Below are 57671 nucleotides of genomic sequence, written 5' to 3'. Positions count from 1 at the left end.
CCGTCGTCCCCGGTGCCGGGGCGCGACGCCGCGCGTGGACCGGTCTCGCCGCCGGGGGAAGGCTCGCGGGAGCCGGCCGGGTCGGCGGTGGGGCGCAGCGGGTCGGGGGTGGCGTCGCCGCCGGGGTTGCCGTGCGGCTGCTCGGCGCTCACCGGCGCCGTCCGCTCGGATACCGCGGTTGCGATCGCACGGGCACGTCCTGAAGGTCGGTGGGTACGGGTTGTCGTGGACCAGCATTCGGCTCCCGGGCTCGCGCGGGCGCGGGTCGTGGACTTCCCACACCTTGCTTCCACCCCGTGGTGCCCCTTACCACCCGCACGCGATTCTTCAGATTGCGGAACAGATCCCGGTGTCCGGCAACCATCACGGGCGGTAACCGTGGCCGTGCGGTGTGGGCAGCGTGAATCCCGGGCATCGGGGGCGCTACCTCGATTGTTGGGGATCGATGGCGTACGGGTACCCTCGCTCGACGATGACCACCCGTCACGTATGGTGTCGGCTTCGTTGCGTTGGGGTAGGGGCGGGGCGTTCGAGCGCGGGCGCCCGGTGGCACCGGAGGAGGAGTAAGGAGCGCCTGGCCGTTAGGCTTGGGCGCGATGCCGTACCTCGACCACGCCGCTACCACGCCGATGATCCCGGAGGCGCTCGACGCCTACGTCGCTACCGCGCGGGATGTCGGCAACGCCTCGTCGCTACACGCCCCCGGCCGCCAGGCGCGCCGGCGGGTGGAGGAGTCGAGGGAACGGATCGCCGCCGCGCTGGTGGCCCGGCCGTCGGAGGTGATCTTCACCGCGGGCGGCACCGAGAGCGACAACCTCGCCGTCAAGGGCATCTTCTGGGCCCGTAGGGCGGCCGATCCGCGCCGCAACCGGGTCGTGGCGAGCTCGGTGGAGCATCACGCCGTCCTGGACTCCGTGGCCTGGCTGGAGCGGCACGAGGGCGCCGAGGTCACCTGGCTGCCCGTCGACGCCTTCGGGCGGGCCCACCCGGAGGCCCTCGGCGAGGCCCTGGCCGGCGACGACGTCGCGGTGACCACGATCATGTGGGCCAACAACGAGGTCGGCACCGTGCAGCCGGTCACCGAGCTGGCCGCGCTCGCCGCGCGCGGGGGCGTGCCGTTCCACACCGACGCGGTGCAGGCCGTCGGCCAGGTGCCGGTCGACTTCGCGGCGAGCGGCGCGGCCGCCCTGACCGTGAGCGGCCACAAGCTCGGCGGCCCGATCGGCGCGGGCGCGCTGCTGCTCGGCCGCGAGGTCGACTGCACGCCGCTGGCCCACGGCGGCGGCCAGGAGCGCGACGTGCGCTCCGGCACCCTCGACGTGCCCGCCATCGTGGCCTTCGCCGTGGCCCTGGAGCTGTCGGTGAAGACCCAGCGCGAGTCCGCCGAGCGCATCAGCCGCCTGCGCGACGCCCTGGTCGAGCGTGTCTGTGCGGCGGTACCGGATGCCATCCTCAACGGCGACCCCGACGACCGCCTGCCTGGCAACGCCCACTTCTCGTTCCCCGGCTGCGAGGGCGACGCCCTGCTGCTGCTCCTGGACGCCCAGGACATCGCGTGCTCCACGGGTTCGGCGTGCTCGGCCGGCGTGGCCCAGCCCTCACACGTGCTGCTCGCCATGGGTGCCGACGACGCGCGGGCGCGCTCCTCGCTGCGCTTCACCCTCGGCCACACCTCGACCATGGCCGACGTGGACGCGCTTGTAGCGGCGCTCCCGGGCGCAGTGGATCGGGCGCACCGAGCCGCCACCAAGAGCCGCTGACCCGCGCCGGCGCCGCCCGCGCGTCCGTGCTCGCGCCCGGCCGGGGTCCGTGCTCGCGCCTGGCCGGGGTCCGTGCTCGCGCCTGGCCGGGGTCCGTGCCTGCGTCCGCGCCCGGGCTCGTGCCCGGCTGCGTCCGTGCCCGCGTCCGCGCCCGGGCTCGTCCCCGCGCCCGGCTGCGTCCGTCCGCGCCCGTGCCCGTGCCCTGCAAGCCCGGCTGCCTGCGCTTTCGGTGCTCGAATCGTCGGAGCGCCACGGCTTGAACTCTCGGCAGCTCCGGCGACGCGGCTACAACGGGCGGCCATCAGCTTTGTCCGGGCGCGGCACCCACCCGCCCGCTGCATGGTTCGACTCGCGTCTCTCGAGTACCGCCCAGACGCGGCAGGCGGCAGGTCTCGGGCTTCCGGGAGTGCCGGAATTGGCCGCTCGGGTGAGGGCGAGGAGCAGGTGAGGTGCGGATGAGGACCGCCGGAAGCGGTCGGTCATCGGGGTGAAGCCGTATGGGTGAATTCTCGGGTGTCATCTTCAATATTGCCTGCTAGACGGGTCGGCAATTTGGTTACGGGTTTTCTTTGACGGCTTTCCTGCCGCTTAAGTCAGCAGCTCACCCTATGTTTCAGCCGTGTCTGTCGAAACCCCTTCCGCCGAGGATTCCACCGAAGTCATCGAGATGGGTGACATTTCTTCACCAGTTTTCGTCGATGCGACCGGTCGTCGGGGAAAGCGAATGCGCGTCATATTCGGTGTGCTCGGGGCGGCCACGCTCGTCTACGGGGCGCTGGTTGCCACCAGCCTTGCCGGTGGGCCTTTGGAACCGCAGCAGCTGCTGCCCTTCCCTGACCTCGTGAACAACCTTCCCGTGCTCGATCCGCAGCAGCCGGTGACGCAGCCGGGCGCGAAGGGCACTCCGGCGGCGAAGTCGCCGGTCACCCAGGCGAAGAAGATCACCGATAACAAGCCCAGTCAGATCGAGGCCGTGCCCTTGCCGTCGGGGGCGCCCGTCACCACGACCGCGCCCGCCGGCGACGCGACGACCACGCCGGCCGCCGAGGGCACCGACGCCCCGCCCTCGGCGCAGCCGTCGAAGTCCCCGGCGCCGAGCACCAAGCCGAGCGGGAGGCCGTCGTCGCCCCCGCCGTCGGCCGGGCCGACCGAGGGCACGACATCCTCCGGCGCCGTCACGCCCCCTCTCGGCACCGATCAGGTCGGTGAGACCACCACGGGGCAGCCGGGCGTGTCGCCGAGGGTGAGCTCCGGCAGTACCACTTCGGGAACCGGCGGAACTGTCGCGAGCCCTAGCGCCAGCGCGAGCCTGGGAGCGGCGTGACCCATCGGAAGAAGGACGCCAAGAAACGCTTCTCGTTCACCCGCCTCGTCTTCGGCACGGTCCTGCTGAGCATGCTCGCGGGCGTGTTGTTCGTCGAGGCGTACGTGAACGCCGAGTTCCACCCCGACCACAGCGAGGGCGCCGGTCGTCAGACCCGCGTGCCCCAGTCGGTCATCGACGGCGGGCCGATCATCGACACGCGCAACGGTGCGGTGCACTCGTACACGCTGCCGGCCAAGACCATCGCGCTCACGTTCGACGACGGGCCCGACCCGCAATGGACGCCGCGCATCATCGAGGTGCTGCGCCGGCACAACGTCAACGCGACGTTCTTCGTGGTGGGCACGCAGGTGACCCGGCACGCGGACATCGTCGCCGAACTCGCGCGCGGGGGCGACGAGATCGGCATCCACAGCTTCACGCATCCGCGCCTGGACAACCTGTCGCAGTGGCAGCGCGAGCTGGAGTACTCGCAGACCCAGCTCGCCGTCATCCGCGCGACCGGGCGCAAGTCGGCACTGCTGCGCCTGCCGTACTCGTCCAGCGCCAACGCCATCGACGACGCCAACTGGCCGCTGGTCCAGGAGGCGGGGCAGCTCGGCTACCTCTCGGTGATGACCGACACGGACAGCCGTGACTGGAGCCGCCCGGGCGTGGACGCGATCGTGCGCGGCGCGACGCCCGAGGGCGACAAGGGCTCGATCGTGCTCATGCACGACGCGGGCGGCGACCGCGCGCAGACGGTCGAGGCCCTCGACCGGTTCATCCCGATGATGCAGCAGCGTGGGTACACCTTCACGACAGTCTCCGGCGGCCTGGCCAAGGCCCTCGCCGGCAGCGACATCGCCGTGGACGCGCCGGCCACCTCGGCCGACAAGCGCCGCGCCCTCGCGCTCGTGACGGCGGTGTCCGTGGCCGACTGGATCATGGAGCTGCTGCGGGTGCTCTTCCTGATCGTTGGGGTCCTGACGATCGGGCGCACGCTCGCGCTGTTCCTCCTCGCCGGCCGGCACGCGCGGAAGCGGCGGTCGAAGACGTGGCGGTGGGGGCCGCCGGTGGTGGAGCCGGTGTCGGTCATCGTGCCCGCCTACAACGAGAAGGAGGGCATCGAGGCCGCGGTGCGCTCCCTCGCGGGCGGTGACCACCCCGGCGGCATCGAGGTGGTGGTCGTCGACGACGGCTCCACGGACGGCACGGCCGAGCTCGTGGAGGCCATGGGGCTGCCCAACGTGCGCGTCGTGCGCATCCCCAACGGCGGCAAGCCCAACGCGCTCAACGTCGGGGTCGCCCTGGCCAAGCACGACCTGATCGTCATGGTCGACGGCGACACCGTGTTCGAGCCGGATTCGGTACGCCACCTGGTCCAGCCGTTCGCCGACCCGACCGTCGGCGCCGTGGCGGGCAACGTGAAGGTCGGCAACCGGGGCTCCATCGTCGCGCGGTGGCAGCACATCGAGTACGTCATCGGCTTCAACCTGGACCGCCGCCTCTACGACCTGCTGCAGGTCATGCCGACGATCCCGGGCGCGATCGGGGCGTTTCGCCGCCAGGCGTTGCGCGACATCGGCGGCATCAGCCACGACACGCTGGCCGAGGACACCGACGCGACGATGGCGCTGTGCCGGACCGGCTGGCGGGTGGTGTACGAGGAGCGCGCCCGCGCGTGGACGGAGGCGCCGAGCACCCTGCGGCAGTTGTGGCTGCAGCGGTACCGCTGGAGCTACGGGACCATGCAGGCGATGTGGAAGCACCGGCGCTCCCTCGTCGACCGGGGTCCGTCGGGCCGTTTCGGGCGCGTGGGGCTGCCCTTCATCGCCTTCTTCGGCATCGCGCTGCCGCTGCTGGCCCCGCTCATCGACATCCTGCTCGTGTACGGCCTGTTCTTCTCCAGCTGGAAGATCACCACCTTCGCGTGGCTGGCGATGTTCGGCATGCAGGTGCTGACCGCGGTGGTGGCGTTCCGCCTGGACAAGGAGAAGCTGCGGCCGCTGTGGGTGCTGCCGTTGCAGCAGTTCGTGTACCGGCAGCTGATGTACATCGTGCTGATCCAGTCGATGGGCACTGCGCTGACCGGGGCGCGGTTGCGCTGGCACAAGCTGCACCGGGCCGGCTCGGCCGGGTCGAGTGCGCCGGTCGCGACCATGCTGTCGGCCGGCTCCCCGCCTGCGTCCGCGCCGAGTGGCGTCTCCGTATCCGAGCCGGTCGCCGCGCAGGGTGGCGCGTCCGAGCTCGGGCGCGACGACGCGGGCGCGCCCGTGGGCGGCGGCAGGTTCGGCGCCGATGAGCCGGTGGACGGTTGGACATCCGTGGGCGCGGGCGCGCCGGCGGACGGCTGGCCGCGCACCCGCGCGGGCACGGCCAGGCTGGGCAGCCGGCCGCCTGCGGGCACGGATGCGTTCGGGGCGGCCGGTGCCTGGCCACCCGCGGACGCGCTGCGATCGGCCGGTGCTTGGCCTCCCGCGGACGTGCGTGCGGCCGGCCCGGGTGAGGGTGCGGGCGGCACGGCGCCGGCCGACCCGCCACGACGCGGGGTGGCGCAGGTACCGCACGCCTCCGCGCCCGAGCATCGGGTGTCGGAGCACACCGCGGTGCTGTACGCCGTGTCGCGCACGAGGCTGCTGCGCTCGTCCAGCGCCGCCGAGTCCGAGGGCGAGGGGTCCTGAGTGGGACACAGATCGTTGCGCCGCCCCCTGGCGGTGGCGGTGTTCATCGTGGCGTCACTGGCGCTGGCCTCGCTGACCGTGCGCGGGGGCAGGGACGGCGCGGGTGCGGATGCGGATGCGGCCGAGCAGACGGCGGTGCACGCCTCGCCGGCGCCGAGCGAGCCCGGGAGCGCCGGGGCCGGCGCGGGCGTGTCGGTCGCGCCGAGCCCGGACGGCAGGCGATCCGTGCGGGTGGGGCCGAACCGGCAGGTCGCCGGCGACCTCTCCGACCCGCAGAAGAAGGACATCGCGATGCGGCTGGTGTCCAGCGCGGAGAACTCGACGCTGGACTGGACCGCGCAGTACGCCTATATCGAGGACATCCACGACGGCCGCGGGTACACGGGCGGCGTCGTGGGGTTCTGCAGCGGTACCGGTGACATGCGGGCCGTCGTCGAGCGGTACACGAGGGCGGTGCCCGGCAACCGGCTGGCGGCCTACCTGCCGGCGCTCAAGCGGGTCAACGGCAGTGCCTCGCACGCCGGCCTCGACCCGAACTTCACCAGCGACTGGCGCGCGGCCGCGGCCGATCCGGCCTTCCGGGCGGCGCAGGACGCCGAGCGCGATCGGATGTACTTCAACCCGGCGCTCAGCCAGGCCAAGCAGGACGGCCTGCGGGTGCTGGGGCAGTTCGCGTACTACGACGCGATCGTCATGCACGGCGCCAACGGGCTGGCCAAGCTGCGCCGCGCGGCCGCCGCCAAGGCCCCGCCGCCCGCGCGCGGGGGCGACGAGGCCGCGTACCTGGAGGCGTTCCTGGACGCTCGGGTGGACCTGATGGAGAGCGAGCGCGGGCACGACGACGACAGCCGCGTCAACGACGCCCAGCGGGTGTTCCTGGCGGCGCGCAACTTCGACCTGGACCCGCCGCTGCACTGGCGGGTGTACGGCGACACGTACGACATCGCGGCCTGACGCGAGGGCGCGCCGGCACGTCAGGCACGCGCCGGACCGCTTGCATCGGCCGCCCGGATCGGGAAACCGCGTCCGGGCAGCCTCACCGTGTGGACGCGAGACCGCGTCCGGGCGGTGTGGATGCGAGACCGCGTCCGGGTGGCCTCGCGTCCACACGTCCGTCCCGGCGCCCGGCCGACCGCAGGCGGCAGTGCGTGCGGGTACCGCCGCGCGTCCGTGCTCGGCGGGCCCGGCACCGGGGAGCGACGCTGCGGCGGGCACGGCGGGCAAAAGGCGGGCACGGCGGACGATAGGCGGGCGCGGCGACAGCCCGCCGGAAGAAGCACCGGCCCAGACCAGCCCGCACGTGACCGCGCGCGGGAGCGCCGCCCCGGCTCGCCGGTAGGCTTGTGGGCGTGAGAGTGCTGGCGGCGATGTCCGGTGGGGTCGACTCGGCGGTGGCGGCCGCGCGTGCGGTGGCGGCCGGCCACGACGTGACCGGCGTACACCTCGCGCTGGCGCGCAACCCGCAGACCTACCGCACGGGCGCGCGCGGCTGCTGCACGCTCGAGGACGCCCGCGACGCGCGCCGGGCCGCGGACGTCATCGGGATCCCGTTCTACGTCTGGGACATGGCCGAGCAGTTCCACGAGGACGTGGTGGACGACTTCGTGGCGGAGTACGCGGCGGGGCGGACGCCGAACCCGTGCCTGCGGTGCAACGAGAAGATCAAGTTCGCGGCGGTGCTGGACCGCGCGGTCGCGCTCGGGTTCGACGCGGTGGTCACCGGCCACCACGCGCGGCTGGGCTCCGACGGGCTGCTGCGGCGCAGCGTGGACCTGGGCAAGGACCAGTCGTACGTGCTGGCCGTGCTGACGCGGGCGCAGCTGGACCGGGCGATGTTCCCGCTCGGTGACTCGACCAAGGCGCAGGTGCGCGCGGAGGCGGCCGAGCGCGGGCTGGCCGTGGCGGACAAGCCCGACAGCCACGACATCTGCTTCATCGCCGACGGCGACACCAAGCGCTTCCTCGCGGAGCGGCTCGGCCGCGCGCCCGGCGACATCGTCGACGCCACCACCGGGACGGTCATCGGGCAGCACGAGGGGGCGTACGCGTACACGGTGGGCCAGCGCCGCGGGCTCGACCTGCGGGTGTCCGCGCCGGACCGCACCCCCCGCTACGTCCTGTCGATCACGCCGGTGACCAACACGGTGACGGTCGGGCCGGCGGCGGCGCTGGACGTGGCGGCCGTGGTGGGGGAGCGGACCGTGTGGCACGGGCCCGGGGGCGGCGACATCGCGTGCGAGGTGCAGATGCGCGCGCACGGCGAGACGGTGCCCGCGTCCGTGCGGCTCGCGGACGGGCGGCTGGTCGCCACGCTCGGGCGCCCGGCGCGCGGGATCGCGACCGGGCAGGCGATCGTGTGCTACGAGCCGTCGCCGGACGGCGACATCGTGCTGGGCTCGGCGACGATCGCCGAGACCTCCTGACTACGGAGCGGTTGTGACCTCGTTTCCCTGGCCGGTCGGATCGGCGACCGGCATCGGCTCCATGCCCGGCACCGACATCGCCGAGGCGCAGCGCATCGTGCTGGGCGAGCTGCCCGACCTGCCGCACCTGCCCGAACTGCCCGCGCGGGGGCCCGGCGCGGACATGATCGGGCGCGGGGGCACGTTCCTCGTGGAGCTGCCGATCGAGCTGTACGCCGCGCGGTGGCGCATGGCCGCCCGGCCCGGCCACGACCTGCGCGTCGCGCTCGACCTGCTGGAACGCGACCTGGACACGATGACGGAGCAGGCGGGCGAGTACGCCGGCGTGTTCAAGGTGCAGGTGCCCGGGCCGTGGACGCTGGCCGCCTCGCTCGGGCTGCCGATCGGCGGGCAGGTGCTGCGCGACCCGGGCGCCTGCCGCGACCTGGCGGCGTCGCTGGCCGACGGGGTACGGGCCCACGTCGCCGACGTGCGGGCGCGGCTGCCGCACGCGACGGTGCTGCTGCAGCTGGACGAGCCGTCGCTGCCGGCGGTGCTGGCCGGTCGGGTGCCGACCGAGAGCGGGTTCGGGACGCTGCGGTCGGTTGACCCCGCGGTCGCGCGGGCGGCGCTGTCGGGGGTCGTGGCCGCGGCCGGGGTGGACGTCGTCGTGCACTGCTGCGCGCCGTCGGTGCCGCTGGAGCTGCTGCGCGAGGCGGGCGCCCGCGCGGTGGCGCTCGACCTGTCGCTGGTACGCGACCTGGACACTCTCGGCGAGCAGCTGGACGCCGGGCTGGGGCTCTTCGCGGGCGTGTCCGGGCGGGACTCGAAGGACCTGGCCGGGCAGGTGCGGGACCTGTGGCGCAAGCTGGGCTTCCCGCTGAAGTCGATGGCGGAGCAGGTGGTCGTGACCCCGCCGTGCGGCCTGCCGTCGACGGCCAAGGCGAAGGCGGCGCTGACCGCCGTCCGAGAGGCCGGCCGCCGGCTGACCGACGAGGCCGAGTAGCGCCAGCCGACGAGGTCGGGTAGCGGCCGGTCGGCGAGGTCGGCGAGGTCGGGCAGTGGCCGGCTGACAAGGCCGCCGAGGCCGAGTAGCGGCAGGCCGCCGAGGCCGAGTAGCGGCAGGCCGACGAGGTCGAGTAGCGGATTTTTTGTCATACCCTCGCGGTAAGTTCACCCCATGACCGAAGCAGTAGCCGAACCGACGATCGAGGCGCGTGAGCGGCACGCCGAGCTGGCCCGCGAGCTCGAGGAGCACCAGTACCGCTACTACGTGCTCCAGTCGCCCTCGGTCGACGACTCGGTCTACGACCGGCAGATGCGGGAGCTCGAGGCGCTGGAGGAGCAGTTCCCGGCGCTGGTCACGCCGGACTCGCCGAGTCAGCGGGTGGGCGGCACGTTCTCGACCGACTTCGCCGCCGTCACGCACCGGGAGCGGATGCTCAGCCTGGACAACGCGCTCGACGAGGCCGAGCTGGACGCCTGGGTCGAGCGGGTGACGCGGGACGCGGGCAGCCCGCCGCGCTACCTGTGCGAGCTCAAGATCGACGGGCTGGCGGTCAACCTGACGTACGAGAAGGGGCGGCTCACCCGGGCGGCCACCCGCGGCGACGGGCGCACCGGCGAGGACATCACGCTGAATGCGCGCACCATCCGCGAGATCCCCGAGGTGTTGCGCGGCGACGAGGTGCCCGACCTGCTCGAGGTGCGCGGCGAGGTGTTCTTCACGCTGGAGGGTTTCCAGGAGGTCAACGCCGCGCAGGTGGCGGCGGGGGAGCGGCCGTTCGCCAACCCGCGCAACGCCGCCAGCGGCAGCCTGCGGCAGAAGGACCCGCACATCACGGCGGGACGGCCGATGCGGATGCTGGTGCACGGGTTCGGCGCCCGCGAGGGGTTCAACCCGGTGAGCCAGTCGGAGGCGTACGAGCTGATGCACGCCTGGGGCCTGCCCACCTCGCAGCGGTGGCGGGTCTTCGACGACGTGGCGGGCGTCAGGCAGTACATCGCGGAGTACGGCGAGCGGCGGCACAAGCTGGAGCACGAGATCGACGGCGTGGTGGTGAAGATCGACCAGATGTCGATCCAGCGCCGGCTCGGCTCGACCAGCAAGGACCCGCGGTGGGCGATCGCGTTCAAGTACCCGCCGGAAGAGGCGATGACCAAGCTCATCGACGTGCAGGTCAACGTCGGGCGCACCGGGCGGGTCACGCCGTTCGCGGTGATGGAGCCGGTGTACGTGGGCGGGGTGACGGTGCGGCAGGCGACGCTGCACAACGCCCAGGAGGTCGTGCGCAAGGGCGTGCTCATCGGCGACACGGTCGTGATCAGGCGGGCCGGCGAGGTCATCCCCGAGGTGCTCGGGCCGGTGGCCGACCGGCGCGACGGGACCGAGCGGCCGTTCGTGATGCCCTCGGTGTGCCCGGCGTGCGGCACGCCGCTGGCTCCCGAGAAGGAGAGCGACGTCGACATCCGTTGCCCCAACACGCAGTACTGCAAGGCCCAGCTGCGGGAGCGGCTCTTCGGCCTGGCCGCCCGCGGCGCCCTGGACATCGAGGCGCTCGGGATGGAGGCCGCGGCCGCGCTGCTGGAGTCGGTGATCCCGAACGAGAGCGAGCTGTTCGACGTCGACGCCGAGCGCCTCACTCGGTCGCCCTTCTTCGTGAACAAGAACGGGTCGCTGGGCTCCAACGCACTGAGCCTGCTGGCCAACCTGGAGGAGGTCAAGCAGCGGCCGCTGTGGCGGGTCCTGGTCGCGCTGTCGATCCGGCACGTCGGTCCGACCGCGGCGCAGGCGCTGGCCAACTCGATCGGCTCGATGGAGGCGATCGCCAACGCCTCAACCGAGGAGTTGGTGGCGGTCGAGGGCGTGGGGCCGACGATCGCGCAGGCGGTCCACGACTGGTTCGCGGTGGACTGGCACCGGGAGTGGGTCGAGCGGTGGGCGCGGGCCGGGGTGCGGATGGTGGAGGAGCGCACCGACACCGGGCCGCGGCCGCTGGAGGGGATCACCGTGGTGGTGACGGGGTCGCTGGAGCGGTACTCGCGGGACCAGGCGACCGAGGCGGTGACCTCGCGCGGCGGGAAGGTCTCCGGGTCGGTGTCGAAGAAGACGCACTTCGTGGTGGTGGGGGAGGCACCCGGGTCGAAGGCGGAGAAGGCGGCGACGCTGAAGGTGCCGATCCTGGACGAGGCCGGGTTCGAGGTGCTGCTGCGCGAGGGACCGGACGCGGCACGGGCAGCCGCGCAGCCGGCGGAGGGGCCCGCCGAGGCCGAGTAAGGCACCCGGATAATCCGGAGAGTAACCGAGTAAGTGCGCGGCCGTTACCACCTGGGTTGGTGACGGCCGTCAATGTGCGTGCGCTACGCTGCGTCGGCAATCGGTTACGCGGTAAGGATATTCAAGCTGATCTGTCCACAGTGGCATCGCCCGGTCGGTTGAATAGGGTGGCGTTTCTGCATCGATTCGGCATCCTTTCCTGATTTCGCCAGCTGTTTGGGTGCAGGCTTCCTGAGCGTCCGAACGATGTCGTGCGGCCCGCCAGGTGAGCCGCGCCAAGCAGAGAGCGGGGACCGGATGGAGCAGAGCGCGCTGCGTAACACCGCGCCGCCTCGGCATCGACATCGGTTCTTCGCGTACTTCGCGGTCGTCGTCGGGCTGGCCGCCTTCCTGCTGGTCGCCAGCACCCTGCACGAGGGCCTGCCGGGGCGGCACGACCCGGTGTTCTGGGTGTTCGCCGGGCTGGCCGTGGTGGCCGACACCCCGCCGTTCGTGCAGCGGATGCGCGACGAGGCGACGCCGATGTTCCCGTCGGTGTGCTTCACGTTCGCGATATTGATCGGGTACGGCTGCGCGTCCGCGGTCGTGGTGCAGCTCGTGGCCGTGATCGTCGCGGCGCTGTGGCTCAAGCACGCGCTCTGGCGGGCGGCGTTCAACGCGGCGCAGTACATGCTGTCGTTCCTGGTGGCGGGCGCCCTGATCATGCAGTGGCCGCGCGGCGACGCGCACACGCTGCTGGCCGGGCCCGGTCTGCTGTGGGTGCTGGCCGCCGCGGTCGCCTGGTTCGTGGTGAGCAACCTGCTGGTCTCCACGGCGGTGTGGCTGCGGTTCGGGGGTCGCTGGCGGGCCGACTTCGCGCGGGCGATGGTCACCGACGCCCTGTCGACCGGGGCGCTGCTGCTGGCCGCGCCCGGGCTGGTGGCCGCCGCGCACGTCAACGTGGGGCTGGTGCCGCTGGCGCTGGTGACCCTGTTCGCGGTACGGCGGATGTCCAACCTCGCCGGCGAGCGCGCCCGGGCGGGGCGGCTCGACCCGCTGACGGGGCTGGCCAACCGCAAGGGGCTGGAGCGCGCGGTCGCGGTGCGGCTGCACGAGCACGCCGAGCGGGCCGCGGGCGGCGCGGCCGAGCGGCGTCTCGCCCTGCTGCTGCTCGACCTGGACGGCTTCAAACAGGTCAACGACGCGCTCGGGCACCGGGTCGGGGACCGGCTGCTGGTCGAGGTCGGCGAGCGGCTGACTGCCGCGGCGCGCGCGTCCGGGCCGGACAACCTGGTCGGGCGGCTCGGCGGCGACGAGTTCGCCGTGGTGGTACCGCACCTGCGCGACACCGCCGACGCGCGGCGCTGCGCCGCCGAGATCATGTCGGCGCTGGCCGAGCCGGTGCTGCTGGACGGGCTGCCGATCGACGTGGGCGCGTCGGTCGGCGTGGCCGTGTACCCCGAGCACGGCACCGACTTCGCCGAGCTGATGCAGCACGCCGACGTCGCGATGTACGACGCGAAAGGCCGCGGCGACAGCCTCGCCGTCTACGCCCCCGAGTCCGACCACAACACCCCCGAGCGGCTCAGCCTGCTCGCCGACCTGCGCCGGGCCCTGGAGTCCGGCCCGGACGGCGGCATCGAGCTGTACTACCAGCCCCAGGTCGAGCTGGCCACGGGCGCGATGGTGGGCGTGGAGGCGCTGCTGCGCTGGCGCCACCCGCAGCGCGGGCCGATCGACCCCGAGGAGCTGATCAAGGTCGCCGAGCACAGCTCGGTGATGCGCCTGCTGACCCTGCGCGTCATCGACGAGGCGATCGGGCAGCTGGCCACGTGGCGCGCGACCGCGCCCGCCACCGAGCACGTGCGGGTCGCGGTGAACGTCAGCGTGCGCGACCTGCACACCGGCGAGATCGCCGACCGGATCGCGGCGCGGCTGCAGCAGGCGGGCGTGGACGCGTCGCGGCTGGAGCTGGAGATCACCGAGAGCGCGCTGATGGCCGACCCGCGCCGCGTCCTCGCGACGCTCGCGCGGCTGAAGAAGCTCGGGGTCGCGATCGCGCTGGACGACTTCGGCACCGGGTACTCCTCGATGCTGCACCTGCGCCGGCTGCCGCTGGCCGAGGTGAAGATCGACCGCTCGTTCGTGCTCGGCGTGGCCACCGACCCCGACGACGCGGCGATCGTGCGCTCGATGATCGACCTCGCGCGGGCGCTCGGCCTGCGCGTCGTCGCGGAGGGCGTCGAGGACGAGCGGACCTGGCGGATGCTCGTCGAGGCGGGCTGCGACCTGGCCCAGGGCTGGTACTTCGCCCGGCCGATGCCGCCGGATCGCCTGCTCGACTGGCTGTCGAAGACTGCCGCACGCCCCGTCATCAGCACGAAATAGACTCGTCGGGTCGACGCCGGCATGTCACGCTGCGTCGAAGCCGACGACCTGAAGGAGAAGCGCGCCGATGGCCACGATTTCCCGCGAGGAGGTGGCGCATCTCGCGCGCCTCGCGCGGCTTGCCGTCACCGATGAAGAGCTCGACACCTTCGCCGGGCAGCTCGACGTGATCCTGCAGGCCGTCGCCCAGGTGGGCGAGATCGCCGCGGCGGACGTCCCGCCGACCTCCCACTCGGTGCCGCTCACCAACGTGTACCGCGACGACGTCGTCGTCCCGGGCCTGACCCGCGAGGACGCGCTCGCCGGCGCGCCCGACGCCGAAGAGAACCGCTTCCGCGTCCCGCGGATCCTGGACGAGGAGGCCTGAGCCATGTCGGAACTGATCAAGCTCTCCGCGGCCGAGCTGGGCCGCCGCCTGGCCGCCAAGGAGGTCTCGGCCGTCGAGGTCGCGACCGCGCACCTGGACCGCATCGAGGCCGTCGAAGGCAAGGTGCACGCCTTCCTCCACGTCGACCGCGAGGGCGCGCTGGAGGCCGCCCGCGCCGCCGATGCGCGCCTCGCGAAGGGTGAGGCGGCCGGCCCGCTCGACGGCGTGCCGATCGGCGTCAAGGACGTCATCACCACGCGCGGCGTGCCGACGACCGCCGGCTCCAAGATCCTCGAGGGCTGGCGCCCGCCGTACGACGCGACGATCACCACCCGCCTGCGCGAGGCCGGCCTCGTCATGGTCGGCAAGACCAACATGGACGAGTTCGCGATGGGCTCCTCGACGGAGTACTCGGCCTACGGGCCGACGTACAACCCGTGGGACACCACGCGCATCCCCGGCGGCTCGGGCGGCGGCTCGGCGGCCGCCGTGGCCGCGTACGAGGCCCCGCTGGCCATCGGCACGGACACCGGTGGGTCGATCCGCCAGCCCGCCGCGGTCACCGGCACCGTGGGCGCCAAGCCGACCTACGGCGGCACCTCGCGGTACGGCCTCATCGCCTTCTCCTCGTCCCTGGACACGCCCGGCCCCTGCGCGCGCACCGTCGAGGACGCGGCGCTGCTGCACGCGGTCATCGGCGGGCACGACCCGCGCGACAGCACCTCGATCCCGCAGCCGGTGCCCGACGTAGTCGCGGCCGCGCGTCTCGGCGCGACCGGCGACCTCTCCGGCGTGCGGCTCGGCCTGGTGAAGGAGTTCGCGGGCGAGGGCGCGGAGCCCGGCGTCGCGGCGGCCTACCGGGAGTCGATCGACGCGCTGGTCAAGCTGGGCGCCGAGGTCGTCGAGGTGTCCTGCCCGAGCTTCAAGTTCGCGCTGCCGGCGTACTACCTGATCGCGCCCAGCGAGTGCTCGTCCAACCTGGCCCGCTTCGACGGCGTGCGCTACGGCCTGCGCACCGGCGACAACGGCAAGCACTCGCTCGAGGAGGTCATGTCGCTGACCCGCGACGCGGGCTTCGGCCCGGAGGTCAAGCGGCGCATCATCCTCGGCACCTACGCGCTGTCCGCCGGCTACTACGACGCCTACTACGGTCAGGCCCAGAAGGTGCGCACGCTCATCACCCGCGACTTCACCGCCGCGTTCGAGGCCGCCGACGTGCTCGTCGCGCCCACGACGCCGTTCGTGGCGTTCCCGCTGGGCTCCCGCACGTCCGACCCGTACCAGATGTACCTCGCGGACCTGTACACGATCCCGTCGAACCTCTACGGCGGGCCGGCCATCTCGGTGCCGGCCGGGCTGTCCGAGGGCCTGCCGGTCGGCCTGCAGATCATGGCGCCGACCATGGCCGACGACCGGATGTACCGGGTGGCGGCCGCGCTGGAATCAGCGCTGCCGCCACTCACCCCACCCGCGCTGTGAGGCCCCCGGTCCGTTCAGCCCCGGCTGCCCTGCCGCCAGGAGAACGGACCGGGCAGGTCCACCCGGTTCTTGCGGCTACGCGAGTTCCAGGACCAGGGCCCCAGCTTGAAGCTCCACGAGGAGAAGCCCTCCTGCGTGAAGTGGAAAATGAACGGGCCGATCTTCTTGTTCTTCCGAAACTGCACCGGCATGGCGTCGCTCCCTCCAGGTATGCGATAGATACCCAATGTCGTGCGTGGATACACCAAGGCTGAAAGCGGGACAGAGACAATGAGCACCGTTACGGAGTTGTCCTACGAGGAGGCGGTGGACCGGTTCGAGCCGGTCATCGGCCTGGAGACGCACGTCGAACTCGGCACCAACACGAAGATGTTCTGCGGCTGCCCGACCGCGTTCGGCGCCGAGCCCAACACTCAGGTCTGCCCCGTGTGCCTCGGCCTGCCCGGCGCGCTGCCGGTGGCCAACCGCGCCGCGATCGAGGCCACGATCCGCATCGGCCTCGCGCTGAACTGCTCGATCGCGCCGTGGGGCCGGTTCGCCCGCAAGAACTACTTCTACCCCGACATGCCGAAGAACTTCCAGATCAGCCAGTACGACGAGCCGCTGTGCGTCGACGGGTACCTCGACGTCGAGATGGACGGCGAACTGGTGCGCATCGGCATCGAGCGCGTGCACCTGGAGGAGGACACCGGCAAGACGCTGCACGTGGGCGGCGCGACCGGGCGCATCCACGGCGCCACCGAGTCCCTTGTGGACTACAACCGGGCCGGCATCCCGCTCGTCGAGATCGTCACCAAGCCGGTCCCCGGCACGGGCGCCCGCGCGCCGGAGGTGGCCCGCGCGTACGTCACCGAGCTGCGCGACGTCATCCGCACCCTGGACGTCTCCGACGTGCGCATGGAGCAGGGCTCGATGCGCTGCGATGTCAACACCTCGCTCAACCGCCCGGGCGCGGACTGGGGCACCCGCACCGAGACCAAGAACGTCAACTCGCTGCGCAGCGTCGAGCGCGCCGTGCGCTCCGAGATCATCCGCCAGGCCGGTGTGCTCGAGTCGGGCGGCACGATCACCCAGGAGACGCGGCACTTCCACGAGGACACCGGCGAGACCACGTCCGGGCGCAGCAAGGAGACCGCGACCGACTACCGCTACTTCCCCGAGCCCGACCTCGTCCCGCTCGCGCCGTCCGCGGAGTGGATCGCCGAGCTCAAGGCCGCCCTCCCGGAGCTGCCGCGCGTGCGCCGCGCCCGCCTGCAGTCGGAGTGGGACTTCTCCGACCTCGACATGCAGTCGGTCCTCAACGCCGGCGCCGTCGACCTCATCGCCGCCACCGTCGAGGCCGGCGCCACCGCCGCGACCGCGCGCAAGTGGTGGCTGGGCGAGCTGGCCCGCCGCGCCAACGAGACCGAGACCGAGCTCGATGCCCTGGGCGTCACCCCGGGCGCGGTCGCGGAGCTGCAGGGCCTCGTCGACGCCGGCCGCATCAACGACAAGCTGGCCCGCGTCGTCCTCGAGGGCGTCATCGCGGGCGAGGGCACGCCGTCGGAGGTCGTGGCCGCGCGGGGGCTCGAGGTCGTCTCCGACGAGGGCGCCCTGACCGCCGCCGTCGACGAGGCCATCGCCGCCAACCCGGACATCGCCGCCAAGATCCGCGACGGCAAGGTCGCGGCCGCGGGCGCGCTCGTCGGCGCCGTGATGAAGGCCACCGGCGGCAAGGCGGACGCGAAGACGGTGCGCGAACTCATCATCGCCAGGCTGTCCTAGGAGCAATTCCGGGACTCCGGTCCGCGCAACGCACGACCGTTGCTCCCGTCAGACACCGGGCCGGGGCCTGCCTAAAGGGCGGCCCCGGCCCTGCCAGCTCCGCGGTGCCAAGAACACCGGCCCCGGCCGCCGCGCGAAACTTGCGGCCTTGACGCGATAAGTCGGGCGCTGGCGCGCCACGACTTATCGGACTTATACCCCGACAGGCGCCCTATGCCCCGTCAGGTGAAAAGTCCGAAATGTCGAGGCGCGTCAGCACCCGACATTTCGCGCAAATCGCCGCAACGCTGCCGACGGGCCGAATCGCCGGTCGACGGGCCGATCGCTATGAGCCGATCGGACGGGCGGAGCGATCTCCCAGGGTCGGCTGGGCCTGCGTGCCGGGCCGCCCGCACCGCCGCCGACGGGCCGGGTCGCTATGGGCCCGACGGGGACGGCGAGGCCGACGAGCTGGGCCTGCGTGCCCGGTCGCCCGCACCGCCGCCGCCGGGCGGGGTCGCTATGAGCCCGACGGGGACGGCGAGGCCGACGAGGGGGAGAGCGACGCATCCGGGGTCGGCTGCGACTTCGTGTCGGCGGGGACGATGTGCCGCTGGAGCGACACCTCCGTGAGCCCCGTGCCGCCCACCTCGATGTCGTCGTAGGCCGAGAGGTGGCGCTGCTGGTCGAAGTACAAGATGGACAGCGCCAGCGGCAACGGCTTCGAGCTCTCCAGGCCCCGCAGGCCGGCACCGCCCGTCGAGCCCTCGACCATGAGCAGCGTGCGCTCCGTGGGCTTGGGGGCAGGCGAGGCCGACGGCTCGGGCGACGCGGACGGCGAGGCCGACGGCGACGTGTCCGGCCGCGGCACGGGCGCGGCGGCCGGCTGGTTGGCGTCCAAGCGCGACACGGAGCGCTGGTGCTTGTGCCCGGCCAGCACGAGCGGGCACAGGCCGGCCAGCTCCTGCGCGGCGACCGGGTCGTGGACCAGCCCGACGTCGACCGGCTTGCTGCTGGAGCGGATCTTCGCGGCCAGCACGTCGCCCGACTGGACGACCTCCTTGCGCTGCTCGTCGTTGGTCGGGTCGGTCGACTTGTCCGGGGTGAAGCGCGGGTCGCCGATGCCGGCGAACGTGAGGCCCTTGACCGTCACGATGTTGTCGTCGAGGACGATCGCGTTGGGCTGGCGGCCGACCGCGGCCGCGGTGACGGCGGAGTCGTGGTTGCCGCGGATGTAGATGTACGGCACCTTGAGGTCCGAGATGACGTTGACATAGGACGCCTCGGGCTCGGAGCCCCAGTCGTTGATGTCGCCGGTGTCGACGATGATGTCGATGTCGAACTGGTCCGCGACCGAGCGCACGACGCCCCACGCGGCCGGGTTGAGGTGCATGTCGGAGATGTGCAGGACCTTCGTGGCGCTCGTGTTCGGCTCGTACACCGGCAGCGACGAGATGGTGCCGTAGAGCTTGCTGACGTTGAGCACCAGCTTCTGCAGCTGGGCGCGGTACTCCTCGTAGTGGTCGGCGATCCGCTGCGCGTCGCCGATGATCGCCGGGGCGTTGACGAGCAGGCCGCGGTACGTCGGCTCCTGGATCGCCGCCGGCCTGAAGGTCAGCAGCGTCGTCGCCCCGGTCGAGGCCAGCACCCCGACGACCACGAGCCCGGCGATCGCGGTCTCCCGGCGCGCCCGGAACACCAGCAGGACCAGGATCATCCCGCCGAGGATGCCGCAGCCGGCCGTCTGCATCGCCAGCCGCCGCACGCCGAGGTCGAGCTGGTCGACCGCGTCGTGGCTGATCTGCTCGAGGTTGCCCGACTTGGCGGCGAACGCGCGGGTGCGCGCCTCGTCAAGCGACTCCAGCCGGATCCGCAGGTGCACCGGACCGTCGTGGGAGTTGAGCTCCAGCGAGCCCAGCGGCGGGATCTCGACCGACGTGTCGCCGTGCCAGGACGGCGCGAGCGACAGCTGGGCCCGGAACGGCCCGATGTCCTGCGTCGTCGTGCCGCCCAGCTGGACGCCGATGAGCATGCCGACGATCGCGACGAGGGCGACCAGCACGCCACGCAGCAGGGCCCACAGCCGCGGGTGGAGCCTGCGTGCCCGCGCGCCCGTGGGGTGGTGGCGCCGACCGGCGGCCATGACGATCGATCGGCGCCGGGCCCGTTGGGAGGCCAGCGCGGCGCGGCGGCGAAACGGCGAGATCAACTCTTGCCGGCCTCGCCGACGTCGGAGATGACGAGGCGCAGCAGCTTGTCGTCGTCGGGCTTGGGGTCACCCCGCCCGTCCTTGTTCGACGTGGAGATCCACAGGCTGCCGTCCGGCCCGACCGCGGCCGCGCGCAGGCGCCCGAACTCGTCCTTGAGCAGCGGCGTGGGCGCCCCGAGCGGGGTGCCGTTGGCCGTCACCTGCATCACGTAGAGCCGAGCCCCCTTGAGGCACGCGGTGACCAGGTAGCCGCTGAGGTACGCCAGGCCGGCGCACGACGCCTCGGAGGTCTTCCAGGTCTGGATCGGGTTGGTGTACTTCGGGTCGCTGCCCTTGCCCTCGACCGCCGGCCAGCCGTAGTTCTTGCCGGGCTCGATCACGTTGAGCTCGTCGGAGTCGCTGGCGCCGTACTCCATCGCGTAGAGGTGCTTGTTCGCGTCCCAGGCCAACCCTTGCACGTTGCGATGTCCGTAGCTGTACACGGCGGTTCCGAACGGGTTACCGGGCGCCGGCTTCCCGTCGGCCGTGATCCGCAGGATCTTCCCGCCGAGGCTGCTGAGGTTCTGCGCCGTCTCGGGCTTGTTGGCATCCCCGGTCGCGACGTACAGGAACCCGTCCGGCCCGAACCGGATCTGCCCGCCGTCGTGCACGTCGCCCTTGGGGATCCCGGTCAGGATCGGCGTGGGCGGCTGCCCGAGCGTGAGCTTGGCGACCCGATTGTCCTCGGCGGTCGTGTAGTACACGAAGACTGTTTTGTCCACATCGTACGTCGGCGAAACCGCCACCCCGAGCAGCCCGCCCTCGCCTCCGGGCTTGGCCACGTCGATCTTCTGCAGCTCCGCCACGAGCATCCCGTCGGACGTGGTCTCCTTGCCGACCTTGAGCAGCCGCGTGCTGTCCCGCTCGGTGACCAGCGCCGACCCGTCCGGCAGGAAGGCGATCCCCCACGGCACCGCCAGCCCCTTGGCCAGCACCGTGACGGAGACCTCGGCCCCCTCGTCCACGCCCGAGCTGGACGGCGAAGGGTACGGCGACATCCTCGGCGGCGACCCCAGCTCGTCCGGCGGCGGCGGCCCGAACGAACAGGCCCCGAGATTCAGGACCGCGACAGCCGCGCAGAGGGCGGCCAGGCTCCGGCCGACATGCCGGCCTGCGAAACGGTGCGTCCGGGCGCTCACCGGGCCAAGCGTAGCGTTGCCTGCCCCGGTACCCCCGGCCTCCCACGCCTGCTCACCGACCCATCCCACGTTTCCCCTCTCCGATGCCGTCGCATGCCTCCCGGCGCCCGCGCGCCGCGGGGTCGCTGGTCCTTGTTGACGAGGCTCGCCGACCGGGCGCGGTTCCCGACCTGGACCCGGCCGACTGGCTCGGCGGTGGCTTCCGAGCGTCATCGACGCCCTGGCGAGGGTCGCCGCCTGGGCGCGGTTCCCGACCTGGACCCGGCCGACTGGCTCGGCGGCGGCCTCCGAGCGTCATCGACGCCCTGGCGAGGGTCGCCGCCTGGGCGCGGTTCCCGACCTGGACCCGGCCGACTGGCTCGGCGGCGGCCTCCGGGCATCATCGACGCATGGCGAAGATCTGGATCGCGCACGAAATCGGGGTCGAGCGGCTGCGCGCGGAGGCGGACGGGACAGGGCTGGTCGTCGAGGTCATGCCGTCGCTGGAGGAGCTGCCCTCGGACCCGGGCGACGTGGCGTTCTGGGTGCCGCCGTTCCTGGCCCGGCCCGAGGTGACCGCGCTCGCCGTGCGGATGCCGCGGCTGCGCGTGGTGCAGCTGCTCAGTGCGGGCGCGGACGCGTGGGCCGGCCGGCTGCCCGCGGACGTGACCTTGTGCGACGCGCGCGGCGTGCACGACTCCTCGACCGCCGAGTGGGTCGTCGGCGCCGTCCTCGCCCACGTGCGGGACCTGCCGCTGTTCGCGCGGGCGCAGGAGCGGGGCGAGTGGGCGTACCGGCGAACGGACGAACTGGCGGGCAAGCGCGTGCTCATCGTCGGGGCCGGCTCGATCGGGCGCGCGGTCGAGGCGCGGCTGGCGCCGTTCGAGGTGGCGGTGACCAAGGTGGCCCGGCGGGCGCGCCCGGGCGTGCACGGGGTCGAGGAGCTGCCCGAGCTGCTGCCGCACGCGGACGTGGTGGTGCTGCTGGTACCGCTGACCGGGCAGACCCGCGGCCTCGTCTCGCGCGACTTCCTGGCCCGCCTGGGCGACGGGACCCTCCTGGTGAACGCCGCGCGGGGGCCGGTGGTCGACACGGACGCCGTCACCGCCGAGGCGCGGACCGGGCGCATCGGCTTCGCCACCGACGTCACCGACCCCGAGCCGCTACCGTCCGATCACCCGCTGTGGCGGATGCCCAACGTGCTGATCACTCCACACGTCGCGGGGTCGGTGCCGGGCCTGCTCGGCCGGGCCTACACGTTGGCCGCCGCGCAGCTGCGCCGCTTCCTGGCCGGCGAACCGCTGGAGAACGTGGTTGCCGACGGCTACTGACCGGTCGCACCGCGTCGATCGCCTCGGATTCAGGCGTTGTGCTGTCCGTCCTTCGGCTCGTGGCTAGGCCGGGGCCGAGGCCTCGCGCTCCTCGCCCTCCGGCTCGAGGCCGGCGTCCTGCGCCTCCGGGCGGCCGGTCTGCAGGTCCTGGCCGCTGGCCTTGACCAGGCGGGGAAGGTCGGCGGGGCGGACGGCGTCGAGCAGCACCAGGCGGCCGTTGGCCAGCCGGGCCTGGACGGTGCGACCGTCGGCCACGAGGCCGTCGACCGCGTTCCACGGCACGGTGCGGCGGCCCAGCAGTGCGCGGACGGTGAAGCCGCGCTCGTCGACGTCGGTGCCGGCCCGCCAGGCCCACACGGCGATGGCGAGCGGCACGAGGAGTACCGCCAGGAACCAGACGCTCTCGGCGAGCAGCGGAACGGCTCCGATCACGGTGATGCCGGCCGCGACGGCGAGCGCTGCACTGCGCCGGAACTTGACCTTGACCTGGTTGCTCACCCCGACATCCTCCCACCTTTCGAGGAACTGCCTCCGCGCGGTGGGGCGGGCATACTGAGCGCCGTGGGGGATGAGAACTGGTGTCCGAGAAGGCCCGGCCGCCTCTCGCTAGCACCGGCGCCCGGGGTTACGCTCGGTGCCGTGTCTGACGAGATCGCTCCCGGTGTAGGGAATCATGCCGGGCGATCTGCGGCGAATTGTCGAGTTTCGCGGACTGCCGGTCGGGCGGGGGGCTAGGACTTGACCACCACTATCCGCCGCGACGCGCCCCCCTCATGGGCCTCCGGCGTCAAAAGCAGCCGCCGGGTCGCGGTACGCCCGACAGGCGTCATCGCCGGCTCGCTGCTCGCCGTCGCGGCGCTCGCCGCCCTGGTCGTGGCCGGTTGGGGCATCAAGGAGCTCAGCATCATCTGGGGCGCGACGGCGATCGTCGCCCTTGCCGGTGTGGTGGTACTCACGCTGCGCGGTTTCCCACTCTTCGCGATCCTCACCGTCGTCGCCGGGGCGGTCGCGTGGGGCGCGGCCACGCGCGGGCGCCTGCCGGACAGCTGGCTCGACTTCCTCGACGTGCTGGGCTTCATCGGGATCAATCTGGCTTTCGTGGTACCGCTGGCAGGGTCTTTCCTTTCGGCGCTGCTGCTCGACGCTCGTCGTGTGGCGCGCATGTCCGTCGACGACGCGGTGAGCGGGCGCCGTTGGTGGGGCGAGCCGGACGACCACCTCCCGCGCCTCAAGGAGCTGGAGGCCATTCCGAGCGCCCGCTTCTTCGCGCTGGGCGAGGGCGGCTGCACCCACCTGGTCGCCGCCGGCCGCCGCGTGGCCCTGTTCCTGCCCACCGTCTGGCCCCACGGCGAGTTCACGATGGACGCCGCCGGCCAGGTGCTGCGCGGTGGCCGCCTCTTCGTCCCCGGCTCCGAGGACGTGGACGGCCTCGCCGCCGAGGTCCACACCTGGCGCGAGCAACTGGCCGCGGTCGGCGGCGCGGTGCGCGGGTACCTGGTCGTCGCCCCCTCGCGCGGCGACATGAGCGAGGATCTCGTCATCTCGGTCGCGCCTGGCGAGCACCTCCACCTGGTCCACGCCCACGAGATGACCGAGGCCGCGGGACGCTGGCTGGCGGCCGAGCCGTACCGCGTCGACCTCCACGTCATGGAGCGCCTCCTCATGCTGGCGGCGGGCAACAAGCTGCCCGATCCGTTGTCGTTGCCGCGCACCTTCCCTCGGGAGGCGCCCGCGCAGTCCACGGGGCGCACGGCCCTGCCCACGGACGCCGCGTTCGCCGCCGCCGCGGGCGAGGAGGCGCCGATGCTGCCGGCCACGATCGGCTCGGCGGCCGGCGAGGCCGCGGTCGCGCCGACCGGCTGGCGCCCCGGCAACGGCGCGATGCGGGCCCGCCTGGGCCGGCGGCTGGCGAAGGGCGCCCGCGCGGACGACTCCGAGCCTGACGCTGACTCGATCGCCGCCCTGGACCACGAGGACCTGGCCGCCACCCCGGACGAGGACCGCTTCGCGTCCCTGGCTTCGCGCGCGGATGCGCTCGGCAGCCGTTTCGACGGGGATTTTGGTGCTTCGGTTGGTGAGGACCGTTTTTCGTCGTCGGCTTCGCGCGCGGATGCGCTCGGCAGCCGTTTCGACGGGGATTTTGGCGCTTCGGTTGGTGAGGACCGTTTCTCGTCCTCGACTTCGCGCGCGGATGCGCTTGGCGGCGGTTTTGACCGGGAATTCGGCGCTTCGGCTGGTGAGGACCGTTTCTCGTCGTCGGGTTCGCGCGCGGATGCGGACGCCGGTCGCTTTGATCGTGACCTTGGCATTTCCGCCGGTGGAGGGCACCTCCCGGCGGCCGGTACGCGTGCGGAGGCCGGTTCCGGGCCCGGTGACCTCGGGCGGGACGGCGTCGGGCCGTCCCGGGAGCGCCCGGGCGGGGCGGCGGTCCCGTCCGACGATCGCGCGGACACCGGGAACACCTGGGAGGCTCGGTCCACCCGCGAGCTGGTCGGCAACTGGGACACCGACTCGGCGAGCCAAATCGCGGCGTGGGCGGCCGAGGGGATCTCGACGCCGCCCGAGACGCCTGACCCTTCTTCATCCGCCCCTTCCTCGGCGCCCTCATCGTCCTCGTCGCCCTCATCGTCTTCGGCTCCCTCGTCGTCCGGTTCCTTCTCGGCCGCCGAGCCGGATCGGGAGCAGGGGCGCCGCGGTGAGTCCGGCGACGACCGGTCGGAGGCCGGGGGCTGGTCGTGGAGCACTTCGGTCGGCGTCGAACGCTCCTCGCAGGGGGAGGACGGGTTCCGCTGGAGTGGCGCCGCCGGTGACGACTTGCCGGTGACGTACGAGCCGGTCGCTTGGTCCAGCCGGCCCGATCCCGCTGAGGAGGCCGCCCGGGAGCGGCGGCGGGCCTGGATGGAGCCGGAGGAGCCGGCGGACGCGTCCGGGCGGGGTACCGAGACGTGGGAGCCCATGTCCGACCGGGCCGAGCGCGCTGCGGAGCCGTGGAGCTCGGCGTCCGCGTGGACCCCGACGCCGCCGCCCGAGCCGGTTGCCCCGGCCGGCGAGGCGCCCGCGCGGGAGCCTGAGTCGCGGCGTGGCGGCTCGTTCGCGTCCGAGCCCGTTGCGGAGGAGTCCCGTCCGGAGCCGGTGTCGGAGTCGTGGCGGAGTTCGTTCGCGCCCGAGCCTGCGGCGGGGGAGTCCCGTGCGGTGTGGGAGGCGGAGCCGCGGCGGAGTTTGTTTGCCTCCGAGGACGACCTTGGGGGCTCGCGGCCGGCGGTCGAGGCGGAGTCGTGGCGGAGCAGCTCGTTCGCGTCCGAGGCGGTCGGGGAACTCGGGGCGCGGGAGCGCGGGGCAAGGGAACCCGGGACTGAGCAGCGCGGGGTTGGGGAATTCGGGGCGCGGGAGCGCGTGGCCGGGGAACCCGGGGCTGAGCAGCGCGGGGTTGGAGAACTTGGGGCGCGGGAGCGTGGGGAACGCGGCGCGGGGGCGCGTGGGAGCGCAGAACGCGGGGCTGGGGAGCGGCCCTCTTGGGGTGGGAGCCTGTTCGACGGGGAGGCGCCCGAGCTGGTGGCCAAGCCGCTCGAGTTGCGGCGGTCCTGGGACTCCGACCCCGAAGCGCGGTCGGTCAGGCGGCGGGAGCGGGCTCAGTCAGGGACGGGGGACAACGGCGGGGTGACCGGGGCCTGGCCCAGGGTTTCCGGGGATCGGGTGCCGGATTCGGCGTCCGGGGCGGTACCGTCCGCGGCGTCCTCTCCCTCGGCGCCGCCTTCCGCTTGGCCGCCGCCGCCCTCGTCAGGTTCTGAGGATTCGCCGTCGCCGGGTGCGGCTTCCGCGGCGGGGGCGTCGGCGTCCGCGCCGCCGCCGGCTTGGTCGCCGTCGTCTCAGTCGCCGCTGGACTCCTGGTCGTCCTCTTCCGGGTCGCCGTCGGACTCGTGGTCGTCTTCGGCGCCGCCGTCGGACTCGCGGTCGTCTTCGGCGCCGCCGTCAGATTCGTGGTCGTCTTCGGCGCCGCCGTCAGATTCGTGGTCGTCTTCGGCGCCGCCGTCAGATTCGTGGTCGTCCTCCGGGTCGGCGTCAGATTCGTGGTCGGGGTACTCGACGTCGTCGCAGGATTCGTCGTCGTCCTCCGCGGCGTCGTCGGGTTCGTGGTCGGGGTTCTCGACGTCATCGTCGGATTCGTCGCCGTCTTCCGCGCCGCCGTTGGATTCGTGGTCGGGGTCCTCGGATTCGTCGTCTTCCTCCGCGTGGCGGTCGGATTCGTCGTCGTCTTCCGCGGAGTCGTCAGATTCGTCGTCGTCATCCGCGTGGGGGTCGGAGTCGCGGTCGTCTTTCGGGGCGTCGTCGGGTTCGTGGTCAGGGTCCTCGACGTTTTCGTCGGGGGAGTCGGGGGAGTTGTCTTCGGGCGGGGCGTCTGGGCGGTCCTGGGAGGGTTCCTCGGCGGCGGCTGGCTCGTCGGAGAGCTGGGCTTCGGCGGGGACGGAAGGCTGGGCGTCGTCGGCTGGGGCTGGGGCTGGGGAGACGGCGCGGGGGCCGGTCGGGCGCAGCGAAGGCCGGGGGGCTGGGGAGCAGGGCGCGTCGCCGGTGCCGCCGGCTGCCGAAGAGGCTTGGTGGGACGCTGGGAAGGACGCGGGGAAGCCGTCCGGCAACGAGCCGGTCGAGAAGCCCAAGCGATCCCGGTGGGGCCGGGGCAAGAGCGCCGGCAAGGGGAAGGCGGAGGAGCCGGACTCGGCCGCTGAGGCGACCAGCCGGTGGGGGCGGGGCAAGAGCGAGGCGAAGCCGGAGGAGCCGGTCCGCGACGACTCGGCCGCTGAGGCGACCAGCCGGTGGGGGCGGGATAAGAGCGAGGCGAAGCCGGAGGCGCCGGCCGGCGACGACTGGGCGACTGACGCGACCAGCCGGTGGGGCCGGGGCAAGAGCGAGGCGAAGGCGGAAGAGCCGGCCCGCGACGACTGGGCCACTGAGGCGACCAGCCGGTGGGATCGCGCCTCTGGGCGGCAGGCCGGCCGGGAAGGTGCCGCAGAGACCGCCGGCTCGGAGCCGCGGTGGGAGCGGGGCGCCGGAAGGGATCTCGGACGCGAGGCCGAGCAGGGTCGGGACGCCGCCGAAGTCGAGGCGGCGGATCGGATTCCCGAGCAGCGTAAGCGGGAGCCAGGGCCGTTCGACGATCTCGCACCGCTCGAGCTGAACCTCGACGAGGAGCCCAAGGAGCGGACCCGCCGTTTCCGCCGCAAGTAAAAAATAAGCAGAAGGAGCGCCCCCCAATGCGGGAGGCGCTCCTTCGACGTTGTGGCGGAGGCTAGTGCCAGCCGGCCATCGGGTACGCCGACAGCAGCTCGCGCACCTCGCCGGCGACCGTGTCCAGGCTCGCCTCGTCGTCCTTCAGGGCGGCGTCCACGGCGCGGGAGATCCAGTCGGCGACCTGGGGCATCTGGGCCTCGGTCAGGCCGCGGGTGGTCAGGGCCGGGGTGCCCAGGCGGACGCCCGACGGGTCGAAGGGCTTGCGGGTGTCGTACGGCACCGTGTTGTAGTTCGTCTCGATGCCCGCCCGGTCCAGGGCCTTCGCGACCGGCTTGCCGCCGATGCCCTTGCTGGTCAGGTCCAGCAGGATGAGGTGGTTGTCGGTGCCGCCCGAGACCAGGTCGAAGCCGCGCTCCAGGAGGGCCGCGGCGAGGGCCTTGGCGTTGGCGACGATCTGGTGGGCGTACGCGGAGAACTCCGGCTTCGACGCCTCGCCCAGCGCCACCGCGATGCCCGCGGTGGTGTGGTTGTGCGGGCCGCCCTGCAGGCCGGGGAACACGGCCTTGTCGATGGCCTTCGCGTGCTGCTCGTCGCACATGAGCATGGCGCCGCGGGGGCCGCGCAGGGTCTTGTGCGTGGTGGTGGAGATGACCTCGGCGTGGCCGACCGGGGACGGGTGGGCGCCGCCGGCGATCAGGCCGGCGATGTGGGCGATGTCGGCGACCAGCACGGCGCCGACCTCGCGGGCGATCTCGGCGAAGCGCGGGAAGTCGATCGTGCGGGGGATCGCCGTGCCGCCGGAGAAGATGAGCTTCGGGCGCTCGCGGAGGGCGATGTCGCGCACCTCGTCGAAGTCGATGCGGCCGTCCTCGCGGCGGACCGTGTACTGCACGGCGCGGAACCAGGCGCCGGTGGCCGAGACCGACCAGCCGTGGGTCAGGTGGCCACCCATCGGCAGCGCCATGCCCATGATGGTGTCGCCGGGCTTCGCGAGGGCCATGTACACGGCCAGGTTGGCCGGCGAGCCCGAGTACGGCTGGACATTGGCGTGCTCGACGCCGAAGACCGACTTGGCGCGGGCGATCGCCAGCTCCTCGATCGGGTCGATGTACTTCTGGCCCTCGTAGTACCGCTTGCCGGCGTAGCCCTCGGAGTACTTGTTGGTGAGGACGGTGCCGGTCGCCTCCAGGACGGCCTGGGAGACGTAGTTCTCCGAGGCGATCATGCGGAGCGTGTCGTGCTGGCGCTCCGCCTCGGCCTGGATGAGGCCCGCGAGCTCCGGGTCGGCCTCGGTGAGGGCGGTCAGTGCGGGGACGTGCATGCGCTTCCTCCTGGCAGATGCCGATCGGGCACCCAGGCGCGCGGTGCCGGCGATTCTTGGGAGCTCCCCGGTGGTCGGTTCCACCTTGATGTGCGCCAGTCGCAGATGACTCGGCCGATCGTAGTGGACCCGGCCCCCGGGGAGGCAGCCGGTTACGGAACGCGCCGGTACGCTCCGTCGCTGGCCGCGGTGGCCATCGAGGCGTAAGCGCGCAAAGCGGCCGAGACCGGGCGCTCGCGGTCCAGCGGGGTGTACGGCCGGTCGCGCTTGTCCTGGGCGATGCGCCGGGCGGCCAGCTCCTCCTCGCCGACGCGCAGCTCGATGGAGCGGGCCGGGATGTCGATGTCGATCCGGTCGCCGTCCTCGACGAGCGCGATGAGCCCGCCGCCGGCCGCCTCCGGGCTGATGTGGCCGATGGAGAGGCCCGACGTACCCCCGGAGAAACGGCCATCGGTGATGAGGGCGCAGGCGCGACCGAGGCCGCGGCCCTTGAGGAACGACGTCGGGTAGAGCATCTCCTGCATGCCCGGGCCGCCCTTCGGACCCTCGTAGCGGATCACCACGACGTCGCCGGGGACGACCTGCTTGGCCAGGATGCCGTCGACGGCCGCCTCCTGGGACTCGAAGACCCGGGCGGTGCCGCTGAAGCGCAGGTTCTCCTCCGGCACGCCGGCGGTCTTCACCACGCAGCCGTCGGGCGCGAGGTTGCCGAAGAGGATCGCGAGCCCGCCGTCGGCGCTGTACGCGTGCTCGACGCTGCGGATGCACCCGTCCGCACCGTCGACGTCGAGCGAGTTCCACCGGTTCGTCGTCGAGAACGGTTCGGTGGTGCGAACCCCGCCGGGCGCGGCGTGGAACAGCTCGATGGCCTCCGCCGACGGCGAGGCCCCCCGGATGTCCCAGGTGTCCAGCCACTCGCGGAAGGTCGCGGCGTGCACCGACGAGACGGACTCGTTCAGCAGCCCGGCCCGCGACAGCTCGCCCATGATCGCCGGAATCCCACCGGCCCGGTGGACGTCCTCCATGTGGTACTTCTGCGTGTTCGGCGCAACCTTGGCCAGACACGGCACGCGACGGGAGATCGCGTCGATGTCGGCCACGGAGAAGTCGAGCTCGGCCTCGCGGGCGGCGGCCAGCAGGTGCAGGACGGTGTTCGTCGAGCCGCCCATCGCGACGTCCAGCGCCACGGCGTTCTCGAACGCCTCGCGGGAGGCGATCGCCCGGGGAAGCACCGAGGCGTCGTCGTCCGAGTAGTACCGCCGGCAAAGATCGACGATCAAGGATCCGGCGCGCTCGAACAGGCCCCGGCGCAGGGCGTGGGTCGCGAGGGTCGAGCCGTTGCCCGGCAGGGCCAGGCCGATCGCCTCGGTCAGGCAGTTCATGGAGTTGGCGGTGAACATGCCGGAGCACGAGCCGCACGTCGGGCAGGCGGAGCGCTCGATCTGGCCGAGCTGCTCGTCCGTGACGGACTCGTTGGCGGAGGCGATCATCGCGTCGATGAGGTCGAGCTTGGCGTCCTTCTCGTGGACGACGCCCTCGATGGAGATCGTCTTGCCGGCCTCCATGGGGCCGCCGGAGACGAAGACGGTGGGGATGTTGAGGCGGAGGGCGGCGAGCAGCATGCCGGGGGTGATTTTGTCGCAGTTGGAGATGCACACGAGCGCATCGGCGCAGTGGGCCTGCACCATGTACTCGACGGCGTCGGCGATGAGCTCGCGACTGGGCAGCGAGTAGAGCATCCCGCCGTGGCCCATGGCGATGCCGTCGTCGACGGCGATGGTGTTGAACTCCTTGGCGACCCCACCCGCCTCGGCAACCGCGTCGGCGACGATCATGCCGAGGTTGCGGAGGTGGACGTGGCCCGGCACGAACTGCGTGAAACTGTTGGCGATGGCGACAATCGGCTTGCCGAAGTCGGAGTCGGTCATGCCGGTGGCGCGCCAGAGGGCGCGTGCGCCGGCCATGTTGCGACCAGAAGTGGAGGTCTTGGACCGCAGCTCGGGCATACCTGCGAGTCTGACACGTTCCGCATTCTGAGATCGGTTGACTCAGGCGGTGAGATGCGTCAGAGTGGGCTCATGTCGTCGAGGTCGCTCCGAGTACTTATCATCTAGCGCGCCGACGCCTGCCGTCAGCGCGCTAGCCCCTCGTGCCGAGCACGTGGGGTTTTTTCATGTCCGGAGCTTCGACCACGACACCTTTCGAGCGAAAGTGCGAGTTGCGATGACGAGACCCACGCCAGAAGTCCTCGCCCACCGAGCGCATCCAACGACGCCGCCGGCGGCCGACAGCAAGAAGCCCCAGCCGAACTCGCCGGCGGAGCTGCTCACCGGCGCGCAGGTACTCGTCCGCTCGCTCGAGGCGCTCGGCGCCGACGTCGTGTTCGGCATTCCCGGCGGCGCGATCCTGCCCGCGTACGACCCGCTGTTCGACTCCGAGAGCGTCCGGCACATCCTGGTCCGCCACGAGCAGGGCGCCGGGCACGCCGCCACCGGCTACGCCCAGGCCACCGGCAAGGTGGGCGTGTGCATGGCGACGTCCGGCCCGGGCGCGACCAACCTGGTCACGCCGATCGCCGACGCCTACATGGACTCGGTCGCCATGGTCGCCATCACCGGTCAGGTCGCCTCGCAGTACATCGGCACGGACGCCTTCCAGGAGGCGGACATCGCCGGCATCACGCTGCCGATCACCAAGCACAACTACCTGGTCAAGTCCGGCGAGGAGCTGCCCCGGGTGCTCGCCGAGGCGTTCCACCTGGCCGGCACCGGCCGCCCGGGCCCGGTCCTGGTCGACATCCCCAAGGACGTGCTGCAGAACAAGACCACGTTCAAGTGGCCGCCGGTGCTGGAGCTGCCCGGGTACCACCCGACGCTGCACCCGCACGGCAAGCAGATCCGCGAGGCGGCCCGGCTCATCGCGGCGGCGAAGCGGCCGGTGCTGTACGTCGGCGGCGGTGTCATCAAGGCCCACGCCTCCGAGGTGCTGCTCAAGCTGGCCGAGCTGACCGGCGCCCCCGTGGTCACCACGCTGATGGCCCGCGGCGCCTTCCCCGACTCGCACCCGCAGCACATGGGCATGCCGGGCATGCACGGCACCGTCGGCGCCGTCTACGCCCTGCAGAAGTCCGACCTGCTCATCGCGCTCGGCGCCCGCTTCGACGACCGGGTCACCGGCCAGCTGTCCACGTTCGCGCCGAACGCGCAGGTCATCCACGCCGACATCGACCCGGCCGAGATCGGCAAGAACCGGGCCGCGGACGTGCCGATCGTGGGCGACGCCAAGCACGTCATCGAGGAGCTCATCTCCGCCGTGACGGCCGAGCACGCGGCGGGGCACCGCCCGGCGCTCAAGGAGTGGTGGGCGACGCTGGACGACATCCGCGGCCGCTACCCCCTGGGCTACGAGGAGCCCTCGGACGGGACGCTGTCGCCGCAGTACGTCATCGAGCGCATCGGCCAGATCGTCGGGCCCGACGCCATCTACACCGCCGGCGTGGGCCAGCACCAGATGTGGGCCGCCCAGTTCGTCAAGTACGAGCACCCGGCCACCTGGCTCAACTCGGGCGGCCTGGGCACCATGGGCTACGCCGTCCCGGCCGCGATGGGGGCCAAGGTCGGCATGCCGGACAAGACGGTGTGGGCGATCGACGGCGACGGCTGCTTCCAGATGACCAACCAGGAGCTGGCCACCTGCGCCCTGGAGGGCATCCCGATCAAGGTGGCCGTCATCAACAACGGCAACCTGGGCATGGTCCGGCAGTGGCAGACGCTCTTCTACGACGAGCGATACTCCAACACCGAGCTGGGCACGCACAAGCACCGCATCCCCGACTTCGTGAAGCTCGCCGACGCGCTGGGCTGCGTCGGGCTGCGCTGCGAGAGCAAGCGTGACGTCGACGCCACGATCGAGGCCGCGATGAAGGTCACCGACCAGCCGGTCGTCGTCGACTTCGTGGTCGGCAAGGATGCAATGGTGTGGCCGATGGTGGCCGCAGGCACGAGCAACGACGAGATCATGTTCGCGCGGGGCGTCCGTCCCGCGTTCGACCAGGACGACGTGTAGGGAGTCACGCAGATCATGGCCAAGCACACGCTCTCCGTCCTGGTGGAGAACAAGCCCGGAATACTGGCTCGCGTCGCCGGCCTGTTCGCCCGGCGCGGCTTCAACATCGACTCCCTGGCCGTCGGCGAGACCGAGCACCCCGAGGTCTCCCGGATGACGATCGTGGTCAACGCGGACGAATCCCCGCTGGAACAGGTCACCAAGCAGCTGAACAAGCTCGTGCAGGTCCTGAAGATCGTCGAACTCGACACCACCGCCAGCGTGCAGCGCGAGCTGCTGCTGGTGAAGGTGCGCGCGGAACGCCCGGTGCGCTCGCAGGTCCTCGAGACCGTGAACCTGTTCCGGGCCCGCGTGGTCGACGTCGCCGCCGACGCCCTCACCATCGAGGCGACCGGCACGTCGGAAAAGCTGGACGCGCTGCTTCGTGACCTGGAGCCGTTCGGTATCAAGGAAATGGTCCAGTCCGGCGTCGTGGCCATCGGCCGCGGTTCGCGCTCCATCACGACCGGTCCGGCGCTCCGCGCAGCTTCATAAGGGCGCTTCGCGCGCCTTCCTGAACAATGTTGAAAGGAAAGACAATGCCCGCCGAGGTGTTTTACGACGACGACGCCGACCTGTCGTTGATCCAGGCCAAGAAGGTCGCGGTGCTGGGTTACGGCAGCCAGGGCCACGCGCACGCGCTGTCCCTGCGTGACTCCGGCGTCGACGTGCGCATCGGCCTGCCCGAGGGGTCCAAGAGCCGCGCCAAGGCCGAGGAGCAGGGCCTGCGCGTGGTCACCCCGGCCGAGGCGAGCGCCGAGGCGGACGTGATCATGATCCTGGCGCCCGACACGGTGCAGCGCTCGCTCTACGCCGACCACGTGGCCCCGAACCTGACCGCCGGCAAGGCGCTCTTCTTCGGCCACGGCCTCAACATCCGCTTCGGGCTGATCACGCCCCCCGCGGACGTGGACGTGTGCATGGTCGCCCCGAAGGGCCCGGGCCACCTGGTCCGTCGCCAGTTCGTCGACGGCAAGGGCGTGCCCTGCCTCGTCGCGGTGGAGCAGGACGCCTCCGGCCAGGCGCTGCAGCTGGCCCTGGCCTACGCGGCCGCCATCGGCGGCACCCGCGCCGGCGTCATCAAGACCACGTTCAAGGAGGAGACCGAGACGGACCTCTTCGGCGAGCAGGCCGTGCTCTGCGGCGGCGCGTCGGCCCTGGTCCAGACCGGCTTCGAGGTGCTCACCGAGGCGGGCTACGCCCCGGAGATCGCCTACTTCGAGTGTCTCCACGAGCTCAAGCTCATCGTGGACCTGATGTACGAGGGCGGCATCGCCCGCATGCGCTACAGCGTCTCCGACACCGCCGAGTACGGCGACTACACCCGCGGCCCGCGCGTCATCGACGCCCGGACCAAGGAGGAGATGAAGCGCATCCTCGCCGAGATCCAGTCGGGCGAGTTCGCCCGCGAGCTGATCGCCGAGGACGACGCCGGCCGCCCGAACTTCACCAAGTACCGGGAGCAGGGCGCCGCCCACCCGATCGAGGAGACCGGCAAGCAGCTGCGCTCGATGATGAGCTGGGTCGACCGGCCCATCACCGAGACGGCCTGACGTCTGCAAAAGGGCCCCTCCGTTTTTGGAGGGGCCCTTTCTTTTTGGGACTCCGGTCCGTGCAACCAGGGGCCGTTGCTCCCGTCAGACACCGGTCGGCCCCTGGGGGGCCTCCCTGCCGGCTCCGTTGTGCCAAGGGCGCGGCGTCAGCCCTGACGGTCGGCGTTGGCGTGGATCGCGTCCCGCACGTACTGCGCCAGCCCCGGGTGCTCGGTGTCGTAGTTGGCCGTGAACCGCGGGTCGGCGACGTACATGTCCCCGAGCCCCCGGTGCATCTGCGCCGGGCAGTCGTAGAACCAGCGCGAGATGTGCTGCCGGTGCGCCTCGGCGAGGTCCATGGCCCGCGGTTCGGAGGCCGCCACGCCGCCCTCGAACGCCGCCGCGAACCCGGCCACGTTCTCGGCCGTCTCGGCCTTGATCCGCACCCAGTCCTCCTTGGTGTACTGCGCCGTGCGCCGCGCCGACTGCTGGTAGGCCTCCGTGGAGCCCCACCGCTCGCGCGCCTCGTCCGCGTGCTCGTCGGGATCGAAGTCCCCGAACACGTCCCGCTTCTCCTCGGGCGTCAAGTTCATCGTCATGCCACCAAGCGTGGAGTCTCCAGCCGCTGGAGAGTCAACCCCGACATTGCGCCTGAGCCGGATATGTCGGGCGCTGGCGCGCCACGACATATCCGAAATTTCGTGATCTCCGTCGCGTCACCGTATAAATCCGAAATGCTCGCCGCGGCTCGGCGCGAAGCGCCGGACATTTCGTCTCATGCCCCGAGCGGACCGAAGTGCCGTGACTCGCAGATGGTGAACGCCGAGAGGCTTCGTGCCAGTCGGTCGCCGTCGTGGTGCTTACCCCTCCCGTGCGCCCGTCGCCGCTGGTGGGTGCTCGATCACACGCCCGCGGCGCCGTCACGGGTTCAGGCCCGCGCCGGTCGGGGGCGCGACACCGTCACCCGGGCGGAGCGCTGTGATAGCGCTCACGTTCGCGCACCCCCGGGCGGCTGGCGGCGGGCCTACCATCGCCTGAAGGGCCGACCGCCCGGCCCTGTCGCGATTTGCCCCTATGCGTGGCGGGCAGTGCCGCGCGCCCCGCACCGACGCCAACCGAAGCCTGGAGAGGACGCATATGACCCTCCCTCCCGATCGCCCGGTGGTGCTCATCGCCGAGGAGCTGGCCCCCTCCGCTCTCGAGGTCCTCGCCGACGACTACGAGGTCCTCCACATCGACGGCACGGATCGCCCCGCCCTGCTGGCCGGCCTCGCCGATGCGAGCGCCGTGATCGTGCGCAGTGCCACCCGGATCGACGCCGAGGCGATCGCCGCGGCCCCAAGGCTGAAGGTCGTCGCCCGCGCCGGCGTCGGCCTGGACAACGTCGACGTGCCGGCCGCCACCGCGCGCGGCGTCATGGTCGTCAACGCCCCGACCTCCAACATCGTCTCCGCCGCCGAGCAGGCCGTCGCGCTGCTGCTCGCCGTGGCCCGCAACACCGCCGCCGCGTCCGCCGCGCTCAAGGCGGGGGAGTGGAAGCGGTCGAAGTACACCGGCGTCGAGCTGTCCGGCAAGGTCGTCGGCGTGGTCGGGCTCGGTCGCATCGGCGTGCTGTTCGCCCAGCGGATGGCCGCGTTCGGCGTGCGCCTGGTCGCGTACGACCCCTACGTCCAGCCGGTGCGGGCGGCGGCACTGGGCGTACGACTGCTGGGTCTCGACGAACTGCTCCGCGAGAGCGACTTCATCTCGATCCACCTGCCCAAGACCCCCGAGACCGTCGGCCTCATCGGCGTGCGCGAGCTGAGCCTGGTCAAGCCGGGCGTGCGCATCATCAACGCGGCCCGCGGCGGCCTGGTCGACGAGCAGGCGCTCGCCGACGCCATCGCCGACGGCCGGGTGGCCGGGGCCGGCATCGACGTGTTCGCCAAGGAGCCCTGCCTCGCCTCCCCGCTGTTCGCCTTCGACAGCGTGGTCGCCACCCCGCACCTGGGCGCCTCGACGGTGGAGGCGCAGGACAAGGCCGGCCTCGCGGTGGCCCGCAGCGTCAAGCTGGCCCTCGACGGCGAGTTCGTCCCCGACGCGGTGAACGTCCAGGCCGGCGGCGTGGTCGCCGAGGAGGTCCGGCCGCTGCTGCCGCTGGCCGAGCGGCTCGGCGCGGTCTTCACCGCGGTCGCCGGGGGCGTGGCCGCCGCCGTCACCGTCGAGGTGCACGGCGAGGTGGCCAAACACGATGTGTCGGTGCTCAAGCTGGCGGCCACCAAGGGGCTCTTCGGCAGCGTGGTGGCCGAGCAGGTCACCTACGTCAACGCCCCGCATCTGGCGGCCGATCGAGGCGTCGAGGTCGCCCTCGCGGTCTTCACCGAGTCGTCCGACCAGCCCAACCTGGTGACCGTGCGTGGAGCCCTGCCGGACGGGCGGGTAGCCTCAGTGTCCGGCACGTACGTCGCCGGCCCGCGCGAGGCGCTGAAGCTCACCGAGATCGACGGTTTCAGCCTCGAGCTCGCGGCCGAGGGCGTGCTGTTGTTCTTCCGCTACGCCGACCGCCCGGGCGTGGTGGGGACGGTGGGCTCCATACTGGGCTCTGCGGGGGTCAACATCGCGGCGATGCAGGTCGCCCGGCGCGAGGCCGGCGGGGAGGCGCTCATGACGCTGACCGTCGACACGGCGGTGCCGGCGGACCTGCTCGGCGAGGCGGGCCAGGCGATCGGGGCCACCGCGGCGAGCACGGCGGACCTGTCCGCCGACTAGAGACTTTCCTCTTGCGAGGGCGGGGAGCGTGGCGGCGCTCCCCGCCCTCTTTCTCTGCCCGCGCCGCCGTGTGCTCCCATTAGCGGGAGGGCGCGGCCGCCGACTGGGCGGGCCGTGCGCCGCGCGGTCGTGGCGTCTCCCATTGGGCGGGACGCGAGTCCACGGAATAGGACGGCGGCGTACGGTTGACGGGTCTACGAAAGGGGTCAGTGGTGGCGAAGATCGCGGTTGTGGCCGGCGACGGCATCGGCACGGAGGTGGTGGCGCAGGCGCTCAAGGTGCTGCGCGTCGTGCTGCCTGGCGTCGAGACGACCGATTACGACCTGGGCGCCGCCCGCTACAACCGCACCGGCGAGGTGCTCCCGGACAGCGTGGCCGAGGAGCTGCGCGGCCACGACGCCATCCTGCTCGGCGCGGTCGGCGACCCGAGCGTGCCGCCGGGCGTGCTCGAGCGCGGCCTGCTGCTGCGCCTGCGCTTCGACTTCGACCAGTACGTCAACCTCCGCCCCTCCCGCCTGTGGCCGGGCACCACCAGCCCGTTGGCCGGCGTGAAGCCGGGCGAGATCGACCTGGTCGTCGTGCGCGAGGGCACCGAGGGCCTCTACGTCGGCGCCGGCGGCAACCTGCACCCGGACACCCCCGCCGAGGTGGCCACCGAGGAGAGCCTCAACACCCGCCACGGCGTCGAGCGGGTCATCCGCGACGCGTTCGCCCGCGCGGCCAAGCGCCCGCGGCGCAAGGTGACGCTGGTGCACAAGACCAACGTCCTGACCCACGCGGGCGGGCTGTGGGCGCGCACCTTCAACGCGGTCAAGGCCGAGTTCCCCGACATCGAGACCGAGTACCAGCACGTCGACGCGGCGGCCATGTTCCTGGTGAGCAACCCGCAGCGCTACGACGTCGTCGTCACCGACAACCTCTTCGGTGACATCCTCACCGACATCGCCGCCGCCGTCACCGGCGGGATCGGCCTGGCCGCGAGCGGTTCGATCAACCCCGAGCGGAAGTTCCCGTCGATGTTCGAGCCCGTGCACGGCTCGGCCCCGGACATCGCCGGCAAGGGCGTGGCCGACCCGTCGGCCGCCGTCCTGTCCACCGCGCTGCTGCTGGACCACCTCGGGCACCCCGAGGCCGCCGCGCGGGTCACCGAGGCGGTCGGCGCCGAGGTGGCCGCGCGGGCTCCGGGCTCCGCGCTGTCCACCTCCGCGATCGGCGACCGCCTCGCCACCGCTGTCGCGTAGCGCCAGCGGCCGAAGCCGTGCCGCGGCTGCGATTGAACGCCCGTTCGGGTAAGTTGGCGGCACACGACGCTTTGTGGAGGCATGTATGAACGGCGGTGAAACGCTCGATTTCGAGATTCGTCCGAACCCGCAGCCCGTAGCCGCCGCGGAGCGGTCCGCGCTGATGGCCAACCCGGGGTTCGGGCGGATCTTCACCGACCACATGGTCACGGTGCGGTATGCCGACGGCAAGGGCTGGTACGACGCCAGGGTCGAGGCGCGCGCCCCGATCCCGATGGACCCCGCCTCCGCGGTCCTGCACTACGCGCAGGAGATCTTCGAGGGGCTCAAGGCGTACCGGACCGCCGACGGCGGGGTGACGATGTTCCGCCCCGACGCCAACGCGGCCCGGTTCCGCGCCTCGGCGCAGCGGCTGGCGATGGCCCCGGTGCCGCCGCGGCTGTTCCTCGACGCCCTCGACGCGCTCATCAAGGTCGACCGGGAGTGGGTGCCCACCGACGCGGAGGGCAGCCTCTACCTGCGCCCGTTCCAGTACGCCAGCGAGGTCTTCCTCGGGGTGAAGCCGTCCTCGGAGTACCTCTTCGTGGTCATCGCCTCCCCGGTGGGCAACTACTTCAAGGGCGGCGTCCAGCCGGTCAGCGTCTGGGTCTCGCGGGAGTACACCCGGGCCGCCCCCGGCGGCACCGGCGCGGCCAAGTGCGGCGGCAACTACGCGGCCAGCCTGGTCGCGCAGGCCGAGGCGATGGAGCACGGCTGCGACCAGGTGGTGTTCCTCGACGCGGCGCAGCAGCGCTACGTCGAGGAGCTCGGCGGGATGAACGTGTTCTTCGTCTTCGACGACGGCTCGATCGCCACGCCGCCGCTGACCGGCACCATCCTGCCCGGCATCACCCGCGAGTCCGTGATGCGGCTGGCCGCAGACCGGGGCTACAAGGTGCGGGAGGAGCTGTACTCGTACGACCAGTGGCGCGCCGACGCGGAGAGCGGCCGGCTGCGGGAGGCCTTCGCCTGCGGCACCGCCGCGGTGATCACCCCCATCGGCACGGTCCGCGACCACGACGGCGAGTTCACCGTCGGGGACGGCAAGGCCGGCGAGGTGACGATGGGCCTGCGCGAGCAGCTCGTCACGATCCAGCGGGGCACGGCACCGGACCCGTACGGCTGGGTCCACCGCGTGCTGTAACGAAGTCTTTACATCAGGCTGTCCAGCGACCGAGATTAGACCCGCGGCCCGCTCCCGAGCGGGCCGCGCGCGTCCCGGGCCGTTCGTAGGCCAGCATGAGCGCCTCCTCGGCCAGCTGCGCGTCCGCGCACGGCCAGAACGCCCTGCACTCGCAGAAGTTGTCGGTCCGCGGGCGGTGCGCCTCGTGCAGGGCCCGGGCCACGCGCCACAGCAGTGGGTCGGCGCAGCCCAGCGGCGGATCGACCGGTGGCTCGACCGGCTCCGGCGCAACTCCGTCGATCATCGTGGCCCCCAGCATCCGGCGTCTGTTGGCGCAACGGTAGCTGTTCGTGGCTCGCTGACGCAGACACGCTGTGCGCAACTTGCACGACCGGATTACGGCCCTAGATATGCGTACGGGTGCCGGGGCCGCCACCCCGACACCCGTACAAGAGGAAAGCTCCTAGTCGAGAGCCGCCTCTGCATCGAGGGTTACCGCCAGCGCGTGAACCACCGCGGCGACGCGCAACACCTCGTCGACCACTTCACGGGACACCCCTGCACCGCGAAGTGATCTTTCGTGCGATTCCAGGCACACCCCGCACCCGGTGATCGCGGATACTGCCACTGACCACGCCTCGACGTCGGCGGCGCCGACCCCGGGCGTGGAGGTCACCTGGCGGCGCAGCCGCGCCGGCAGGTGGGCATACGCCTCGTCACCGATGAGGTGCTTGGCGCGGAAGTAGACGTTGTGGATCGCCATCCGGGACGCGACCGCCTTCGCCGCCTCGGCGGCCTCCGGCTTGAGGTGGTCGCCGGCCTCGGCGGCGATGTTGCGGATCACGACGGCGCTGCGGGTCGTCATCGCGCTCGCGAGCGCGGCGCCCCAGAGCATCTGCTCGCCGAGCAGTTCGCCGGCGAGCACCGAGTCGAGGTTCAGCTCGAGGTCCCGGGCGTACGGCGGAAGGGCCGCCTTCAGCGTCGCGACGGACATCGAACCGCACCCCCTCACCATCGGTGACCGCCCCTCGTCGAGGGTCGTCATTCTTGACCGGCTCCAACCATGCCCGGTCCTCGTTACAGCTACGTGACGAACAGGGTGAATCGTGAAGCAGATCACGCCCGATCTCAAAATCCGGAATCACGTGTCACGAGGGGCTCGTGCGTGGCAAGCTACCGAACGTGACTCGGCTCATTATTGGCCCCTAGCGCGTCCCGCAGCCTCCGCCGGACGCGCAGACCTCTCGCATTTCGCGAGGGGTCTTTTTGTTGGTCCCCCTCCGTTTCGCCGAGCCCAGCCGCCTTCCGCCTTAAGGAGCAAACCATGCAGGTGTACGACACAACGCTGCGCGACGGGGCCCAGCGCGAGGCGATCAGCTACTCGGTTGTCGACAAGCTCGCCGTCGCGCGGCTGCTCGACGAGTTCGGGGTCGGGTTCATCGAAGGCGGCTGGCCGGGTGCGATGCCGAAGGACACCGAGTTCTTCCGCCGGGCGCGCACCGAGCTCGACCTCAAGCACGCCGTGTTCGTCGCCTTCGGCTCGACCCGCAAGGCCGGGGTACGCGTCCAGGACGACCCGCAGGTCCGCGCGTTGCTGGAGGCCGAGACCCCCGCCGTGACGCTGGTGGCCAAGTCCGACCTGCGCCACGTCGAGCGGGCCCTCCGTACCACGGCCGAAGAGAACCTGGCGATGGTCCGCGACACCGTCGAGTACTTCGTGTCGGAGGGACGGCGGGTCTTCCTCGACTGCGAGCACTTCTTCGACGGCTACCGGTTCGACCCGGAGTACACCGCGAGCGTCGCCGCGGCCGCCCTCGCCGCCGGCGCCGAGGCCGCCGTCCTGTGTGACACCAACGGCGGCATGCTGCCCTCGCTCATCACCCGCACGATCGCCGAGGTCCGCGAGCGCCTCGCCGTGGCGCTGGGCGTCACCCCCGAGGAGGCCGTCGCCCGCCTCGGCATCCACTGCCAGAACGACACCTCGTGCGCCGTCGCCAACACCGTCGCCGCCGTCGAGGCCGGCGTGCCGCACTTCCAGTGCACCGCCAACGGCTACGGCGAGCGCCCCGGCAACGCCGACCTCTTCGCCGTCGTCGCCAACCTGCAGCTCAAGCTCGGCATGCCGGTCCTACCGGACGGGTGCATCGAGCAGATGGTGCGCGTTTCGCACGCCATCGCAGAGATCGCCAACATCGCACCCGACACCCACCAGGCCTACGTCGGGTCGTCAGCGTTCGCTCACAAGGCGGGCCTGCACGCGAGCGCGATCAAAGTGGATCCGTTGATGTACAACCACATCGACCCCGTCGTCGTGGGCAACGACATGCGGATCCTCGTCACCGAGATGGCCGGCCGGGCCAGCATCGAGCTCAAGGCACGCGAGCTCGGTGTCGACCTGGCCGGCAATCCCGAGGCCCTCTCCCGGGTCACCAACCGGGTCAAGGACCTGGAGGCCCGCGGCTGGTCGTTCGAGGCCGCCGACGCCTCCTTCGAGCTGCTCGCCCGGGCCGAACTGGCCGACGGCACGGTCCCGCGGCCGTTCGCCCTGGAGTCCTACCGCGTCCTGGTCGAGCACCGCGAGGACGGCGCCGTGGTCTCCGAGGCGACGGTGAAGGTGCGGGTGCGCGGCGAGCGGGTCATCGCCACCGCCGAAGGCAACGGTCCGGTCAACGCCCTCGACGAGGCGCTGCGGGTCGCCCTCACCCGGCACTACCCCGAGCTGAGCCGCTTCCAGCTGGCCGACTACAAGGTGCGCATCCTGGAGGGCAGCCACGGCACCGGGGCCATCACCCGCGTGCTGGTGGAGACCCACTCGACCGGCCCCGACTGGACCACGGTCGGCGTGCACGAGAACGTGGTGGAGGCCAGCTGGCAGGCGCTCGTCGACGCGCTCAGCTACGGCCTGACCCGGCAGGTCCGCGTCTAGCTTCCATGCGGAAGGGGGCCGGCGCGGTGCGCCGGCCCCCTTCTCATTACGGGCATTTGTTCTGTTTATACGCGGCCAGCGCCGCCTGGTCCGGCTCGAAGCGCCAGGCCCCGTTCTCGTACTTCACCGTGCTCTGCCCGGTCTGGCTGGTCGTGGTCCCGGCCGGGGTGTGCGTCCACTTGATCGTCGTGGTCGTGGCGTCGGGCTGCGCCACGGCCGTCACCTGGTAGTCGCCCTGAAGCCCGGTGCACGTCGACACCAGATCGATGTAGGCGTCCTTGCCGATCGCCGACTTGGCGCTGTCCGTCCACAGGTCGTAGGCCCCGGCCCAGTCGCCGCCGGACAGATTGTCCAGCACCTGCTCGGCCGTCACCTGCGCCGACTGCGCGTCCTGCGGCTGCGCCGTCACCTCGACGGTGGGCCGATCGGACGCCGAGTTGTCGTCGCCGCCCTTGTCCGAGCAGCCGGCCGCCGCAACCAGGACAAGCGGCACGGCGATGGCGAGCGCGAGGCCGCGGTACGTTCGTGTCACCAATCTGCTCCAACGTGGTTCCCGTTTCGGGCGGGGGCCCGATCCGTAGGTGAAGGTACTCCCGGCCAACGACCCGCGCACAGTCGGAGGTACGCCCCCTAGTTCCCGCCCCTCGGCAGGACCAGCTCCGCCACGACCGCCTTGTGGTCACTGGCCGGGAGGCGGTGCACCGATACCTTCCGGACACCCACCCGCTTGTCCGCCAGCACATGGTCGAGCGTCACCCCGGGAACGAACCACTTCCCCTGGTACGGCCACGAGGCCTCGAACCCGGCCCCCACCACGTCGGCGGCGTCCCGGTACCCCGTGTCCAGCACCGCGCGGAACTTCTCATGGTCGAGCGTCGCATTGAAGTCCCCGATCAGCAGGCTCACCGCCCCATCGGGCGTGGCCGCCGGCTCCTGCACGATGTCCCGCTCCCAGCACCCCGCCCGCCCCATCGTGGCAGGCGCGCACGGATGCACCGACTCGACCCGCACGTCCAGCGCCCCCGGCACCCGCACCGCCGCCTGCGCCTGCCCGAACCCCGAGGGAAACAGCCGATATCCGATATCCGTGACCGCGTACCGGCTGTACACCGCCGACCCCGTCACCCCCGGCTTCGGGTACGACACGGCATTGGGCAGCACGTCCTCGAGCCCCGCCGCCCGCAGCCCCGCCTTGGCCTCCGGCGTGTACTCCTGCAACGCCACCAGATCCACCTGGAACTGCTTGACCAGCCCGACGATCGTCGCCGCGTCCGCGCCGCCGAACAGCATGTTCACGCTCATGACCCGCACCACCGGCCCGCCATCCGGCTCCGGCGTGCTGTCCGCCACCCACCGGGGCAGCACGCAGGCCGCCAGCGCCACCGTGGCCAGCGCCGCGAGGAGCGCCGGCCAGACCCGCCTCGTGGCCAGGGCGACCGAGAGCGGGAGCAGGGAGGCGGCTGCCACATACGGGGTGAACGCGATCAGCTGTACCGCGGGGAACCCACTGTCCAGGCCCAGGACCCTCGTCGCCGCCCACACCACGAACGGCACCACCATCAGCCAGACCACCACGGTCCACCATCGCCGCCGCGGCCGAGCGTTCTTCTCTGGGCGCAACGGCAGGGTGTCCTCCGTGGTGACCATCCCGCCAGGGTAAGGGACGCCGGCAAGCCGTACTGTCCCCGCGCGGTCGCTCTTGGGTGGGCTTGCTGCTCGCATGTGCCGGGGCCCGGTCTTGGGCCGCGCGGCTCCGCGTCTGGTCTGCGCCGCGTCCGGTCCGCGCCGCGTCCGGTCCGCGCCGCGTCCGGTCCGCCCGCTTTTGGTCCGCGCCGTCCGGCTCCGCTTCTGGTCCGCGCCGCGCGGCCCCGCCTCTGGCCCGCGCGCGGTGGCGGGTCTAGGTTGACTGCCGTGAGTGACCTCCCGCCCGCGCTCAACCGCGAGCCCGATGGCACGCCGAGGCCGGAGAAGCCCGCGACCCTGCCCGGCTGGCTGCGCCGCACGGAGGCGGAACAGCGCTGGCCGGCCGCCCTGGTCATCGCGATCGCCATCGTCATCCACCTGGTCCTGCCCCCGGACCTGGCCCCGCGCCCGCGCTGGCTGCTCCCGGGCCTGGAGGGCGCCCTGCTGGTGAGCATCGTGGTGGTCAACCCGCTGCGGATCAACCGCCAGACCCGCATCCTGCGCCCGCTCAGCATCGGCCTGGCCGCCCTGCTGACGGTCGTCACCGCCTGGTCGGTAGCCCTCCTGGTACACGCCCTCTTCGCCCGCACCAACGCCAACCTGCCCCCGTCCCACCTCCTCCTGTGGGGCGCCGCCATCTGGCTGACCAACGTGATCGTCTTCGCCCTCTGGTACTGGGAGGGCGACCGCGGCGGCCCCGCCGCCCGCGCGGACGCGAAGAGCCCCCACCCCGACTTCCTCTTCGCCCAGATGCAGGTCCCGGAGCTGGCCCGCCACGACTGGGAACCGGGCTTCTTCGACTACTTCTACCTCGCCTTCACCAACGCGACCGCCTTCAGCCCCACCGACACCCTCCCGATGTCCACCTGGGCCAAAATGCTGATGGTCGCCGAGTCGGTCCTCTCCCTGGTGACCGTCCTGCTGGTGGTCGCCCGCGCCGTGAACGTCATCGGCGGCTGACCCGCGTGGCCGAGCACTCCCAACCCCACCTGCACGACCACGTCACCTGCGTGGCCGCCCCCGCGACCTGGCTGTCACCCTCTTCCGGCCAGCTCGCCGCCGCCGCTGACGGCCTCTACGTGGAGGACCGCCGCGTCCTCGCGGCCCTGACGCTCACCGTCGACGGCCATCCCCCTATCCCGCTGGCCGTCCGCCGCACGGGCGCCGCATCGGCGGTCTTCGCCTCGGTACCGCACAACGCCCCCACACCCCCAACCCTCACCCTGACCCGGCGCCGCCTGGCCGAGCCCTCCGGCGGCACAGAGACGATCACCTTGTCCAACGCCTCGTCCGCCCCGGTCGAGGTCGACCTCGCCCTGTACGCCGCGACCGACTTCGCCGGCCTGGGCGAAGTCCGCACCGGCACCCCCACCGCGCGCCCCCTCGCCACAGCCCCCGAAGTCGCGCAGCCGTCCCCGTCCGCGCAGCCGTCCCCGTCCGCGCAGCCGTCCCCGTCCGCGCAGCCGTCCCCGTCCGCGCAGCCGTCCCCGTCCGCGCAGCCGTCCCCGTCCGCGCAGCCGTCCCCGTCCGCGCAGCTGTCGCCCGGTGTTCTCGACTGGCACGCCGCCGACGGCATGTCCGTCCGGATCCAAACGACCCCGCCGGCCGCAACGTCCACCCTCGACCGCACCTCCGGCGCCGAGCCGCTCCCCGACGGGGAAGACGCCTCGCGCGCGGATGCGCCAGAATCGCTGCGTGCGGATGCGAGCGGTGTCCCACGCGCGGACGCGTCCGCCGCGGTGACGCTACGGTGGTGGGTGACCGTGCCCCCGCGAGGCACCTGGTCGGCCGAGATCCGGGTGACCCGAACCGACGTGCCGCCGATCGCCCGCCCCAAGCGGTTCAGCACACTGCGCGTCGCCGCCGACGATCGGCGCCTCGATGCCCTCGTGCGGGCGAGCGTCCAGGACCTCGACGCGCTGCGCCGCACCGAGGGCGCGGACGCGTACTATGCCGCCGGCAGCCCCTGGTACCTGACCCTGTTCGGCCGCGACGCCCTCTGGACGGCCCGCCTCGCCCTCCCGCTAGGCCACGACGTCGCCGCGGGCACGGTGCGCCTCCTCGCGGCCCGGCAGGGCACCGCCCACGACCCCACGACCGAGGAGCAGCCCGGCCGCATCCTGCACGAGGTACGCCGCGCCGGCACCGGCCACACCCTGCCCCCGGTCTACTACGGCACCGTGGACGCGACACCGCTGTTCGTGAGCGCCCTGGCCGACGCCTACCGCTGGGGCATGCCAGCCGCGGCCGTACGCCCCCTGCTGCCCAACGTCCGCCGCGCGATGGCCTGGCTGCTGCGCCACGACGGCTTCATCGCCCACGACACCACCGGCGCCGGCCTGTCGAACCAGGGCTGGAAGGACTCCGGCGACGCCGTTCAGTACGCCGACGGCCGCCCGGCCGCGGGCCCGATCGCGCTGTGCGAGGTTCAGGCCTACGCGTACCGCGCCGCCCTCGACGCCGCCTGGCTGGTCGAGCAGTTCCCCGACGCCCCAGAACCCGGCGACGCGCCAAACACCGACGACGAGACTCGGCCGCTCGACGACGCGCGGGGGCGCGACGGGGCGGAGCCCCGCGAGGAAGCGACAGCCCACGCCGCGACGCCGGACCACGTCACGGCCCCGGTCCGGGGCGAGGCACAGGCTCGCGAGGAGGCGTCGGTCCGGGGCGAGGCACAGGCTCGCGAGGAGGCGTCGGTCCGGGGCGAGGCACAGGCTCGCGAGGAGGCGTCGGTCCGGGGCGAGGCACAGGCTCGCGCGGAGGCGTCGGTCCGGGACGAGGCACAGGCTCGCGCGGAGGCGCCGACCCGGGACGAGGCACAGGCTCGCACGGAGGCGTCGGCCCGCGACAAGGCACAGGCCGGGGAGGAGGCGCACGCGGACGGCACGGGGGAGGCGAGGCGGTGGCGCGAGTGGGCCCACGGTCTAGCCGACCGCTTCCGCGCGCGGTTCTGGACCCCCGACGGCCACCCCGCGATCGCCCTCGACGGCGCCGGGAACCAGGTCGACCTCCTCGCCTCCAACATGGGCCACCTGCTCGGCACCGGGCTGCTCGAGCCGCCGGAGAGCGCCGCCGTGGCCGGGCACCTGGCCGGCCTCCGATCCCCGTTCGGGATCCGCACGGTGGCGCCGGCCTCAGCGGGGTACAACTTCCTCTCCTATCACCTCGGCTCCGTCTGGCCGCACGACAACGCCGTGGCGCTGCTCGGGCTGGCCCGCGACGGGCACCGCGCGGAGGCGTCGGCGGTGATCGCTGCCCTGCTGGACGCGGCCGAGCGCTTCGATTTCCGGCTCCCCGAGTTGTACGGCGGGGACGACCTCCCCACCCCGTACCCGTCCGCGTGCCGCCCCCAGGCATGGGCCGCGGCGGTAGGCCCGGCGATCCTGACCGCGCTGCTCGGCCTAGAGGTCGACGTGCCGGCCGGGCGGATCGTGTTCGACCCGATCGCCCCGTCGCCGGTCGGCGCGTACCGCGTGCGGGGCCTCAAGGTCGGCGCCGGCGAGCTCGACGTGAGCGTCACCGCCGCCGGCGCGCTCACGATCCACAATGGACCGGTCGGCGTGACGTTCCACAACGCGGACGGCAGCCCGGCCAGGATCGGCCGCCCGGCCTGACGCAGGCGGCCACACCGAAAGGGCCCTCCAGGCGGCGCTACCTCGCGCGCACCTCGCGGCGCTACCTCGCGGCGCTACCTCGCGGCGCTACCTCGCGGCGCTACCTCGCGGCGCTACCTCGCGGCGCTACCTCGCGGCGCGGTCCTCGCCCGCGCGGTCGCGCGACCGCACGCCGGTGTCCGCCGCGGCACTGTCTCGAAGCGCTACCGCGCGGGTGGCGTCAGGCGCAGCACCGTACCGCTGCCGTCGTCGCTGATCAGCAGCGTTCCGTCGGTGTCGACCGCGGCGTCCACGGGCCGGCCCCACGACTTGCCGTCCGGCTCGACGAAGCCGGTCGCCAGATCCACCGGGTCGCCCGGCCCGGACGCGGTCCACGGGATGTACACCACCTTGTACCCGGCCGGCTTCGTGCGGTTCCAGGAGCCGTGCAGCGGCACCACCGCGCCCCCGCGGTAGAACGTCAGGCCAAGCGGGGCGCTGTGCGCCGGCAGCCCGAGGTCGATCGGGTCCGCCTTCGTGCAGTCGGCCTTCTGCCCGTCCCGGTTGAGCTCGTAGTCGCGCTGGAACGTCATGTTGTGCATCCCGTGGTCGCCGTCCGGGTTGCAGAACGGCCAGCCGTAGAAGCCGCCGTCGCGGACCTTGATGAACTCCTCCGGCGGGTGGTCGTCGACGTACTGAGTCATCCGCTTGCCCTTGTCCGAGACGCCGTCGCCGTCCACGTCGCGGTCGTCCGGCACGAGGATGTTGTCGCGGTTGTTGACCACGATCCACAGCTCGTCCGTGTCCGGGCGGAACGCGAGGCCCTCCGCGTTGCGGATGCCGTGCGCCAGCAGGTGCCGCGACGCGTTGGTGCCCGTCGCCGAGTACGTGTAGATGGCCGCCCGCTCCGGGTCGCTGACGGTGTCCTGCACGCAGGCGTTGCAGGTGGAGGCGATCGAGACGTACAGCGTCTCGCCGCGCACCGCGATGTTCTTCAGCACGTGCGCGTACGTGCCGTGCAGCTCCGGCGTGCTCGTGTCGGGCAGCCCGTCGACGACCACCTGCCCGTCGCGCGCCCTGAGGTCCCCGTTGGTGTACGGGTAGCGCACGACGCGGTTGGACTCGGCGATGAAGAGGTACATCTGGCCGTTCAGCGGCGCGAACACCATGTCGTGCGGCTGCCGCAGCCCGGCGGCGAACTGCGAGACCGCGCCCGCGCGCACGAGCTGCACCGTTCCGGCACCGGGCTGGGACACCAGCAGGTCGCCGCTCGGCGTCAGGGTCATGAAGCGCGCCTTCTCGATGCGCGCGTAGACCGACGCCGTCCAGCCGGCCGGCAACTGGAGGTACCGATCCCGGTTGAAAGGCGCGGACGCGAGCGCGGGTGGCACCGCGACCTTGACCCGGGTCGGCTGGCCGAGCCCGGCTCCCGGCGCGGCGCCGGACGGGGCGGAGCCACCGGGCCGCGCGGGGGCGGAGTCGGCGGAGCCTCCGGGCGCGCCGGAGCAGGCGGCAAGGGGCAGTGAGCAGGTCAGCAGCAACGCCCAGAGCTTGCGCATGAGGCCGACGCTACCCCTTCGTAAGCTTGACCAGTGCAGCTCACCGTTCTGGACCGGCCGACCTGGGAGGCCCGCCGCGCCGCCCACGAGGCGCGGGTGGACGCCTGGATCGAGCCGCACCTCGCCCGCCGTCGCAACGGCCGCAAGCATCCGGTCGAGGACTTCCTGTTCACGTACTACTCGTACCGGCCGGCGCAGCTGCGCCGCTGGCACCCGGGCGCGGGCGTCGTCCTGGCCGGCGCGGGCGCGGAGGCGGCCACCGTGCCGCCGCGCCGCATGGACGCGATCGCATGGATCCGCGCCCTGCTCGCCGCCACCGCCGCGCGGACGCCGCACCTGGGCTGCTTCGGCCTGCACGAGTGGGCCATGGTGTACCGCCAGACGCAGGACGAGCTGCGTCACAATGCCTGGCCGCTGCGCCTGGGCACGGCCGGCACGGACGCGGTCGTCGATGCCAGCCGGATCCGGTGCAGCCACTTCGACGCGTTCCGCTTCTACACCGCCCCCGCGCGTCCGCTGAACCTGCTCCAGCCGACCCGGGAGACCCAGGCGGACAACGAGCAGCCCGGCTGCCTCCACGCCAACATGGACCTCTACAAGCACGCCTACAAGCTCGCCCCGCTCGTGCCGGCCGAGCTGATCGCCGACTGCTTCGAGCTCGCCCGCGACATCCGCACCCTGGACATGCGCGCGTCGCCCTACGACCTGGCCGACCTCGGCTACGAGCCGGTCCGCATCGAGACTCCCGAGGGCCGCGCCCGCTACGTGGAGGCGCAGCGTGCCTTCGCCGAGCGCGCCATGCCGCTGCGCGGGCGCCTCCTCGCCGAATGCGACAGCCTCCTGGCGGACGCGCGCAACTGACCGCAGGGTGGAGCCCGCGCGCGGCCGTCTGGTGTATAAGTCGGTTTCATGTTGCGGCAGGGGCTCGGGCCCGGGGAGTGTCGATGAGTGAGGTACGGCGGCGGCTGGGTCCGCTGCTCGGCATGTGGAACATGACCGCCACCGTGGACGGCAAGGTCATGATGCGCGGATGGACCAGCTTCGCCTGGGCCGACGACGGCGAGTTCCTCGTCCAGCGCTCGGACGCCGACCCACCCGGCGACGACGTGTCCGACGACTGGGCCGACCACTCGCCGTTCCCGACCACGTCGGTCATCGGCTTCGACGACACGACCAAGACCTTCACGATGCTGTACTCCGACGCGCGCGGCGTCCTGCGGGTGTACGGCATGGACCTCGACGCCGGCACGTGGCGCATCTGGCGCGCGGCCGAGGGCTTCAACCAGCGCTTCACCGGCACGGTCGCGGCCGACGGCAAGCGCATCACGGCCGCGTGGGAGATGTCGCAGGACGGCCTCAAGTGGACCAAGGACTTCGACATGTCGTACACCCGCGGCTGAGCGGCGTCACAGCATCGCAAAGCCGCGTCACAGCATCCCCGCACTACCTTGCCGTTGAGACGGCGCGCCCGCGCGGGCGCCGGCCGAACCAGCGGGAGGGTGCACCATGATCGAGGCTGTCGGCCTCACGAAACGCTACGGCGAACGGGTCGCCGTCGACCGCCTGTCGTTCACGGTCCGCCCCGGTCAGGTCACCGGGTTCCTCGGCCCCAACGGGGCGGGCAAGTCCACCACGATGCGCATGATCCTGGGCCTGGACGCGCCCACCGCAGGCAGGGTGACGGTCAACGGCCGCCCGTTCGTCACCCTGGACAACCCGATGCGCGAGGTCGGCGCCCTGCTGGACGCCAAGGCCATCCACGGCGGCCGCAGCGCCTACCACCACCTGCTGTGCCTCGCCCAGAGCAACAACCTCCCGCGACGCCGCGTCGACGAGGTCCTCGACGTCGTCGGCCTGACCGCCGTCGCGCGGAAGCGCTCCAAGGGCTTCTCGCTCGGCATGGGCCAGCGCCTCGGCATCGCCACCGCGCTGCTCGGCGATCCCAAGGTCCTGATGTTCGACGAGCCGGTCAACGGCCTCGACCCCGAGGGCATCCTGTGGATCCGCAACCTGATGCGCTCCCTGGCCGCCGAGGGCCGTACCGTGCTCGTCTCCAGCCACCTCATGTCCGAGATGGAGCACACCGCCGATCACCTCCTCGTGATCGGACGGGGCCGAATGATCGCCGACTGCACGGTGCGCGAGTTCATCGACCGCAACTCCGCGCTCGCCGTGCGCGCCCGCACGCCGGAGCCGGAGCGACTGACCGCCGTCGTCACCGCCGCCGGGGGCAAGGCCGTCCACGAGCCCGACGGCGCCCTGCTGATCACCGAACTGCCGCTCCCGCGCGTCGGCGACCTCGCGTTCGACCACGGCATCCGGCTGCACGAACTCGCCCCGCTGCAGGCATCCCTGGAGCAGGCCTTCATGGAACTGACCAAGGACAGCGTCGAGTACCACGCCGCGATCCCGGGAGAACAGCAATGACCGATCTGGTACTGCCACGAGCCGGCCTGCGGGGCATGCTCCTTTCCGAGTGGACCAAGCTGCGCACGGTGCGCTCCACCGTCTGGTCGCTGGTCGCCATGGCCGGGATCGCCCTTGGTCTCATGTCCGTCATCGCCTGGGCCGTGATGCGCCAGTGGCACTCGACCGACCCGGGGGACCAGAGCTACCTGCGCGACCACCCGGTCGATCTGGTCATCGCCCGCCCGGTCTTCATCGCCCAGCTCGTCATCGCGGTGCTCGGCGTGATGGTCATCTCGGCCGAGTACACCACCGGCATGGTCCGCTCCACGCTGCAGGCCCAGCCCCGCCGCCTGACCGTGCTGTACGCGAAGATCCTGGTCTTCGCCGCCCTCATGCTCGTCGTCGGTGAGGTGCTCTCCTTCGCCGCCTTCTTCCTCGGCCGGGCCATCATCGCCGACCACATCCCCGTCGACCTGGGCGACCCGGGCGTGGCCCGCTCCGTCGTCGGCGCCGGCCTCTACATGGCGATGCTGGGCCTGTTCTCGCTGGCCTTCGGCGCCATCATCCGGCACACCGCAGGCGCCATCACCGCCGTGCTGGGCCTGGTCCTCATCGTGTCGCAGCTCACAGGGCTGCTGCCGGGGAGCTGGGGCGCACACATCCACGCCTGGATGCCGACAAACGCGGGTCAGCGCATCTTCCAGCCCACGCTGCCGCCGGGCGACCTGCTGACGCAGTGGCAGGGCTTCGCGGTCTTCGGCGGCTGGAGCGTGCTCCTGCTGGCCGTGGCCACCTACCTGTTCAAGTCCCGCGACGCGTGACCCGCGCGTCCTGCGCGAGTCCGTGCCGGGGCGCTCCTCCGCGAACGCTGCGTGGCCGTCGACCTTGACGGCCACGCAGCCGGCCCGGGCCAATCCGTGGCGCGTCCGCGCGTTGGCTCGGCTGCCCCGTTGTCCCCCACGTCGGTCCGTGGCGGCGACCGTGCATCGGGGTGACCTGCGCCCGCGCGGCGTCGGCCGGTAGCGGGTCAGCGCATCAACATCGTCTGCACTCGCGTATCGGCCCGCAGCGGCTCGGCGCGGGCGCCCGAGCGGTCACGAGACCAGGCGGACGACCTCGTCGGCGCAGCCCCAGGACAACGTGACACCCGCGCCGCCGTGCCCATACGCGTGGACGATCCTGGTGCCGGCGCCCGGCAGCGCCACCGGATCCGCCTCCACGCGCGGTCCGCCGTGCCGGGCAGGGCGCAGGCCGGCGGCCTCCCACAGCAGCCGCGCGCCCTCGAGCTCCGGGACCAGCTCGGCGCACCGGCGCAGGATCGCCGCCGTCGTGGCCGGGTCCGGCGTCTCGCTCCACTCGTCGGGCTCGAACGTGCCGCCGAGGACGACATCGCGCGAGCGCGGGTGCACGTAGGTCATGCCGCCCGGGTGCTCCTCGTCGCGCACCGACGTCACCAGCCCCGGATTGGCCACCCCGACGATCTGCCCCCGGGCCGGGAACACCGCCGGGTCCTGCGCGAGGTCGCGGGCCGCGAGCCCGGTCGCGTTGACCACCGCCCCGGCCTGCCCGTCGAGGTCGGCGAGGCGGTCGACGCGGCCGCGCGTGACCTCGCCGCCGAGATCGCGGACCCGCTCGACCAGCCAGGCAAGGTACGGCTCCATCTCGACAGACGGCACCGTGAACCGCCATTCGCCCGGATGCATCGTGAAGTCCGGCACCGCGGCCGACCACCACGGCGCACCGGCCTCGCCGCCGGTCCCGTCCTGGCCCTCGATCGCGGCGTCGTCGCGCACCAGCATTCGGGTCGGGCGCCTCGCCACGCCGGGGATGCCGGCGTCGGCCTGGCCCATCAGCTCGTCATAGGTAGCGTGCGCCCACGCCAGGATGCGGGGGTCGGGGGAGGTTCTGGTCGGGTACCACACGGCCGCGGCCAGGCGGGAGACGGTCCGGGCGGGATCGTCGGCAGTCAGCACGCGCACCCGGGCGCCGCTTTCCAGCAGTCGTACGGCAGAGGTCAGGCCGATCACGCCGGCGCCGAGCACAATCACGTCGTTCATGGCTCCAGGCAATCAGACACCCGGCGCGGCGTCGAAGTCTTGTGCGCTACCGGTCGATAAGCCGCGCTTATGATCGGGCCATGGATATGCGACGGCTGCGGTACTTCGCCGAGCTGGCGAAGGATCTGCACTTCACGCATGCGGCCAAGCGGTTGAACATCGCGCAGCCGGCGCTGAGCCAGCAGGTGCGCGTGCTCGAGCGGGAGGTCGGGGCGCGACTCATCGAGCGCGGCCCGGGGGCGTGCACGCTGACGCCGGTGGGTGCCATCGTGGCCGCGGAGGCGGCATTGCTGATCGCCCAGGTCGACGACGCGCGGGAACGCATCGCCGCGGCCGTGCGTGGACAGGGCGGGCGCATCCGCCTGGCGTACACCCGGTCGGCCCGGGGCGGGCGCGTGGACGCACTGGTCGAGCGCTTCCGCGCGCAGCATTCGCGGGTCGAGGTGATCCCGGAGACCGGCTGGCACGCGCCGAACGTCGCCGGGCTGCTCGCCGGGCGCTACGACGCGGCGTTCGTCCGCCCGCCGCTCGATGATCCAGGCATCGCATGGCGTCTCGTCGATACGGAGGAGCTGCGCCTTGCACTGCCTGCCGGCCACCGGCTGGCGCGCCTGCGCCGCGTGTCGCGGGAGGCGGTGGCCGGCGAGCCGGCGGTCATGTGGCCGCGGGAGAACGGCCCGGGCATGTTCGATCGCATCGTCGCGCAGGTGTGGCCGGCCGGTGGCTTCAACCTCGTCCGGTACGAGCCGGACGACGAGCAGCTGCTGCGCGCGGTCGCGGCCGGCGGCGTGGTTGCGGCAGTGCCGGAGGGCCGCGCCCGGGCGCTGCGGGTGCCGGGCGTGGTGCTGCGGCGGTTCACGCCGCCGGTGCCCACAGTGGACATCGGTCTGGCGTGGAACAAGCGCACCGTCACGCCGACCGTGCGCCGCCTGCTCGCCATCCTCGACGAGCTCTGAAGGCCGCCCAGCGCCCGGCCACCCTGGCGCTGCCGAGCCTGGCGCCCGAGCGCCGCCGGTGCGCTGGCGGCCGGCTCCGCGCGGAGCCGGGCTGCGACCGCCTCCGCGCATCAGTCCTTGGCGAACGCGAGCAGGTCGGCGTTGAACGCCGCCTCGTAGGCGTCGTGCAGGCCGTGCGAGGCGCCGCGGTACACCTTGAGGGTCGCGTCCTTCAGCAGCTGCACCGTCTTGAGCGCGGCGGCCTGGATGGGCACGATCTGGTCCGCGTCCCCGTGTGCGACGAGCACGGGGATGTCGATCCGCTTGAGGTCCTCGGTGAAGTCGGTCTCCGAGAACTCCTTGACGCAGTCGTACGCGGCCTTGAGCCCCACCGTCATGCCCTGCAGCCAGAACTCGTCGCGCTTGCCCTGCGTCACCGTGCTCCCGGGCCGGTTGCCGCCGTAGAACGTCAGGCTGAGGTCGCGGTAGAACTGCGAGCGGTTGGCGATCAGGCCCGTGCGGATGCGGTCGAACTCCTCGATCGGCGTGCCCTCCGGGTTGGTGTCGCTCTTGACCATCACCGGCGGCACGGCGCCGACCAGGACCGCCTTCGACACCCGCGACGTACCGTGCCGGCCCATGTAGCGCGCGACCTCGCCGCCGCCGGTGGAGTGGCCGACCAGGATCGCGTCGGTGAGGCCGAGCTGGTCGGTGAGTTCGCCGAGGTCGTCCGCGTACCGGTCCATCGTGTTGCCGTCCCACGTCTGGGAGGACCGGCCGTGACCGCGGCGGTCGTGGGCGATCGCGCGGAAGCCGCTGGACGCGAGCAGCATCAGCTGGTTGTCCCAGGCGTCGGCGGTGAGCGGCCAACCGTGGCTGAACACGACAGGCTGGCCCGATCCCCAGTCCTTGTAGAAGATCTGGGCGCCGTCGGACGTGGTGATGAATGGCATGACGCCTCCTCGCTACTCGGTGCGAGCGGTGGTCGCTAGTGCTCGGGTCTGACCGCGATGCCGCGGGATAAACCACCGGAGCCCCGGCAACGTGTCCGAGCGGGGGAGACGTCGCGGCTGGCGGGGTGAGCAGGAAGTGATGGCGCGGGGTGATCGTGGCCGCCTCTTCGCCCGGACGGCGCGGGAGGTGGTCCGCCGTGCGGCATCGGCGCGGGAGCGGGGCTGTCGGACCCGGTGGATGCGAGTGGCGACGGCGCAACAGCAGGGCCGCCGGCGTCGCGGCTTGAGGGGCACATTCCGACTGGTCGGATGGTCTGGCGAGGCGCCCGGAGGCGTCCTCCAGGGCGGTCATAAATCGAGCTCAACCGTACCTTAAGAGAGAGCGCTCCATTGAGCGATATTCATAAAGGTTATTTACTGTTAACAATCCTTCCTTTACATTGGCCGCATCACCCCCACCGCTGGAAGGAGCGATTGGATGCGCAAAGCGATCGCTGCGGTACCCCTGACGTTGGCCACCGTGGCCGCCGCACTGCTGGCGACGGCGGCTCCGGCGTCCGCACACGGGTACATCTCCTCGCCGCCCAGCCGCCAGGCGATGTGCGCGCAAGGCCGCGTCGCCAACTGCGGCGAGATCGTCTACGAGCCGCAGAGCGTTGAGGGCCCGAAGGGCCTGACGAGCTGCAGCGGCGGCAACAGCCGGTTCGCGGAGCTGGACGACCCGAACAAGGGTTGGCCGGCCACCACGGTCGGCGACTCCGTCACCTTCACCTGGGTCTTCACGGCCCGCCACGCCACGACGAACTTCGAGTACTTCGTCGGAAGCACGCGCATCGCGGTGATCGACGGCGGCGGCAAGCAGCCCGACGCCACCGTCTCGCACACCGTGAGCCTCGGCGGTCGCACCGGCCGGATTCTGGTCCTGGCCCGGTGGAACATCGCCGACACCGGCAACGCGTTCTACTCGTGCGTCGACCTGCAGGTCGGCGGCGGCGGAAACCCGACGCCGACGCCCACGCAGCCGTCGCCGACGCCGACGCGCCCGAGCCCGTCCCCGTCCACCTCGCCGACCACGTCCCCGACGCCGACCCAGTCGCCGACGGGTACGACCACCTGGGCGGCCGGCACCGCGTACAAGGTCGGTGACCGCGTCACCTACAACGGCGTGACGTACCAGTGCCGCCAGGCGCACACCGCGATCCCCGGCTGGGAGCCGCCCAACGTCCCGGCCCTGTGGCAGCGCGTCTGACCCTCGGTACCGCTGAAATGGCGGTGGCGTCCCGGCGACCGGGGCGCCACCGCGCGCAAGGAGACCCCCGGACATGAAACGCTTCGCGTTCCTTCTCGCGGCATTCCTGCTGGCGGGCTGCGCCGCCGCCCCGGCCCAGCCCGCCCCCGCAGGGACCCAGCCGCGCGTCTTCAACGACACCGACGTCATGTTCAGCCAGATGATGGCCGCCCACCACAGCCAGGCGCTGGAGATGGCGCGAATGGCGCGGACGAAGGCGGTCCACGAGGACGTGCGCACCCTCGCGGCCGCGATCGACGCCACCGAGACCGACGAGCTCAAGACCATGCAGGTGTGGCTCGACGCGTGGGGCCAGCCCCCGGCCGCGGACCCGTCCGCGCACGCCGGCCACGGCGGCGCCCATGGCACCAGCACCGACGACATCAAGGCCCTCGGGGCCGCCAGCGGCGCCGAGTTCGAGACCAAGTTCCTCAACATGTTCATCGCGCACCAGCACAACGCGATCGAGATAGCCCGCTTGGAGACCGGCACCGGCGTGAACCCGGGGGCGTTGGACCTGGCCCGGCGCATCGACGAGTCCAGGACCGCCGAGATCCAGCAGATGCTGGGGTACCTCAACCGGCCCGCCTGACCCGCATCCGCGCGCGGGCGCGTTCCTCTCACCCTGCACCCGGCCACACGCGTGGCCGGCCCGCAGGTGCTGCTTCCGCGGCCTCGCAGCCGCGGAAGGCGCGGGTGCCGCGCCCAGACGGCGTCGGCGCGCCCGGGCGCGGCCCCGTTGCCGCACGGACGCCGGCATGCGGCCGGCACCGCCTCAGGCGACACAAGCCTCAGAGAGTGTTGGGTAACTGAAGGACTACTTCTGGTCCTGGTTGAGTTCGTCGTTGAGGCGTCGGG

At 72.3% G+C, this 57671-nt stretch carries 45 protein-coding genes and 1 riboswitch (1 of these 46 running past the window's edge); of the genes, 29 read left to right on the top strand and 16 right to left on the bottom strand.

What is annotated here, in order from left to right; all coding sequences use genetic code 11:
- Nucleotides 1-152 carry the 5' end (the start) of an RNA polymerase sigma factor gene (locus ABD352_RS57645; protein WP_425553564.1) on the bottom strand. It extends 1567 nt beyond the left edge of the window, so the window shows 152 of its 1719 coding nt (coding positions 1-152); its start codon is at nt 150-152; the stop codon falls past the left edge of the window.
- A gap of 444 nt (nt 153-596) precedes the next feature.
- Between ABD352_RS57645 and ABD352_RS18275 the strand changes: the two genes are divergently transcribed.
- The 10 genes from ABD352_RS18275 (at nt 597) to gatA (ending at nt 15639) form a co-directional block, all read left to right on the top strand.
- Nucleotides 597-1760 carry a cysteine desulfurase family protein gene (locus ABD352_RS18275; RefSeq protein WP_344613602.1) on the top strand — a complete coding sequence of 388 codons (1164 nt, stop codon included), beginning with the start codon at nt 597-599 and terminating at the stop codon, nt 1758-1760.
- A gap of 619 nt (nt 1761-2379) precedes the next feature.
- A complete protein-coding gene (locus ABD352_RS18270; protein WP_344613601.1) occupies nt 2380-3084 on the top strand; it encodes a hypothetical protein in 705 nt (234 codons plus the stop codon).
- Nucleotides 3081-5747: a bifunctional polysaccharide deacetylase/glycosyltransferase family 2 protein gene (locus ABD352_RS18265; RefSeq protein WP_344613600.1), complete on the top strand. Its 2667-nt coding sequence runs from the start codon at nt 3081-3083 to the stop codon at nt 5745-5747. The genes ABD352_RS18270 and ABD352_RS18265 overlap by 4 nt, the downstream gene beginning before the upstream one ends.
- Nucleotides 5748-6701 (top strand): chitosanase, encoded by a 954-nt coding sequence (locus ABD352_RS18260; RefSeq protein WP_344613599.1) that lies wholly within the window; start codon nt 5748-5750, stop codon nt 6699-6701. It begins immediately after the preceding gene.
- Nucleotides 6702-7096: 395 nt separating this feature from the next.
- Complete coding sequence (gene mnmA, locus ABD352_RS18255; RefSeq protein WP_344613598.1) at nt 7097-8170, top strand: tRNA 2-thiouridine(34) synthase MnmA; 1074 nt, start codon at nt 7097-7099, stop codon at nt 8168-8170.
- 13 nt (nt 8171-8183) lie between these two features.
- The gene (locus ABD352_RS18250; RefSeq protein ID WP_344613597.1) at nt 8184-9155 is read left to right on the top strand and encodes a uroporphyrinogen decarboxylase/cobalamine-independent methonine synthase family protein; all 972 of its coding nucleotides are present in this window, start codon (nt 8184-8186) and stop codon (nt 9153-9155) included.
- A gap of 174 nt (nt 9156-9329) precedes the next feature.
- Entirely contained in the window at nt 9330-11426 is a 2097-nt protein-coding gene (ligA, locus tag ABD352_RS18245) for an NAD-dependent DNA ligase LigA (protein ID WP_344613596.1), read from the top strand.
- Between the two features lie 297 nt (nt 11427-11723).
- A complete protein-coding gene (locus tag ABD352_RS18240) occupies nt 11724-13793 on the top strand; it encodes a putative bifunctional diguanylate cyclase/phosphodiesterase (protein WP_344613595.1) in 2070 nt (689 codons plus the stop codon).
- A gap of 67 nt (nt 13794-13860) precedes the next feature.
- Nucleotides 13861-14160 carry an Asp-tRNA(Asn)/Glu-tRNA(Gln) amidotransferase subunit GatC gene (gatC, locus tag ABD352_RS18235; protein ID WP_344613594.1) on the top strand — a complete coding sequence of 100 codons (300 nt, stop codon included), beginning with the start codon at nt 13861-13863 and terminating at the stop codon, nt 14158-14160.
- 3 nt (nt 14161-14163) lie between these two features.
- Nucleotides 14164-15639, top strand: a complete 1476-nt coding sequence (gene gatA / locus ABD352_RS18230; RefSeq protein WP_344613593.1) for an Asp-tRNA(Asn)/Glu-tRNA(Gln) amidotransferase subunit GatA — start codon at nt 14164-14166, stop codon at nt 15637-15639.
- Nucleotides 15640-15653: 14 nt separating this feature from the next.
- Here the strand turns inward: gatA and ABD352_RS18225 are convergent, their stop codons facing one another.
- Nucleotides 15654-15830 carry a DUF4236 domain-containing protein gene (locus ABD352_RS18225; RefSeq protein WP_344613592.1) on the bottom strand — a complete coding sequence of 59 codons (177 nt, stop codon included), beginning with the start codon at nt 15828-15830 and terminating at the stop codon, nt 15654-15656.
- A gap of 79 nt (nt 15831-15909) precedes the next feature.
- On the opposite strand from ABD352_RS18225, the gene gatB reads away from it, so the two are divergent.
- Nucleotides 15910-17403 carry an Asp-tRNA(Asn)/Glu-tRNA(Gln) amidotransferase subunit GatB gene (gene gatB / locus ABD352_RS18220; protein ID WP_344613591.1) on the top strand — a complete coding sequence of 498 codons (1494 nt, stop codon included), beginning with the start codon at nt 15910-15912 and terminating at the stop codon, nt 17401-17403.
- 499 nt (nt 17404-17902) lie between these two features.
- Here gatB and ABD352_RS18215 read toward each other — a convergent pair whose 3' ends face one another.
- Together ABD352_RS18215 and ABD352_RS18210 are read right to left on the bottom strand one after the other, a co-directional pair.
- Entirely contained in the window at nt 17903-19525 is a 1623-nt protein-coding gene (locus ABD352_RS18215) for a metallophosphoesterase family protein (protein ID WP_344613590.1), read from the bottom strand.
- A gap of 62 nt (nt 19526-19587) precedes the next feature.
- A complete protein-coding gene (locus ABD352_RS18210) occupies nt 19588-20769 on the bottom strand; it encodes a PQQ-dependent sugar dehydrogenase (protein WP_425553563.1) in 1182 nt (393 codons plus the stop codon).
- A 389-nt stretch (nt 20770-21158) separates the two neighbouring features.
- On the opposite strand from ABD352_RS18210, the gene ABD352_RS18205 reads away from it, so the two are divergent.
- Nucleotides 21159-22079: a 2-hydroxyacid dehydrogenase gene (locus ABD352_RS18205; RefSeq protein WP_425553562.1), complete on the top strand. Its 921-nt coding sequence runs from the start codon at nt 21159-21161 to the stop codon at nt 22077-22079.
- Nucleotides 22080-22142: 63 nt separating this feature from the next.
- Here ABD352_RS18205 and ABD352_RS18200 read toward each other — a convergent pair whose 3' ends face one another.
- From ABD352_RS18200 to ABD352_RS18190, 3 genes are all read right to left on the bottom strand, one after another.
- Nucleotides 22143-22577, bottom strand: a complete 435-nt coding sequence (locus ABD352_RS18200; RefSeq protein ID WP_344613588.1) for a PH domain-containing protein — start codon at nt 22575-22577, stop codon at nt 22143-22145.
- A gap of 273 nt (nt 22578-22850) precedes the next feature.
- The gene (locus ABD352_RS18195; RefSeq protein WP_344613587.1) at nt 22851-24407 is read right to left on the bottom strand and encodes a hypothetical protein; all 1557 of its coding nucleotides are present in this window, start codon (nt 24405-24407) and stop codon (nt 22851-22853) included.
- Nucleotides 24408-25945: 1538 nt separating this feature from the next.
- Nucleotides 25946-26710 (bottom strand): hypothetical protein, encoded by a 765-nt coding sequence (locus tag ABD352_RS18190; protein WP_344613586.1) that lies wholly within the window; start codon nt 26708-26710, stop codon nt 25946-25948.
- On the opposite strand from ABD352_RS18190, the gene ABD352_RS18185 reads away from it, so the two are divergent.
- The gene (locus ABD352_RS18185; RefSeq protein WP_344613585.1) at nt 26646-27299 is read left to right on the top strand and encodes a hypothetical protein; all 654 of its coding nucleotides are present in this window, start codon (nt 26646-26648) and stop codon (nt 27297-27299) included. The two genes, ABD352_RS18190 and ABD352_RS18185, sit on opposite strands and share 65 nt — an antisense overlap.
- 61 nt (nt 27300-27360) lie before the next feature.
- On the opposite strand, the gene ABD352_RS18180 is transcribed toward ABD352_RS18185, so the two are convergent.
- Together ABD352_RS18180 and ilvD are read right to left on the bottom strand one after the other, a co-directional pair.
- Nucleotides 27361-28623: a serine hydroxymethyltransferase gene (locus ABD352_RS18180; protein ID WP_344613584.1), complete on the bottom strand. Its 1263-nt coding sequence runs from the start codon at nt 28621-28623 to the stop codon at nt 27361-27363.
- 23 nt (nt 28624-28646) lie between these two features.
- Nucleotides 28647-28731: riboswitch (ZMP/ZTP riboswitch) on the bottom strand.
- Between the two features lie 44 nt (nt 28732-28775).
- Nucleotides 28776-30629, bottom strand: coding sequence for a dihydroxy-acid dehydratase (gene ilvD / locus ABD352_RS18175; protein WP_344613583.1), 1854 nt, complete (start codon nt 30627-30629; stop codon nt 28776-28778).
- A 217-nt stretch (nt 30630-30846) separates the two neighbouring features.
- Between ilvD and ABD352_RS18170 the strand changes: the two genes are divergently transcribed.
- Genes ABD352_RS18170 through ilvC form a run of 3 tightly spaced genes read left to right on the top strand, consistent with a single transcriptional unit; the run spans nt 30847 to nt 34280 of the window.
- Nucleotides 30847-32688: an acetolactate synthase large subunit gene (locus tag ABD352_RS18170; protein WP_344613582.1), complete on the top strand. Its 1842-nt coding sequence runs from the start codon at nt 30847-30849 to the stop codon at nt 32686-32688.
- A 15-nt stretch (nt 32689-32703) separates the two neighbouring features.
- Nucleotides 32704-33222, top strand: coding sequence for an acetolactate synthase small subunit (ilvN, locus tag ABD352_RS18165; RefSeq protein WP_344613581.1), 519 nt, complete (start codon nt 32704-32706; stop codon nt 33220-33222).
- Between the two features lie 44 nt (nt 33223-33266).
- Entirely contained in the window at nt 33267-34280 is a 1014-nt protein-coding gene (gene ilvC, locus ABD352_RS18160) for a ketol-acid reductoisomerase (protein ID WP_344613580.1), read from the top strand.
- Nucleotides 34281-34426: 146 nt separating this feature from the next.
- On the opposite strand, the gene ABD352_RS18155 is transcribed toward ilvC, so the two are convergent.
- Nucleotides 34427-34858 carry a TipAS antibiotic-recognition domain-containing protein gene (locus tag ABD352_RS18155; protein WP_344613579.1) on the bottom strand — a complete coding sequence of 144 codons (432 nt, stop codon included), beginning with the start codon at nt 34856-34858 and terminating at the stop codon, nt 34427-34429.
- A 538-nt stretch (nt 34859-35396) separates the two neighbouring features.
- Here ABD352_RS18155 and serA point away from each other — a divergent pair.
- The 3 genes from serA (at nt 35397) to ABD352_RS18140 (ending at nt 39431) form a co-directional block, all read left to right on the top strand.
- Nucleotides 35397-37007, top strand: a complete 1611-nt coding sequence (serA, locus tag ABD352_RS18150; RefSeq protein WP_344613578.1) for a phosphoglycerate dehydrogenase — start codon at nt 35397-35399, stop codon at nt 37005-37007.
- A gap of 212 nt (nt 37008-37219) precedes the next feature.
- Nucleotides 37220-38248, top strand: coding sequence for a 3-isopropylmalate dehydrogenase (locus ABD352_RS18145; protein ID WP_344613577.1), 1029 nt, complete (start codon nt 37220-37222; stop codon nt 38246-38248).
- A gap of 85 nt (nt 38249-38333) precedes the next feature.
- The gene (locus tag ABD352_RS18140) at nt 38334-39431 is read left to right on the top strand and encodes a branched-chain amino acid aminotransferase (RefSeq protein ID WP_344613576.1); all 1098 of its coding nucleotides are present in this window, start codon (nt 38334-38336) and stop codon (nt 39429-39431) included.
- Between the two features lie 442 nt (nt 39432-39873).
- Here ABD352_RS18140 and ahpD read toward each other — a convergent pair whose 3' ends face one another.
- Nucleotides 39874-40404, bottom strand: coding sequence for an alkylhydroperoxidase, AhpD family (gene ahpD, locus ABD352_RS18135; protein ID WP_344613575.1), 531 nt, complete (start codon nt 40402-40404; stop codon nt 39874-39876).
- 330 nt (nt 40405-40734) lie between these two features.
- Between ahpD and cimA the strand changes: the two genes are divergently transcribed.
- A complete protein-coding gene (cimA, locus tag ABD352_RS18130) occupies nt 40735-42336 on the top strand; it encodes a citramalate synthase (RefSeq protein WP_344613574.1) in 1602 nt (533 codons plus the stop codon).
- A gap of 46 nt (nt 42337-42382) precedes the next feature.
- Here cimA and ABD352_RS18125 read toward each other — a convergent pair whose 3' ends face one another.
- Together ABD352_RS18125 and ABD352_RS18120 are read right to left on the bottom strand one after the other, a co-directional pair.
- Nucleotides 42383-42868 (bottom strand): hypothetical protein, encoded by a 486-nt coding sequence (locus ABD352_RS18125; RefSeq protein ID WP_344613573.1) that lies wholly within the window; start codon nt 42866-42868, stop codon nt 42383-42385.
- 98 nt (nt 42869-42966) lie between these two features.
- Nucleotides 42967-43896 (bottom strand): endonuclease/exonuclease/phosphatase family protein, encoded by a 930-nt coding sequence (locus ABD352_RS18120; protein ID WP_425553565.1) that lies wholly within the window; start codon nt 43894-43896, stop codon nt 42967-42969.
- Nucleotides 43897-44247: 351 nt separating this feature from the next.
- On the opposite strand from ABD352_RS18120, the gene ABD352_RS18115 reads away from it, so the two are divergent.
- Together ABD352_RS18115 and ABD352_RS18110 are read left to right on the top strand one after the other, a co-directional pair.
- Nucleotides 44248-44979, top strand: a complete 732-nt coding sequence (locus tag ABD352_RS18115) for a hypothetical protein (RefSeq protein WP_344613571.1) — start codon at nt 44248-44250, stop codon at nt 44977-44979.
- Between the two features lie 5 nt (nt 44980-44984).
- On the top strand, nt 44985-47633 hold the full coding sequence (locus tag ABD352_RS18110; protein WP_344613570.1) for a glycogen debranching N-terminal domain-containing protein: 2649 nt from the start codon (nt 44985-44987) through the stop codon (nt 47631-47633).
- 203 nt (nt 47634-47836) lie between these two features.
- Here the strand turns inward: ABD352_RS18110 and ABD352_RS18105 are convergent, their stop codons facing one another.
- Nucleotides 47837-49171, bottom strand: coding sequence for a PQQ-dependent sugar dehydrogenase (locus ABD352_RS18105; RefSeq protein WP_344613569.1), 1335 nt, complete (start codon nt 49169-49171; stop codon nt 47837-47839).
- A gap of 33 nt (nt 49172-49204) precedes the next feature.
- Between ABD352_RS18105 and ABD352_RS18100 the strand changes: the two genes are divergently transcribed.
- From ABD352_RS18100 to ABD352_RS18085, 4 genes are all read left to right on the top strand, one after another.
- A complete protein-coding gene (locus ABD352_RS18100; RefSeq protein WP_344613568.1) occupies nt 49205-50032 on the top strand; it encodes a 3-methyladenine DNA glycosylase in 828 nt (275 codons plus the stop codon).
- Between the two features lie 83 nt (nt 50033-50115).
- Nucleotides 50116-50571 carry a hypothetical protein gene (locus ABD352_RS18095; RefSeq protein ID WP_344613567.1) on the top strand — a complete coding sequence of 152 codons (456 nt, stop codon included), beginning with the start codon at nt 50116-50118 and terminating at the stop codon, nt 50569-50571.
- Between the two features lie 106 nt (nt 50572-50677).
- Nucleotides 50678-51598 (top strand): ABC transporter ATP-binding protein, encoded by a 921-nt coding sequence (locus ABD352_RS18090; RefSeq protein WP_344613566.1) that lies wholly within the window; start codon nt 50678-50680, stop codon nt 51596-51598.
- Complete coding sequence (locus tag ABD352_RS18085) at nt 51595-52401, top strand: ABC transporter permease (RefSeq protein WP_344613565.1); 807 nt, start codon at nt 51595-51597, stop codon at nt 52399-52401. The genes ABD352_RS18090 and ABD352_RS18085 overlap by 4 nt, the downstream gene beginning before the upstream one ends.
- 273 nt (nt 52402-52674) lie before the next feature.
- Here the strand turns inward: ABD352_RS18085 and ABD352_RS18080 are convergent, their stop codons facing one another.
- Nucleotides 52675-53637 carry an FAD-dependent oxidoreductase gene (locus tag ABD352_RS18080; protein ID WP_344613564.1) on the bottom strand — a complete coding sequence of 321 codons (963 nt, stop codon included), beginning with the start codon at nt 53635-53637 and terminating at the stop codon, nt 52675-52677.
- 80 nt (nt 53638-53717) lie between these two features.
- On the opposite strand from ABD352_RS18080, the gene ABD352_RS18075 reads away from it, so the two are divergent.
- Nucleotides 53718-54593: a LysR family transcriptional regulator gene (locus ABD352_RS18075; protein WP_344613563.1), complete on the top strand. Its 876-nt coding sequence runs from the start codon at nt 53718-53720 to the stop codon at nt 54591-54593.
- Between the two features lie 110 nt (nt 54594-54703).
- On the opposite strand, the gene ABD352_RS18070 is transcribed toward ABD352_RS18075, so the two are convergent.
- A complete protein-coding gene (locus tag ABD352_RS18070) occupies nt 54704-55525 on the bottom strand; it encodes an alpha/beta fold hydrolase (protein ID WP_344613562.1) in 822 nt (273 codons plus the stop codon).
- 478 nt (nt 55526-56003) lie between these two features.
- On the opposite strand from ABD352_RS18070, the gene ABD352_RS18065 reads away from it, so the two are divergent.
- Together ABD352_RS18065 and ABD352_RS18060 are read left to right on the top strand one after the other, a co-directional pair.
- The gene (locus ABD352_RS18065; protein ID WP_344613561.1) at nt 56004-56774 is read left to right on the top strand and encodes a lytic polysaccharide monooxygenase; all 771 of its coding nucleotides are present in this window, start codon (nt 56004-56006) and stop codon (nt 56772-56774) included.
- Nucleotides 56775-56847: 73 nt separating this feature from the next.
- A complete protein-coding gene (locus ABD352_RS18060) occupies nt 56848-57405 on the top strand; it encodes a DUF305 domain-containing protein (RefSeq protein ID WP_344613560.1) in 558 nt (185 codons plus the stop codon).
- The last annotated feature ends 266 nt before the right edge of the window (nt 57406-57671 follow it).

The organism is Dactylosporangium salmoneum, from assembly GCF_039532525.1.
GTDB classification, from domain to species: Bacteria; Actinomycetota; Actinomycetes; order Mycobacteriales; family Micromonosporaceae; genus Dactylosporangium; species Dactylosporangium salmoneum.
Note: the sequence above shows the minus strand (reverse complement) of the source record. Positions and strands in the feature narration are given on the sequence as shown.

What these genes read in the sequence shown, in the direction of transcription:
- ABD352_RS18080 (WP_344613564.1), bottom strand. Translation starts at nt 53,637, where the DNA reads ATGAACGACGTGATTGTGCTCGGCGCCGGCGTGATCGGCCTGACCTCT.
- ABD352_RS18275 (WP_344613602.1), top strand. Translation starts at nt 597, where the DNA reads ATGCCGTACCTCGACCACGCCGCTACCACGCCGATGATCCCGGAGGCG.
- ABD352_RS18120 (WP_425553565.1), bottom strand. Translation starts at nt 43,896, where the DNA reads ATGGTGGTGCCGTTCGTGGTGTGGGCGGCGACGAGGGTCCTGGGCCTG.
- gatA (WP_344613593.1), top strand. Translation starts at nt 14,164, where the DNA reads ATGTCGGAACTGATCAAGCTCTCCGCGGCCGAGCTGGGCCGCCGCCTG.
- gatB (WP_344613591.1), top strand. Translation starts at nt 15,910, where the DNA reads ATGAGCACCGTTACGGAGTTGTCCTACGAGGAGGCGGTGGACCGGTTC.
- ABD352_RS18240 (WP_344613595.1), top strand. Translation starts at nt 11,724, where the DNA reads ATGGAGCAGAGCGCGCTGCGTAACACCGCGCCGCCTCGGCATCGACAT.
- serA (WP_344613578.1), top strand. Translation starts at nt 35,397, where the DNA reads ATGACCCTCCCTCCCGATCGCCCGGTGGTGCTCATCGCCGAGGAGCTG.
- ilvN (WP_344613581.1), top strand. Translation starts at nt 32,704, where the DNA reads ATGGCCAAGCACACGCTCTCCGTCCTGGTGGAGAACAAGCCCGGAATA.
- ilvD (WP_344613583.1), bottom strand. Translation starts at nt 30,629, where the DNA reads ATGCCCGAGCTGCGGTCCAAGACCTCCACTTCTGGTCGCAACATGGCC.
- ABD352_RS18225 (WP_344613592.1), bottom strand. Translation starts at nt 15,830, where the DNA reads ATGCCGGTGCAGTTTCGGAAGAACAAGAAGATCGGCCCGTTCATTTTC.
- ABD352_RS18105 (WP_344613569.1), bottom strand. Translation starts at nt 49,171, where the DNA reads ATGCGCAAGCTCTGGGCGTTGCTGCTGACCTGCTCACTGCCCCTTGCC.
- ahpD (WP_344613575.1), bottom strand. Translation starts at nt 40,404, where the DNA reads ATGTCCGTCGCGACGCTGAAGGCGGCCCTTCCGCCGTACGCCCGGGAC.
- ABD352_RS18180 (WP_344613584.1), bottom strand. Translation starts at nt 28,623, where the DNA reads ATGCACGTCCCCGCACTGACCGCCCTCACCGAGGCCGACCCGGAGCTC.
- ABD352_RS18075 (WP_344613563.1), top strand. Translation starts at nt 53,718, where the DNA reads ATGGATATGCGACGGCTGCGGTACTTCGCCGAGCTGGCGAAGGATCTG.
- ABD352_RS18170 (WP_344613582.1), top strand. Translation starts at nt 30,847, where the DNA reads ATGACGAGACCCACGCCAGAAGTCCTCGCCCACCGAGCGCATCCAACG.
- ABD352_RS18085 (WP_344613565.1), top strand. Translation starts at nt 51,595, where the DNA reads ATGACCGATCTGGTACTGCCACGAGCCGGCCTGCGGGGCATGCTCCTT.
- ABD352_RS18060 (WP_344613560.1), top strand. Translation starts at nt 56,848, where the DNA reads ATGAAACGCTTCGCGTTCCTTCTCGCGGCATTCCTGCTGGCGGGCTGC.
- ilvC (WP_344613580.1), top strand. Translation starts at nt 33,267, where the DNA reads ATGCCCGCCGAGGTGTTTTACGACGACGACGCCGACCTGTCGTTGATC.
- ABD352_RS18070 (WP_344613562.1), bottom strand. Translation starts at nt 55,525, where the DNA reads ATGCCATTCATCACCACGTCCGACGGCGCCCAGATCTTCTACAAGGAC.
- ABD352_RS18140 (WP_344613576.1), top strand. Translation starts at nt 38,334, where the DNA reads ATGAACGGCGGTGAAACGCTCGATTTCGAGATTCGTCCGAACCCGCAG.
- cimA (WP_344613574.1), top strand. Translation starts at nt 40,735, where the DNA reads ATGCAGGTGTACGACACAACGCTGCGCGACGGGGCCCAGCGCGAGGCG.
- ABD352_RS18155 (WP_344613579.1), bottom strand. Translation starts at nt 34,858, where the DNA reads ATGACGATGAACTTGACGCCCGAGGAGAAGCGGGACGTGTTCGGGGAC.
- ligA (WP_344613596.1), top strand. Translation starts at nt 9,330, where the DNA reads ATGACCGAAGCAGTAGCCGAACCGACGATCGAGGCGCGTGAGCGGCAC.
- ABD352_RS18065 (WP_344613561.1), top strand. Translation starts at nt 56,004, where the DNA reads ATGCGCAAAGCGATCGCTGCGGTACCCCTGACGTTGGCCACCGTGGCC.
- gatC (WP_344613594.1), top strand. Translation starts at nt 13,861, where the DNA reads ATGGCCACGATTTCCCGCGAGGAGGTGGCGCATCTCGCGCGCCTCGCG.
- ABD352_RS18205 (WP_425553562.1), top strand. Translation starts at nt 21,159, where the DNA reads ATGGCGAAGATCTGGATCGCGCACGAAATCGGGGTCGAGCGGCTGCGC.
- ABD352_RS18090 (WP_344613566.1), top strand. Translation starts at nt 50,678, where the DNA reads ATGATCGAGGCTGTCGGCCTCACGAAACGCTACGGCGAACGGGTCGCC.
- ABD352_RS18215 (WP_344613590.1), bottom strand. Translation starts at nt 19,525, where the DNA reads ATGGCCGCCGGTCGGCGCCACCACCCCACGGGCGCGCGGGCACGCAGG.
- ABD352_RS18095 (WP_344613567.1), top strand. Translation starts at nt 50,116, where the DNA reads ATGAGTGAGGTACGGCGGCGGCTGGGTCCGCTGCTCGGCATGTGGAAC.